Source organism: Pseudomonas sp. RAC1, assembly GCF_030658255.1.
Classification (GTDB): domain Bacteria; phylum Pseudomonadota; class Gammaproteobacteria; order Pseudomonadales; family Pseudomonadaceae; genus Aquipseudomonas; species Aquipseudomonas boreofloridensis.
In genome coordinates this window covers 57,672-114,382 of sequence record NZ_JAUTXS020000034.1, presented here as the reverse complement: position 1 = coordinate 114,382, position 56,711 = coordinate 57,672, and the positions used below count along the sequence as shown (strand labels likewise).

General features: G+C 61.8%; 53 protein-coding genes and 7 tRNA genes (2 of these 60 cut by a window edge). 8 read left to right on the top strand and 52 right to left on the bottom strand.

The features are described from left to right. From Q7C30_RS14165 to leuC, 12 genes are all read right to left on the bottom strand, one after another. Positions 1 to 183, bottom strand: the 5' portion of a protein-coding gene (locus Q7C30_RS14165; protein ID WP_317871848.1) for an SPOR domain-containing protein. 498 nt of this gene lie to the left of the window's left edge; only the first 183 of its 681 coding nucleotides appear in the window; the start codon lies at positions 181 to 183; its stop codon lies beyond the left edge, outside the window. After that, entirely contained in the window at positions 167 to 1,474 is a 1,308-nt protein-coding gene (folC, locus tag Q7C30_RS14160; protein ID WP_317871847.1) for a bifunctional tetrahydrofolate synthase/dihydrofolate synthase, read from the bottom strand. Before folC ends, Q7C30_RS14165 begins: the two co-directional genes overlap by 17 nt. Then, positions 1,474 to 2,367 carry an acetyl-CoA carboxylase, carboxyltransferase subunit beta gene (gene accD, locus Q7C30_RS14155; protein ID WP_029614183.1) on the bottom strand — a complete coding sequence of 298 codons (894 nt, stop codon included), beginning with the start codon at positions 2,365 to 2,367 and terminating at the stop codon, positions 1,474 to 1,476. Before accD ends, folC begins: the two co-directional genes overlap by 1 nt. Positions 2,368 to 2,621: 254 nt before the next feature. After that, positions 2,622 to 3,242, bottom strand: a complete 621-nt coding sequence (locus Q7C30_RS14150; protein ID WP_317871846.1) for a phosphoribosylanthranilate isomerase — start codon at positions 3,240 to 3,242, stop codon at positions 2,622 to 2,624. A 59-nt stretch (positions 3,243 to 3,301) separates the two neighbouring features. Then, entirely contained in the window at positions 3,302 to 4,150 is an 849-nt protein-coding gene (truA, locus tag Q7C30_RS14145) for a tRNA pseudouridine(38-40) synthase TruA (RefSeq protein ID WP_162889585.1), read from the bottom strand. A 101-nt stretch (positions 4,151 to 4,251) separates the two neighbouring features. Continuing rightward, positions 4,252 to 6,867, bottom strand: a complete 2,616-nt coding sequence (locus tag Q7C30_RS14140) for a FimV/HubP family polar landmark protein (RefSeq protein WP_317871845.1) — start codon at positions 6,865 to 6,867, stop codon at positions 4,252 to 4,254. A gap of 71 nt (positions 6,868 to 6,938) precedes the next feature. Then, positions 6,939 to 7,943 carry an aspartate-semialdehyde dehydrogenase gene (locus tag Q7C30_RS14135; protein WP_317871844.1) on the bottom strand — a complete coding sequence of 335 codons (1,005 nt, stop codon included), beginning with the start codon at positions 7,941 to 7,943 and terminating at the stop codon, positions 6,939 to 6,941. A 109-nt stretch (positions 7,944 to 8,052) separates the two neighbouring features. Continuing rightward, positions 8,053 to 9,165 carry an aspartate-semialdehyde dehydrogenase gene (gene asd, locus Q7C30_RS14130; protein WP_039576342.1) on the bottom strand — a complete coding sequence of 371 codons (1,113 nt, stop codon included), beginning with the start codon at positions 9,163 to 9,165 and terminating at the stop codon, positions 8,053 to 8,055. A 64-nt stretch (positions 9,166 to 9,229) separates the two neighbouring features. Beyond that, positions 9,230 to 10,312, bottom strand: coding sequence for a 3-isopropylmalate dehydrogenase (gene leuB, locus Q7C30_RS14125; RefSeq protein WP_116887834.1), 1,083 nt, complete (start codon positions 10,310 to 10,312; stop codon positions 9,230 to 9,232). A 51-nt stretch (positions 10,313 to 10,363) separates the two neighbouring features. After that, positions 10,364 to 11,128 carry a class I SAM-dependent methyltransferase gene (locus Q7C30_RS14120; protein WP_317871843.1) on the bottom strand — a complete coding sequence of 255 codons (765 nt, stop codon included), beginning with the start codon at positions 11,126 to 11,128 and terminating at the stop codon, positions 10,364 to 10,366. A 52-nt stretch (positions 11,129 to 11,180) separates the two neighbouring features. Next, complete coding sequence (leuD, locus tag Q7C30_RS14115; RefSeq protein ID WP_039576335.1) at positions 11,181 to 11,825, bottom strand: 3-isopropylmalate dehydratase small subunit; 645 nt, start codon at positions 11,823 to 11,825, stop codon at positions 11,181 to 11,183. Next, positions 11,822 to 13,255: a 3-isopropylmalate dehydratase large subunit gene (leuC, locus tag Q7C30_RS14110; protein ID WP_317871842.1), complete on the bottom strand. Its 1,434-nt coding sequence runs from the start codon at positions 13,253 to 13,255 to the stop codon at positions 11,822 to 11,824. The genes leuD and leuC overlap by 4 nt, the downstream gene beginning before the upstream one ends. A gap of 131 nt (positions 13,256 to 13,386) precedes the next feature. Between leuC and Q7C30_RS14105 the strand changes: the two genes are divergently transcribed. Both Q7C30_RS14105 and Q7C30_RS14100 read left to right on the top strand, forming a co-directional pair. After that, complete coding sequence (locus Q7C30_RS14105) at positions 13,387 to 14,265, top strand: LysR family transcriptional regulator (RefSeq protein WP_317871841.1); 879 nt, start codon at positions 13,387 to 13,389, stop codon at positions 14,263 to 14,265. Positions 14,266 to 14,325: 60 nt separating this feature from the next. Next, positions 14,326 to 17,622, top strand: coding sequence for a PAS domain S-box protein (locus Q7C30_RS14100; protein ID WP_317871840.1), 3,297 nt, complete (start codon positions 14,326 to 14,328; stop codon positions 17,620 to 17,622). Between the two features lie 99 nt (positions 17,623 to 17,721). On the opposite strand, the gene Q7C30_RS14095 is transcribed toward Q7C30_RS14100, so the two are convergent. The 11 genes from Q7C30_RS14095 to uvrB all read right to left on the bottom strand — a co-directional run bounded on the left by Q7C30_RS14095 (position 17,722) and on the right by uvrB (position 24,490). Next, a complete protein-coding gene (locus tag Q7C30_RS14095) occupies positions 17,722 to 18,165 on the bottom strand; it encodes an Hsp20 family protein (protein WP_029614178.1) in 444 nt (147 codons plus the stop codon). 124 nt (positions 18,166 to 18,289) lie between these two features. Continuing rightward, complete coding sequence (locus Q7C30_RS14090) at positions 18,290 to 19,270, bottom strand: tRNA-dihydrouridine synthase (RefSeq protein WP_039576327.1); 981 nt, start codon at positions 19,268 to 19,270, stop codon at positions 18,290 to 18,292. 47 nt (positions 19,271 to 19,317) lie between these two features. Beyond that, positions 19,318 to 19,752 carry a thioesterase family protein gene (locus Q7C30_RS14085; protein WP_317871839.1) on the bottom strand — a complete coding sequence of 145 codons (435 nt, stop codon included), beginning with the start codon at positions 19,750 to 19,752 and terminating at the stop codon, positions 19,318 to 19,320. A gap of 116 nt (positions 19,753 to 19,868) precedes the next feature. After that, a tRNA-Glu gene (locus tag Q7C30_RS14080) sits at positions 19,869 to 19,944 on the bottom strand. A 44-nt stretch (positions 19,945 to 19,988) separates the two neighbouring features. Beyond that, a tRNA-Ala gene (locus Q7C30_RS14075) sits at positions 19,989 to 20,064 on the bottom strand. Positions 20,065 to 20,131: 67 nt separating this feature from the next. Further along, positions 20,132 to 20,207: transfer RNA gene (locus Q7C30_RS14070), tRNA-Glu, on the bottom strand. A 43-nt stretch (positions 20,208 to 20,250) separates the two neighbouring features. Next, positions 20,251 to 20,326, bottom strand: a tRNA-Ala gene (locus Q7C30_RS14065). A gap of 52 nt (positions 20,327 to 20,378) precedes the next feature. Continuing rightward, positions 20,379 to 20,454, bottom strand: a tRNA-Glu gene (locus Q7C30_RS14060). 71 nt (positions 20,455 to 20,525) lie between these two features. Beyond that, positions 20,526 to 20,601, bottom strand: a tRNA-Ala gene (locus Q7C30_RS14055). A gap of 245 nt (positions 20,602 to 20,846) precedes the next feature. Continuing rightward, a complete protein-coding gene (gene gltX / locus Q7C30_RS14050; RefSeq protein WP_317871838.1) occupies positions 20,847 to 22,328 on the bottom strand; it encodes a glutamate--tRNA ligase in 1,482 nt (493 codons plus the stop codon). Between the two features lie 146 nt (positions 22,329 to 22,474). Further along, positions 22,475 to 24,490, bottom strand: coding sequence for an excinuclease ABC subunit UvrB (uvrB, locus tag Q7C30_RS14045; RefSeq protein WP_295483534.1), 2,016 nt, complete (start codon positions 24,488 to 24,490; stop codon positions 22,475 to 22,477). Between the two features lie 288 nt (positions 24,491 to 24,778). Between uvrB and Q7C30_RS14040 the strand changes: the two genes are divergently transcribed. Next, the gene (locus tag Q7C30_RS14040; protein WP_116887827.1) at positions 24,779 to 25,975 is read left to right on the top strand and encodes an amino acid aminotransferase; all 1,197 of its coding nucleotides are present in this window, start codon (positions 24,779 to 24,781) and stop codon (positions 25,973 to 25,975) included. 62 nt (positions 25,976 to 26,037) lie between these two features. Continuing rightward, a tRNA-Asn gene (locus Q7C30_RS14035) sits at positions 26,038 to 26,113 on the top strand. A gap of 78 nt (positions 26,114 to 26,191) precedes the next feature. Here the strand turns inward: Q7C30_RS14035 and Q7C30_RS14030 are convergent. From Q7C30_RS14030 to Q7C30_RS13960, 15 genes are all read right to left on the bottom strand, one after another. Next, positions 26,192 to 26,752: a DUF1285 domain-containing protein gene (locus Q7C30_RS14030; protein WP_317871837.1), complete on the bottom strand. Its 561-nt coding sequence runs from the start codon at positions 26,750 to 26,752 to the stop codon at positions 26,192 to 26,194. A 10-nt stretch (positions 26,753 to 26,762) separates the two neighbouring features. Next, on the bottom strand, positions 26,763 to 27,368 hold the full coding sequence (locus tag Q7C30_RS14025; protein WP_295483526.1) for a DUF4823 domain-containing protein: 606 nt from the start codon (positions 27,366 to 27,368) through the stop codon (positions 26,763 to 26,765). A 133-nt stretch (positions 27,369 to 27,501) separates the two neighbouring features. After that, the gene (locus Q7C30_RS14020) at positions 27,502 to 28,137 is read right to left on the bottom strand and encodes a TetR/AcrR family transcriptional regulator (protein ID WP_029612997.1); all 636 of its coding nucleotides are present in this window, start codon (positions 28,135 to 28,137) and stop codon (positions 27,502 to 27,504) included. Positions 28,138 to 28,537: 400 nt separating this feature from the next. Next, a complete protein-coding gene (locus Q7C30_RS14015; protein WP_317871836.1) occupies positions 28,538 to 29,320 on the bottom strand; it encodes a TatD family hydrolase in 783 nt (260 codons plus the stop codon). 36 nt (positions 29,321 to 29,356) lie between these two features. Further along, positions 29,357 to 30,343 (bottom strand): DNA polymerase III subunit delta', encoded by a 987-nt coding sequence (locus tag Q7C30_RS14010; RefSeq protein WP_317871835.1) that lies wholly within the window; start codon positions 30,341 to 30,343, stop codon positions 29,357 to 29,359. Next, entirely contained in the window at positions 30,336 to 30,968 is a 633-nt protein-coding gene (tmk, locus tag Q7C30_RS14005; RefSeq protein ID WP_029612992.1) for a dTMP kinase, read from the bottom strand. Before tmk ends, Q7C30_RS14010 begins: the two co-directional genes overlap by 8 nt. 18 nt (positions 30,969 to 30,986) lie before the next feature. Beyond that, a complete protein-coding gene (gene mltG / locus Q7C30_RS14000; protein ID WP_317871834.1) occupies positions 30,987 to 32,162 on the bottom strand; it encodes an endolytic transglycosylase MltG in 1,176 nt (391 codons plus the stop codon). A gap of 3 nt (positions 32,163 to 32,165) precedes the next feature. Next, the gene (gene pabC / locus Q7C30_RS13995; protein WP_317871833.1) at positions 32,166 to 32,987 is read right to left on the bottom strand and encodes an aminodeoxychorismate lyase; all 822 of its coding nucleotides are present in this window, start codon (positions 32,985 to 32,987) and stop codon (positions 32,166 to 32,168) included. Further along, positions 32,987 to 34,231, bottom strand: a complete 1,245-nt coding sequence (gene fabF / locus Q7C30_RS13990; RefSeq protein ID WP_317871832.1) for a beta-ketoacyl-ACP synthase II — start codon at positions 34,229 to 34,231, stop codon at positions 32,987 to 32,989. Before fabF ends, pabC begins: the two co-directional genes overlap by 1 nt. 171 nt (positions 34,232 to 34,402) lie before the next feature. After that, positions 34,403 to 34,639 (bottom strand): acyl carrier protein, encoded by a 237-nt coding sequence (gene acpP, locus Q7C30_RS13985; protein WP_029612986.1) that lies wholly within the window; start codon positions 34,637 to 34,639, stop codon positions 34,403 to 34,405. 204 nt (positions 34,640 to 34,843) lie between these two features. Then, positions 34,844 to 35,584, bottom strand: coding sequence for a 3-oxoacyl-ACP reductase FabG (gene fabG / locus Q7C30_RS13980; RefSeq protein ID WP_039576305.1), 741 nt, complete (start codon positions 35,582 to 35,584; stop codon positions 34,844 to 34,846). Positions 35,585 to 35,601: 17 nt separating this feature from the next. Further along, the gene (gene fabD, locus Q7C30_RS13975; RefSeq protein ID WP_317871831.1) at positions 35,602 to 36,540 is read right to left on the bottom strand and encodes an ACP S-malonyltransferase; all 939 of its coding nucleotides are present in this window, start codon (positions 36,538 to 36,540) and stop codon (positions 35,602 to 35,604) included. Positions 36,541 to 36,667: 127 nt separating this feature from the next. Next, positions 36,668 to 37,678 (bottom strand): phosphate acyltransferase PlsX, encoded by a 1,011-nt coding sequence (gene plsX, locus Q7C30_RS13970; protein ID WP_317871830.1) that lies wholly within the window; start codon positions 37,676 to 37,678, stop codon positions 36,668 to 36,670. A gap of 3 nt (positions 37,679 to 37,681) precedes the next feature. Then, positions 37,682 to 37,864, bottom strand: coding sequence for a 50S ribosomal protein L32 (rpmF, locus tag Q7C30_RS13965; protein WP_008096416.1), 183 nt, complete (start codon positions 37,862 to 37,864; stop codon positions 37,682 to 37,684). Between the two features lie 13 nt (positions 37,865 to 37,877). Continuing rightward, the gene (locus Q7C30_RS13960; protein ID WP_080754710.1) at positions 37,878 to 38,405 is read right to left on the bottom strand and encodes a YceD family protein; all 528 of its coding nucleotides are present in this window, start codon (positions 38,403 to 38,405) and stop codon (positions 37,878 to 37,880) included. A gap of 95 nt (positions 38,406 to 38,500) precedes the next feature. Between Q7C30_RS13960 and Q7C30_RS13955 the strand changes: the two genes are divergently transcribed. Then, positions 38,501 to 39,079, top strand: a complete 579-nt coding sequence (locus Q7C30_RS13955) for a nucleoside triphosphate pyrophosphatase (protein WP_317871829.1) — start codon at positions 38,501 to 38,503, stop codon at positions 39,077 to 39,079. 37 nt (positions 39,080 to 39,116) lie between these two features. On the opposite strand, the gene Q7C30_RS13950 is transcribed toward Q7C30_RS13955, so the two are convergent. The 3 genes from Q7C30_RS13950 to rluC are packed head-to-tail and all read right to left on the bottom strand — an operon-like array spanning position 39,117 to position 41,757. Continuing rightward, on the bottom strand, positions 39,117 to 40,112 hold the full coding sequence (locus Q7C30_RS13950; RefSeq protein WP_039576293.1) for a S49 family peptidase: 996 nt from the start codon (positions 40,110 to 40,112) through the stop codon (positions 39,117 to 39,119). Then, positions 40,105 to 40,794, bottom strand: coding sequence for an HAD family hydrolase (locus Q7C30_RS13945; RefSeq protein WP_317871828.1), 690 nt, complete (start codon positions 40,792 to 40,794; stop codon positions 40,105 to 40,107). Before Q7C30_RS13945 ends, Q7C30_RS13950 begins: the two co-directional genes overlap by 8 nt. Positions 40,795 to 40,800: 6 nt before the next feature. Then, positions 40,801 to 41,757: a 23S rRNA pseudouridine(955/2504/2580) synthase RluC gene (gene rluC, locus Q7C30_RS13940; protein ID WP_116887820.1), complete on the bottom strand. Its 957-nt coding sequence runs from the start codon at positions 41,755 to 41,757 to the stop codon at positions 40,801 to 40,803. A 739-nt stretch (positions 41,758 to 42,496) separates the two neighbouring features. On the opposite strand from rluC, the gene rne reads away from it, so the two are divergent. After that, positions 42,497 to 45,811 carry a ribonuclease E gene (gene rne / locus Q7C30_RS13935; protein ID WP_317871827.1) on the top strand — a complete coding sequence of 1,105 codons (3,315 nt, stop codon included), beginning with the start codon at positions 42,497 to 42,499 and terminating at the stop codon, positions 45,809 to 45,811. Positions 45,812 to 45,899: 88 nt separating this feature from the next. Here rne and murB read toward each other — a convergent pair whose 3' ends face one another. The 8 genes from murB to Q7C30_RS13895 form a co-directional block, all read right to left on the bottom strand. Then, positions 45,900 to 46,919: a UDP-N-acetylmuramate dehydrogenase gene (gene murB, locus Q7C30_RS13930; RefSeq protein WP_317871826.1), complete on the bottom strand. Its 1,020-nt coding sequence runs from the start codon at positions 46,917 to 46,919 to the stop codon at positions 45,900 to 45,902. Then, entirely contained in the window at positions 46,916 to 47,380 is a 465-nt protein-coding gene (locus tag Q7C30_RS13925) for a low molecular weight protein-tyrosine-phosphatase (RefSeq protein WP_317871825.1), read from the bottom strand. Before Q7C30_RS13925 ends, murB begins: the two co-directional genes overlap by 4 nt. After that, positions 47,380 to 48,144 (bottom strand): 3-deoxy-manno-octulosonate cytidylyltransferase, encoded by a 765-nt coding sequence (gene kdsB, locus Q7C30_RS13920; RefSeq protein ID WP_317871824.1) that lies wholly within the window; start codon positions 48,142 to 48,144, stop codon positions 47,380 to 47,382. The genes Q7C30_RS13925 and kdsB overlap by 1 nt, the downstream gene beginning before the upstream one ends. Next, positions 48,141 to 48,326, bottom strand: a complete 186-nt coding sequence (locus tag Q7C30_RS13915) for a Trm112 family protein (RefSeq protein ID WP_029612980.1) — start codon at positions 48,324 to 48,326, stop codon at positions 48,141 to 48,143. The genes kdsB and Q7C30_RS13915 overlap by 4 nt, the downstream gene beginning before the upstream one ends. Before the next feature lie 41 nt (positions 48,327 to 48,367). Next, complete coding sequence (gene lpxK, locus Q7C30_RS13910) at positions 48,368 to 49,363, bottom strand: tetraacyldisaccharide 4'-kinase (protein ID WP_317871823.1); 996 nt, start codon at positions 49,361 to 49,363, stop codon at positions 48,368 to 48,370. Beyond that, positions 49,363 to 49,797 carry a biopolymer transporter ExbD gene (locus Q7C30_RS13905; RefSeq protein ID WP_029612978.1) on the bottom strand — a complete coding sequence of 145 codons (435 nt, stop codon included), beginning with the start codon at positions 49,795 to 49,797 and terminating at the stop codon, positions 49,363 to 49,365. The genes lpxK and Q7C30_RS13905 overlap by 1 nt, the downstream gene beginning before the upstream one ends. Beyond that, the gene (locus Q7C30_RS13900; RefSeq protein ID WP_029612977.1) at positions 49,794 to 50,429 is read right to left on the bottom strand and encodes a MotA/TolQ/ExbB proton channel family protein; all 636 of its coding nucleotides are present in this window, start codon (positions 50,427 to 50,429) and stop codon (positions 49,794 to 49,796) included. Before Q7C30_RS13900 ends, Q7C30_RS13905 begins: the two co-directional genes overlap by 4 nt. Before the next feature lie 112 nt (positions 50,430 to 50,541). After that, positions 50,542 to 52,764 (bottom strand): DNA internalization-related competence protein ComEC/Rec2, encoded by a 2,223-nt coding sequence (locus tag Q7C30_RS13895; RefSeq protein WP_317871822.1) that lies wholly within the window; start codon positions 52,762 to 52,764, stop codon positions 50,542 to 50,544. 143 nt (positions 52,765 to 52,907) lie between these two features. On the opposite strand from Q7C30_RS13895, the gene Q7C30_RS13890 reads away from it, so the two are divergent. Then, on the top strand, positions 52,908 to 53,534 hold the full coding sequence (locus Q7C30_RS13890) for a DUF2062 domain-containing protein (protein WP_317871821.1): 627 nt from the start codon (positions 52,908 to 52,910) through the stop codon (positions 53,532 to 53,534). Here the strand turns inward: Q7C30_RS13890 and Q7C30_RS13885 are convergent. From Q7C30_RS13885 to Q7C30_RS13875, 3 genes are all read right to left on the bottom strand, one after another. Continuing rightward, on the bottom strand, positions 53,418 to 54,197 hold the full coding sequence (locus Q7C30_RS13885) for an ABC transporter permease (protein WP_029612976.1): 780 nt from the start codon (positions 54,195 to 54,197) through the stop codon (positions 53,418 to 53,420). The two genes, Q7C30_RS13890 and Q7C30_RS13885, sit on opposite strands and share 117 nt — an antisense overlap. Beyond that, entirely contained in the window at positions 54,194 to 55,126 is a 933-nt protein-coding gene (locus tag Q7C30_RS13880; protein ID WP_317871820.1) for an ABC transporter ATP-binding protein, read from the bottom strand. Before Q7C30_RS13880 ends, Q7C30_RS13885 begins: the two co-directional genes overlap by 4 nt. A 146-nt stretch (positions 55,127 to 55,272) precedes the next feature. Beyond that, a complete protein-coding gene (locus Q7C30_RS13875) occupies positions 55,273 to 55,896 on the bottom strand; it encodes a glutathione S-transferase (RefSeq protein WP_317871819.1) in 624 nt (207 codons plus the stop codon). Positions 55,897 to 56,079: 183 nt separating this feature from the next. On the opposite strand from Q7C30_RS13875, the gene Q7C30_RS13870 reads away from it, so the two are divergent. Next, on the top strand, positions 56,080 to 56,711 hold the 5' end (the start) of the coding sequence (locus Q7C30_RS13870; protein ID WP_317871818.1) for an acyl-CoA dehydrogenase. Its footprint extends 1,816 nt past the window's final position; the window shows 632 of its 2,448 coding nt (coding positions 1-632); its start codon is at positions 56,080 to 56,082; its stop codon lies off the right edge, out of view.

Here is a 56,711-nt window from a genome sequence, read left to right as displayed (position 1 = left end):
CTGGACAGGCTCGACCTTGACCTCGGACGGGCTTGGCATCGCCGGGGCTTGAGGCACTTCGACATGCACCTGGCGCATCTCGTCCTCACGGGTGAACAGCATGGGCAGGAAGATCACCGCCAGCGCCACCAGCACCAGCGCACCCACCATGCGCTGCTTCATTCCCTTATCCAGCACTGCCATCTACTCCATCCTCCAGGGCCTGCCGCTCAAGCCATTCAAGGGCCTGGCCGACGCAGAAAAACGAACCGAACAGCAGGATCTGGTCATCTGCCGTTGCCTGCGCACAGTGCCCCTCGAGGGCAGCGGCGACACTGGCATATGACTTCACCGTCGCGCCGTGGTTCGTCAAGGCCATGGCAAGCTCCTGCCCGGTGCGACTGCGCGGCGTCTCAAGCGGCGCCACCGCCCAGGAGTCGACCAGTGGCAGCAACGGCGCGACCACGCCCTCGAGATCCTTGTCCGCCAGCAGCCCGAACACCGCCAGGCGGCGCCCGGAGACAGGCCGGGTGGCCAAGCGGCGTGCCAGGTACTCGGCAGCATGGGGGTTGTGGCCGACATCCAGGAGCAATTCCAACCGTTGGCCGCGCCACGTCACCGTGCGACGGTCGAGGCGGCCGGTCATGCGGGTACCCAGCAGCGCCTGGGCGATATCCGACGCAACCCAGGGCAGATCCATCAGCAGGTACGCCTGCACTGCCAGGGCTGCGTTCTCCATCGGCAAGTCGAGCTGGGGCAGATCGACCAACTCCACCGCCTCACCCTTGAGCGTGGTGCCACGCCATTGCCAATGTGCGTCAGTGCTCGCCAGGTCGAAATCGCGCCCGCGCAAGAAGAACGGGCAAGCCAATTCGGACACTTTGTCCAGCAGCGGCTGGGGCGGGTCGAGATCGCCGCACAAGGCTGGCGTGCCTTGGCGGAAGATACCGGCCTTCTCGAAGGCCACCTGCTCCCGGGTATCGCCCAGATAGTCGACATGGTCCACGCCGATGCTGGTCACCAGCGACAGGTCGGCGTCGATCAGGTTGACGGCGTCCAGACGCCCGCCTAGCCCCACTTCAAGCACCACGGCATCCAAGGACGACTGGCTGAACAACCAGAAGGCCGCCAGGGTACCCATCTCGAAATAGGTCAGGGAGATTTCGCCACGCGCGGCCTCTACGGCAGCGAAGGCCCGGCACAGGTCACGGTCGCTGGCCTCGTTGCCATCGATCTGTACCCGCTCGTTGTAGCGCACCAGGTGCGGCGAGCTGTAGACGCCCACCTTGAGCCCCTGGGCGCGCAACAGCGCGGCGACGAAGGCACAGGTCGAGCCTTTGCCATTGGTGCCGGTTACCGTCACCACTCGCGCAGCCAGGCGCCCCAGGTCGAGGCGCGCCAGCACCTGCCGGCATCGCTCGAGGCCCATGTCGATCGCCGAGGGATGCAGTTGTTCCAGGTAAGCGAGCCACTCGCCCAGGGTACGCTCGCTCATCACGCGACGACGGCGGCTTCTTGGGCCTGCTCAGGCGTGGCCTGGCCGGTCATTTGCGCCAGCAGTCGGGCCAGGCGCGGACGCAGTTCCTGACGCGAAATGATCAGGTCGATGGCGCCGTGCTCCAGCAGGAATTCGCTGCGCTGGAAGCCCTCGGGAAGCTTCTCGCGCACGGTCTGCTCGATCACGCGTGGGCCGGCGAAGCCGATCAGCGCCTTGGGCTCGCCGACGATGACGTCGCCGAGCATGGCCAGACTGGCCGATACACCACCGTAGACCGGATCGGTCAGCACCGAAATGAACGGAATGCCTTCTTCACGCAGACGTGCCAGCACCGCAGAGGTCTTGGCCATCTGCATCAGCGAGATCAGCGCTTCCTGCATGCGCGCACCACCCGAGGCGGAGAAGCAGATCATCGGGCAACGGTGTTCCAGCGCATGGTTTGCAGCGCGGACGAACCGTTCACCGACGATGGCGCCCATGGAACCGCCCATGAACGAGAACTCGAAGGCACTGACGACCACCGGCAGACCCATCAGCGTTCCACTGACCGACACCAGGGCATCTTTTTCGCCCGTCTGCTTCTGAGCAGCGGTCAGGCGGTCCTTGTACTTCTTGCCATCACGGAATTTCAGACGGTCGACCGGCTCCAGGTCGGCACCCAATTCGGCACGCCCTTCGGCATCGAGGAAGATATCGATACGCTCACGGGCACCGATGCGCATGTGATGATTGCACTTGGGGCAGACGTCCAGGGTTTTTTCCAGCTCCGGACGATACAGCACGGCTTCGCAGGATGGGCACTTGTGCCACAGGCCTTCCGGTACCGAGCTCTTCTTCACCTCGGAACGCATGATCGAAGGGATCAGTTTGTCTACCAACCAGTTGCTCATGCTCTATTTCTCCCGTTCCGGCCGGTGGCGGGCTGACTGTCGCCTGCCCTGCCCCGACCCTTGAGCTCAAAATCGTGTTCAAAACGATGATGGACCGGCCAACGGGACCACCCGTTGCACCACTCCACCTTCAACCTGTACGCCGACGCCCGCGGCGCCGCGTGTTCTGATGGCCCGCCCCGCAGGGCCGGCCGGGCAGCATCGCGCTGCGATAGCTATGGACGATGGCGCACGGCCAACCGTCACATCCAAGCTCATGCCAGCTTGACCGCCTCGAGGAAGGCATCGATCTTGCCCGCATCCTTGATGCCCTTGGCCTGCTCGACCCCGCCACTGACATCCACCGCATAGGGTCGAACCTGGCGAATCGCCTGAGCGACGTTACCCGCCGACAATCCTCCGGCCAGAATGATGGGTTTGCTCAGGCCTGCCGGCACCAGCGACCAGTCGAACGCTTCACCTGTACCGCCCGGCACACCCGGCACGTAGGTATCGAGCAATATGCCGCGGGCGCCATGGTAGTGCTCGCAAGCCGCCTGCAGATCGTCGCCCGGGCGCACGCGCAGCGCTTTGATCCACGGACGATGGTACCCCTCGCAATCGGCCGGTGTTTCATCGCCGTGGAACTGTAGCAGGTCCAGCGGGACCACTTCGAGGATCTCGCTCAGTTCGCAACGCGAAGCATTGACGAACAGGCCCACGGTGGTGACGAAAGGCGGCAGCGCGGCGATGATGGCCCGGGCCTGGCGTACATCCACCGCGCGCGGGCTCTTGGCATAGAACACGAAGCCGATGGCGTCGGCTCCCGCTTCGGCAGCCGCCAGGGCATCCTCGATGCGGGTGATGCCACAGATCTTGGTGCGCACGTTGCTCATGGACGACAACCCTGGGTGATCAGTGAAGGGCCGGATGTTAGCAAATGACGTATCGCCCGTCAGTCGGACAGCGACTCGTAGCCGGTGAGAAAGTGCGGACCGATGTAACGCTGCGGTAGCGCGAACTCGTCCGGGTACTCCACCTGCACCAGATAAAGGCCATAGGGGTGGGCGGTGACACCGCCTTCGCGCCGATTGCGCCCCTCCAGCACCTGCCGCGCCCACTCCACCGGCCGCTCGCCGGCGCCGATGGTCATCAGCACGCCTGCGATGTTGCGCACCATGTGATGCAGGAAAGCGGTGGCACGTACATCCAGCACGATCATGCGACCGTGGCGCGTCACACGCAGGTGATGGATGTGCTTGATCGGCGACTTCGCCTGACACTGGCTGGCGCGAAACGCGCTGAAGTCATGAGTGCCGAGCAGGTACTCGGCCGCCTGGGCCATCGCGGCGATGTCCAGCGGGCGATGATTCCAGGTCACTTCCTCGGCGAGGTGCGCCGGACGGATCGGATCGTTGTAGATCACGTACCGGTAGCGCCGAGCGGTCGCCTTGAATCGTGCGTGAAAGTGCGCAGGCATTGGCCGCGCCCAGACCACACTGATGTCGTGGGGCAGGTTGAAATTGCTGCCCAAGGTCCAGGCGCGCTCGTCGCGCACCGCGCACGTGTCGAAATGCACCACTTGACCACAACCGTGCACACCGGCATCGGTGCGCCCGGCGCACACCACGCTGATCGGCGCGTCGGCGACCTTCGACAACGCCTGCTCCAGCGCCTGCTGGACACTGGGCACGCCGCTGGCCTGACGCTGCCAGCCGCGATAGCGCGACCCTTTGTATTCCACGCCCAGGGCGATGCGCGAGTAGCCTTCGGCGGCCGACTCGGCCGCCTCGATGTCGTTGATGTCCAAGAAAGCCAAACCTGTGGAGCTGATCGAAAGGCGGCCATTATAAAGAAAACGGCAGCCCACTGGGCTGCCGTCATCCACCTCAAGCACGCTGCCTGTCAGACCAGACGCGAGAGCATGTCCTCGGCTTCCTGACGCTGGGTATCGTCACCATCCTTGACCACTTCATCGAGGATGTCGCGGGCCCCCTGATGGTCCCCCATATCGATGTAGGCACGCGCCAGGTCCAGCTTGGTCGCCACCTCATCGGTCCCGGAGAAGAAATCGAAATCCAGGTCGTCCAGGGCTTCGGGCTCGAGCGCCGCATCCTCGGCGGTGAAATGCGGTTCCAGCGAAGGCGACGCCAGACTCTGCGAAAGCTTGTCCAGTTCGGCGTTGACATCATCGAGCTCAGACGCGAAATGCTTGTCGGCGGGTGTTTCGTCATCCAGCGCCAACGACAGGTCGAAGTCCTCCGGCAGTTCCAGTTCGGAAATCGGATCGAATTCAGGAATCTCGTCGAACGCTGCAAGCTCGGCAGCGACATCAACGGGCGTCTCGCTGTCTGCGGCTGGCGTGGCAGCAGCAGGCTCACCGACATCCAGGTCGAAGTCCGCCAGATCATCCAGTGGCTGCGGCTGGGACTGCGCCTGAGCCTGCGCCAGCAACGCCTCGAAATCGTCGTCTGCGCCGCTCTGCATCTGGTCGGCCTGCGGTGCTTCTGGGGCGTCGAGCACCGGCGCGTTGAGCGGCTCGTCCAACAGCAGATCGTCATCCAGGCTCAGGTCGAAGTCGTCGCCCAAATCCGGCGTGGCCGTGATGGATTCGACGTCAGCTTCGCTCGCGTCCTGCGGCGCGGGCTCGACGGCTTGCACGGGCTCAGGCTGCGCCTCGACTAGCGGCTCTGGGTCCTGCAACAGCTCCTGGACGTATTGCTCATCCTGCTCTGCTGCCAAAGCGGCGGCGCCGAGCCCGACGGCTGCCGCCGCAGCCACGACGGCAACCATGGCCGGGTAACGCTGCTTGATGCCTTCGACTTCACCCTGATTCTCCGGGGTGTCGGCCAATTGGTGCTCCTGCTCGGCAAAGGCGTGTTGATCGCCTTGACGCGCATAGACCTCCATCAACTTCAGGCGCAGGTCGCTGCGCTGCGGCTCAGCAGCCACAACAGGTTCAAGCAGGCTAGCGGCGTGGTTCAGACGCCCCTTGGCGACACTGTCATCGACCTCGGCCAACAGTGCGGCATAGCGATCGGCAACCACAGGCGCACTGGCAGCGACCGGCTTCTCAGCCGCGGCGGCGGCCGCTGCAGAGGCCGCCACCACCGCCGGCGACAGGGTCACCGTGGGGGCAGACACGTCCAGGCCATCGAAGCTGCCTGGCGGCAAGTCTGGGTCCGGCCCACGCTCATCGTCCTCGGCCAGCGCCCGCGCCATGCGCAGATGTTTTTCCGCCTCTTGCTGCGCCTTGCGCTTGCGCGCCAGAAGCAGCAACAGCAGCAGCAGGACCAGGAACGCCGAACCGGCCAACAGTCCCAGCAACAACGGATTACCCAGCAGATCGTCGAGCATGCTCGGTTCGGTCTGGGGCTGAGCAGCGGTCTCTGGCTCCGGCACCGGCGCGGTATCGACCGCAGCCGGAGGGGGTACGACCACAGGTTCGGCAGGCGTCAGTTGGGCATTCACCGCAGGCTCGACCGGCGGCGGCGCGACCGTAGCGGCCGGCGCCGCGTCACCTTGAGCCTGCAGACGCGCCAGTTGATCATTCTTCAGTTCGATCAGGCGCTGCAGCTTGTCCAACTGGCTTTGCAGATCGGTCATTCGACTCTGCAGTTCTTCGTTGTCACGGCGACTGGTATCCAGGCTCTCCTGGGCGACCGCCAATTTGTCGCTGAGGGCCTTGGCGTCATTCGCCGCACCTTGGTTATTCGGTGAGACCAGGCGCAGGTTATCGCCTTGGGCAATCCGTGCCGGGGCAGCATCGGCGGCGCCACGACGGGTCGCGTCCAATTGCCGAGCGCGAGGCCCCAGGCGCCGTCCTTCGCGCCAGGCGGCGTACTGTTCGGCCACCTCACGAATCGCTTCGCCCTGGGGGATGGCGCGGATCTGCTGCTGATCCGGCAGGCGCAGCACCTGGCCGGTCTTGAGCTGGTTGATGTTGTTACCGATGAAGGCGTCAGGATTCAAAGCCTGGATCGCCAGCATGGTTTGTTGAATCGACCCACCCTGGGTATTGCGCGCAGCGATTTGCCAGAGCGTGTCACGCTGACGGGTGGTGTAGCTGCCCGCAGTGGTCGCCGGGTTGACGGTTCCCTGCGCTGGCGCGGCAGTGGCAGCTTGCGGCGCATCGAGCGCAACGCTGTAGTCACGCAGCAGGCGCCCTTGCGGCCACATCACTTGCACCAGAAACTTGATGACAGGCTCGGGCAGCGGTTTGCTGGAGGTGACACGCAGCACGCTGCGGCCGTTGGGGTTGATCACCGGGGTGAAGCTCAGGTCCTGCAGATAGGCCGGTAGCGTCACGCCAGCCTTGGCGAACTCCTCGGCGGGCGCCAGGCTAGGCGCCACCTCCGAAGGGGTCAGGTCGCGTACATCGAGCAGCTCGATCTCGGCGTCCAGCGGCTGGTTCTGCGCCGACTTGAGGGTCAGCTCGCCAAGACCGAGTGCATTGGCCATGCCGGACGACAGCGCCGAAGCGGCCGCGATAGCCAGAACCAATTTGCGAATTCGAAGCATGGACCTGTTCCCTTGTATGAATCGTCCCCAATACCTGCCAGGCGTAGGACAAATGTGCTGGCCAGTATCTTTTACGCCATTTTTTTAATCAACAATTGCGCCAATTGTACGGCGTTGAGGGCCGCGCCCTTGCGCACGTTGTCGGTCGTCAACCACAGATCGAGTTGGTGATCCGCGTCGATTCCCTGGCGTACACGACCAACATAGACCACGTCCTGCCCCACTGCGTCACCCACTGGCGTCGGATAATCGTCATTCTCCACGCGTTCGACGCTGGCAGCGCCATCCAGCGCCAGCTTGACCGCCTGCACATCCACGGGAATTCGGCTTTGTACGGACACACTGAAGCTATCGCCGAAAAACACTGGGACTTGAACGCAGCTCACAGAAATCTTCAGTTCAGGCAGCCCCAACAGCACGCGACTCTCACTGACCAAGCGCCGCTCCAGGGTGCCGTGCCCCTGCTCATCGGTAGCGCCCACTTGCGCCAGCAGGTTGAACGCCACCTGCCGATCGAAGAAGCGCGGCTCTAGAGGGCGTGCGTTGAGCAACTCGGCAGTCTGTCTGGCCAGTTCGTTCACGGCCTCGCGTCCCTGCGACGACACGGCCAGGCAGGCCATGACCTGAATTCGCTCGATATCGAGCACACCTCGAAGCGGTGCCAGCGCCACCGCCAAGGCGATCGCACCGCTGCTCGGGCTCGACACCACTACGGGCAGCTTTAGCCCGTCCAGCGCCTCAGGGTTGGCCTCCGGTACGATGCTCAACGCCTCTTCGAGCCCGCCAGAGAGGTCGATCACCGAACACCCAGCCTCACGCGCCTTGCTCGCAAAACTGCGGCTCACCGCCGCACCAGCGGCGAAGAACGCCAGCTTGACCTGAGCAAAATCGAAACTGTCGACTTCGCGCACACGGACCTTCTTGCCGGCGAACATCACACTGCTGCCCGCTGACTCCATGCTCGCCAACAAATGCAGGGTTGCCACTGGGAACTGAAGCTCCTCGAGGATCTGCACCAGGGCTTCACCGACACTGCCGGTGGCGCCGACGACGGCGATATCTAAGGCTTGGCTCATGCTTTGAATCCTTGTACGGGAACGGCGGGAGCGGCACTGTACTTGATTGACAGAAAAACAAAAAACCCGTGCGGTCGCCCGGCACGGGTTTTTCGACACGCCGAAGCGATCAACGCTCCAGAAGAATCCGCAGCATGCGGCGCAGCGGTTCGGCTGCGCCCCACAGCAGTTGGTCGCCGACTGTGAATGCCCCAAGGTACTGCGAGCCCATGTTCAGCTTGCGCAGACGGCCAACCGGAACGTTCAGGGTGCCAGTGACCTGAGTCGGACTCAGTTCCTGCATGCTGATCTCGCGCTGATTGGGTACCAACTTAACCCACGGATTGTGCTGGCTGATCATGCCTTCGATATCGGCCAGCGGCACATCCTTGTTCAGCTTGATGGTCAGTGCCTGGCTGTGGCAACGCATGGCGCCGATCCGCACGCAGATGCCGTCGACCGGAATCGGGCTTTTGAAGCGACCGAGGATCTTGTTGGTTTCGGCCTGGGCCTTCCATTCCTCACGGCTCTGACCGTTGGGCAATTCCTTGTCGATCCACGGAATCAGGCTACCGGCCAGCGGCACACCGAAGTTTTCGGTGGGGAAGCCATCACCGCGCATGGTCTCGGCGACCTTGCGGTCGATGTCGAGAATGGCACTGGCGGGATTGGCCAGTTCGTCCGCTACCGCGGCATGGATACCGCCCATCTGCCGGATCAGCTCACGCATGTTCTGCGCGCCTGCACCGGAGGCTGCCTGGTAGGTCATGGCGCTCATCCACTCCACCAGACCGGCTTCGAACAGCCCGCCCAAGCCCATCAGCATCAGACTGACGGTGCAGTTGCCGCCGATGTAGTTCTTGGTGCCAGCGTCCAGTTGATGGTCGATGACCTTGCGGTTGACCGGATCGAGAATGATGACTGCATCGTCCTGCATGCGCAGGGACGACGCGGCGTCGATCCAGTAGCCTTGCCAGCCTGCTTCGCGCAGCTTGGGGAAGACTTCGTTGGTGTAGTCGCCGCCCTGGCAGGTCAGGATCACGTCGAGGGTCTTGAGCTCTTCGATCGAATAGGCGTCCTTGAGCGGCGCCGTATCCTTGCCCACGTTCGGGCCCTGGCCGCCGACATTGGAGGTGGTGAAGAACACCGGCTCGATAAGGTCGAAGTCCTGCTCTTCCAGCATCCGCTGCATGAGCACGGAACCGACCATACCGCGCCAACCGATCAGACCTACACGTTTCATCGCAACTACACCTTTGCTAAAAAGTGGGCCACCGTCGAGGGGAAACGACGGCGGGCCAGAGAGATTACAGATTCTGCAGAGCCGCGACTACTGCGTCGCCCATTTCCTGGGTACCGACCTTGGTGCAACCGGCCGACCAGATGTCGCCGGTGCGCAGCCCTTGGTCGAGCACCAGGCTGACGGCACGCTCGATGGCCTCGGCGGCCACCTGCTGATTGAAGCTGTAGCGCAGCATCATGGAAACCGAAAGAATGGTCGCCAGTGGGTTGGCGATGCCTTGCCCGGCGATGTCCGGCGCCGAGCCATGGCACGGCTCGTACATGCCCTTGTTGTCGGCGTCCAGCGACGCAGACGGCAACATGCCGATGGAGCCGGTCAGCATGGAAGCTTCGTCCGAAAGGATGTCTCCGAACATGTTGTCGGTGACCACCACATCGAACTGCTTGGGTGCGCGGACCAACTGCATGGCGGCGTTGTCCACGTACATATGGCTGAGCTCGACGTCCGGATAGTCCTTGGCCACCTCTTCGACCACTTCACGCCAGAGCTGGCTGGATGCCAGGACGTTGGCCTTGTCGACCGAGCACAGCTTCTTGCCGCGCACGCGGGCCATGTCGAAGCCGACACGGGCGATGCGACGCACTTCGCTCTCGCTGTACGGCAAGGTGTCGTAGGCCTGACGCTCGCCGCCCTGCAATTCGCGCTGACCACGAGGTGCGCCGAAGTAGATACCGCCGGTCAACTCGCGGACGATGAGGATGTCCAGACCGGACACGATCTCCGGCTTGAGCGAAGAAGCCTGCGCCAGTTGCGGGTAGAGGATCGCCGGACGCAGGTTGGCGAACAGGCCCAGTTGTGCGCGTATCTTCAGCAGGCCACGCTCGGGACGGATGTCACGCTCGATCTTGTCCCACTTCGGTCCACCGACAGCGCCCAGCAGCACAGCATCGGCGTTGCGCGCGCGCTCCAGCGTTTCATCGGCCAACGGCACGCCGTGTTTGTCGATGGCCGCGCCGCCGATCACATCGTGCGCCAGGCTGAAACCCAGGCCAAACTTTTCGTTGGCCAGGTTCAGCACCTTGACGGCCTCGGCCATGATTTCCGGGCCGATGCCATCACCTGGGAGAATCAGAATCTGTTTGCTCATGCTTTCCTCTATTCGTTCAAGCGGCGCGGCTGGATGCGCCGCGCCGAAATGCTAGCGCTCGGCCCACAGCACGATGACATCCGTGCTGAAGGAGCCGTCGGCCTGGATCTGATAATACTGCCGCACTTCCTCTCCCATGGCCCGCTGCAACTGGCGGATGGCCACGCGCATCGGCTCGGGTGTGCGCATGCGCTCGACCCAGGAGGCGAATTCCAGGTGCAAACGCTGGCGGCTGTGGCTGCGGGTGAACAGCCCCGCATCACTGACCTGGCGTAGCCACTGGTCGGCAGAGTAATCGCGCACATGACTGGTGTCGCGCAGGACTTCGACGCTTTGCAGGTAGGTGTCGAGCAGCGGACTGCCCGGCGACATGACGTCGATGAAAGCAGCCACGCCACCGGGCTTGAGTACCCGGCGCACTTCCCGCAGGGCCAGGCCCAGGTCGCTCCAGTGATGCGCCGAATAACGACTGATGACGTACTCGAAAGAGGCATCGGGGAATGGCAGACGCTCGGCCGCGCCGCGCTCGGTGACGATAGTGTTCAACCCTCGCGCCGCCGCCGTACTGGCAACCACATCGAGCATCGACTGCGAGAGATCGTAGGCCACCACCTCGGCCACCAAGGGCGCCACCTGGAAGCTGACATGGCCGGCACCACACCCAAGGTCCAGCACCCGCGCAGCGCCTTGGCCTTGCAGCTCAGCCTGCAGCAGAGCGAACTCGGTGCCCTGGGCATGTACGGGGCTGCTGAGATAAGCGCTGGCCTGTTCGCCGAACTGGCGCTGAACCACATCGGCGTGGGTGCTGCTGGTCATGGTGTCGATCCTCATGGGTCGTTTCAAGATGCGGTGCGTCTGGCCCGCTCACTCAAGCGTCGCGAAACAACCACGGCTGCGCAGCGCGGTGCCCGATTTCGAAGTCCTTGATGGCGTCGCCATCCTGCAAGGTCAGGCCAATATCATCCAGGCCATTGAGCAGGCAGTGCTTGCGGAAGGCGTCGATCTCGAAATGCAGGACCTTGCCGTCCGGGCGAGTGACGGCCTGGGCCTGCAGGTCGATGGTGAGTTGATACCCCGGATTGGCCTCGACCTGCTTGAACAATTCGTCCACTTCTTCGTCGGCCAGGATGATCGGCAGCAAGCCGTTCTTGAAACTGTTGTTGAAGAAGATGTCGGCGAAGCTCGGCGCGATGACGCTGCGAAAGCCGTACTCATCCAGCGCCCAAGGCGCATGCTCGCGGCTCGAACCGCAGCCGAAGTTCTCCCGTGCCAGCAGCACGCTGGCGCCTTGGTAGCGGGCGTGGTTGAGCACGAACTCCTGGTTCAGCGGGCGCTTGCTGTTGTCCTGGTAGGGCTGACCTACATCCAGGTAACGCCACTCATCGAACAGGTTGGGGCCGAAGCCGGTGCGCTTGATCGACTTGAGAAACTGCTTGGGAATGATCTGGTCGGTATCGACGTTGGCCCGATCCAACGGCGCCACGAGACCGGTGTGCTGGGTGAAGGCTTTCATGCTGCGCTCCCTTGGATCAACTCGCGGACATCGATGAAGTGACCAGTCACCGCCGCAGCGGCGGCCATGGCCGGGCTGACCAAATGGGTACGCCCACCTGCGCCCTGACGCCCCTCGAAGTTACGGTTGGAGGTAGAGGCACAATGCTCGCCGCTCTCCAGGCGGTCCGGATTCATCGCCAGGCACATCGAGCAACCTGGCTCACGCCATTCGAAGCCGGCTTCGAGGAAGATCTTGTCCAGCCCCTCGCGTTCGGCCTGGGCCTTGACCAGCCCCGACCCCGGCACCACCAACGCTTGCTTGACGTTCGCCGCCACCTTGCGGCCCTTGGCGATCTCGGCCGCTGCGCGCAAGTCTTCGATGCGCGAATTGGTGCACGATCCGATGAACACCCGGTCGAGCTTGATATCGGTAATGGCCTGATTGGCTGCCAGCCCCATGTACTTGAGGGCGCGCTCGATCGAGCCGCGCTTGATCAGGTCTGGCTCGGCCGCCGGATCCGGAACACGTTGATCGACCGCCAGCACCATTTCGGGCGACGTGCCCCAACTCACTTGCGGCTTGATCTGGGCGGCATCCAGCTCGACGACAGTGTCGAACACGGCATCCGCGTCGGATACCAGCTCCTTCCAGACCTGGACCGCCTGCGGCCACTGCTCGTCATTGGGCGCGTAGGGGCGTCCTTGGACGTAGGCAATCGTGGTGTCGTCTACGGCGACCAGGCCGACGCGGGCACCGGCCTCGATGGACATGTTGCAGATGGTCATGCGGCCTTCCATGGACAATGCGCGGATAGCGCTGCCGGCGAACTCCATGGCATGACCGTTGCCACCAGCGGTACCGATCTTGCCGATGACCGCCAGCACGATGTCCTTGGCGGTGACGCCGGCAGGCAACTGCCCCTCGACCCGCACCAGCATGTTCTTCATTTTCTTGGCGACCAGGCACTGCGTGGCGAGCACATGCTCGACTTCCGACGTACCGATGCCGTGGGCCAACGCGCCGAAAGCGCCGTGCGTGGAGGTGTGCGAATCGCCGCAGACCACGGTCATGCCCGGCAATGTCGCGCCTTGTTCGGGGCTGATCACGTGCACGATGCCTTGGCGCTCGTCGTTCATCTTGAATTCGACGATGCCATATTCGTCGCAGTTCTCGTCGAGCGTCTGCACCTGCAAACGCGAGACCTGGTCGGCGATGGCCTCGATACCGCCCTTGCGCTCAGGCGTGGTCGGCACGTTGTGGTCAGGGGTGGCGATGTTGGCGTCGATACGCCATGGCTGGCGGTTGGCCAGGCGCAGGCCTTCGAAGGCCTGGGGCGAAGTCACTTCGTGGATGATATGACGGTCGATATAGATCAAGGACGAACCATCGTCGCGTCGCTTGACCTCGTGCGCATCCCAGAGTTTGTCGTAAAGCGTTTTGCCAGCCATCAGACTGTTCCTCATCAGCGTATTTCTATGCCAATAACCCCTTGGCTTGTACGGTCGATGCTAAAGGGCTAGATTGAATAACTCAAATTCATAATTTTTATGCTTTGGATAACCAAAAGGAATTCGAAAGCGTGGACCTGGCAAACCTCAGTGCCTTCATTGCGATTGCTGAAACCGGCAGCTTCTCGAGTGCCGCTGAGCGCCTGTATTTGACCCAACCGGCGGTCAGCAAACGCATCGCAGGCCTGGAGCAGCTACTGGGCGTGCGCCTTTTCGATCGACTCGGCCGCGAGGTGAGCCTGACCGAGGCCGGGCGAGCCCTGCTCCCGCGTGCTTACCAGATCGTCAATGTACTGGACGACACACGGCGTGCACTGACCAATTTGACAGGAGAAGTTACCGGCCGCCTGACTCTGGCCACCAGCCACCATATCGGCCTACACCGCCTGCCCCCGGTCCTGCGGGCGTTCACCCGGGAATATCCTGGAGTGGCGCTGGATATCCAGTTTCTCGATTCAGAAGCGGCCTACGACGAAGTTCTCCACGGCCGCGCAGAAATTGCCGTGATCACCCTGGCCCCCGAGCCTCATCATCTGATTCGGGCCACCCCTGTCTGGGACGACGCGCTGGACTTCGTCGCCGCCCCAGAGCACCCACTGGCACGCGACAGCCACGTTCGACTGGCCGATGTCGCACGCCATCCCGCCGTGTTTCCCGGCGGTAATACGTTCACTCATCACATCGTGCAACGCCTGTTCGAGAGCCAGGGACTGACGCCAAACATCGCCATGAGCACCAACTATCTGGAGACTATCAAGATGATGGTGTCCATTGGTCTGGCCTGGAGCGTTCTGCCGCGCACCATGCTCGATGGGCAGGTCGCATCCATCGCTTTGCCCGGCATATGCCTGTCTCGCCAGCTAGGCTACATCCTGCATACGGAACGAACGCTGTCCAATGCGGCCAGGGCGTTCATGGCCTTGCTCGACAGCCAGCGCGAGCCTGCCTGACTGCATCGCGGTACGGCGTGTGATCCATAGCGAGCTTCATCTGCCGAAGGTCTGCGAGCCATGCCCAAACCAGACAAAACCTACCCGCGCCTGCCTCATATTCCTGCAGTCGACCCGTTGGAATCGGAGCAGGCGTGGCAGAACGCCCCGCAATTGCTGACCGCACTCAACGGTGCGCGCCTCGGCGCGTGGCTGTGGGATATCGAAACAGGCCGGGTGAGCTGGTCGCGCGGCACCCAGGCGCTATTCGGCTTCGATCCGCAGCACCCACTGGCAGAGGGCATCGACTACCTCGACCTGCTCCCTGAAGAAGACCGTGCGCGAACTCGCCAATTATTCCAGGCGGTGGTCGATGGCGAACCGGCGGATCAAGCCATGCGCCATCGCATCCGCTGGCCCGACGGCAGCCTGCACTGGCTGGAAATAAACGGCAGCCTGACCCACGATCACAACGGTCGCCGCCAGATGATCGGGGTGATTCGCGAAATCACCCGCCAGCGCGATCGAGAGGCCGCGCTGGTCAACTCGGAAAAGCGCTTTGCCACCCTTTTCCACCTCAGTCCCAATGCGATCCTGCTGACACGTCGCCACGACGGCATGATCTTCGAGGTCAACCAGCACTTCGAGGCCATGTTCGGCTGGCCTGGCGCGCTGGTGATCGGCAAGAGCAGTGTCGAACTGGGCATGTGGGTCCACGCCGAACAACGCCAGCAAATGCTCGACGCCACCCGCAACAGCGGCAAGCCGGTGACCATGGAAGTGCAGTTCCGCACCGCGACCGGCCGGGTCCAGGACGGCATTCTGTGCACCCAGGGCATTGAACTCGAAGGTATTACTTATCTGGTCAGCACCTTTGTCGACACCACTGAGCGCAAGCGCGCCGAGCGAGCCCTCAAGGACAGCCAAGAGCGCCTGGACCTGGCGCTGGACTCCGCACAACTGGGCACCTGGGACTGGCACATCCCCAGCGGCATGCTCTATGGCTCAGCGCGCGCCGCGCAGTTGCATGGCCTGGACCCTGCCCCCTTCCACGAGTCGTTCGACGCATTCTTCGAAGGTGTGCCGGAAGAAGAACGCAGCGCCATGCGCCAGGCCTACCGCAGTTTACGCGAAGGGCCGGCGGGCAATTACCAGATCACCTACCGGGTGCAATTGGAAAACGGCGCCTCGCGCTATATCGAAAGCCGAGCACGGCTGTATCGGGATGATCAGGGCACTCCGCTGCGCATGGCCGGTACATTGCTGGACATTACCGATCAGGTCGAACGCGAGCAGCGCCTGAGCGCCTCGGAGGAAAAATTCGCCAGCCTGTTCCAGGTAAGCCCCGATCCGATTTGCGTTCTGGATCAGGACAGCGGCCAGTTCATCGAAATCAACCCGGCCTTCACCCAAACGTTCGGCTGGACCGCCACGCAGGTGATAGGGCGCAGCCCCGACCAGATCGGATTGTGGGCCGAACCTTACGCCCGCGCCCAACGTATCGAGCGGGTCATTCGCGAACAGGGCTTGAGCAACATTGCCGTAGTGGTCAACCACCTGAGCGGCATACCGCTGACCTGTATGATTTCCAGCCGCTTGATCACAGTCGACAACCGACCTTGCAGCGTGACCACGCTACGCGACATCACCCAGCAACAACGCGCCGAGTCCGCCCTGAAGGCCAGCGAGGAAAAGTTCGCCAAAGCGTTTCATTCAAGCCCCGATGCCATCACCATCACCGAACGTCAAAGCGGTCGTTACCTGGAGGTCAACGACGGCTTCTGCCGACTGACCGGCTTTAGCAGCCACGAAGTGGTCGGCCGGACCGTTTTCGAATTGGGCATCTGGACCGACGAAAAGCAGCGCGCGGCGCTGTTGGCAGACCTCGGCGAGCATGGCCGGGTGCACCATCGGGAAATGCTCGGACATAACAAGCAGGGCGAGGTGTTGACCGTCGAAGTCTCGGTCGAACCGATCAGCCTCAACGACACCGACTGCCTGTTGATGACTGCACGCGACGTCAGCCAACTGAAGAATGCCCAGGCGCAGATTCGTCACCTGGCCTACCACGACCCGTTGACCAACCTGCCCAATCGCGCCCTGCTGACCGATCGGCTGAGCCAGCAGATCGCCCTGCTCAAACGCCATGATCTGCGCGGCGCCCTGCTCTTTCTGGACCTGGATCATTTCAAGCACATCAACGATTCACTCGGCCACCCGGTCGGCGATACCGTGCTCAAGATCATCACCGCACGCCTGGAAGCCAGCGTACGTCTGGAGGACACGGTGGCGCGGCTGGGCGGCGACGAGTTCGTGGTGCTGCTCAGCGGCCTGGCCGGCAGCCGCGAACGGGTCGAGGCCCAGGTACGCGAACTGGCCGACACCTTGCGCGAGCTGCTGGCCGCACCGATGTCGCTGGATGGTCAGCGCCTGCAGGTGACGCCGAGCATTGGCGTAGCGCTGATTCCGGATCATGGCTCTACCCCGGCCGACCTGCTCAAACGTGCCGACATCGCCCTGTACCGGGCCAAAGACTCGGGACGCAACACCACGCAACTGTTTCACACCACCATGCAGGAAGCCGCCAGCGAACGGCTGCGCATGGAAAACGACCTGCGCTTGGCGCTGTCGCGTGACGAACTGGCGCTGCACTTCCAGCCCCAGGTTGACGCGCGCGCCAATCGCATCGTGGGCGTAGAGGTCTTGCTGCGCTGGCATCACCCACAATTGGGGCAGCAATCCCCTGCGCTGTTCATACAGGTGCTGGAGGAAAGCGGACTGATACTCGAGGTGGGCAGTTGGATCCTCGACCAGGCCTGCGAGGCCTGCGCGCGCCTGCTGGATGAGGGCTTGATCGATGCTGGTGAGTTCAGCCTGTGCGTGAACATCAGCCCCAAACAATTTCGCCAGAATGATTTCGTCGAAAGGGTTTTGCGCAGCCTGGACGAGCATCATCTGCCCCGCTACATGCTCAAGCTGGAAATCACCGAGGGGATCGTGATCCAGAACCTGGAGGACACCATCGGCAAGATGCGCGAGCTCAAGCGTCACGGCGTGACCTTCTCCATGGACGATTTCGGCACGGGCTATTCCTCGCTGACCTACCTCAAGCGGTTGCCCGTCGATGCACTGAAGATCGATCAGACCTTCGTGCGCGATGCACCCAACGATTCGAACGATGCGGAAATCGTTCGCGCCATCGTCGCCATGGCACACAGCCTCGGGCTGACGGTAATCGCCGAAGGTGTCGAGTTGACCGAACAACTGACGTTCCTCCAGCGCCAAGGCTGTCATCTTTATCAGGGTTATCTGTTCAGCCGACCACTGGCTCTGGCTGAGTTTCGCCGTCTATTGGCTGAGACAAGCGGTCGCACATGACTGGCTGGCGAGAGAAATCAGGTAGAACGATGCGCAACGCAAACAAGATCGGAGCCGCAAAGCGGCCCCGATCGATGCTCACCGAGCAGTTTCAAGGTATCAATTGAGCGCTGGCTTATCGCCATTGATTGGGATGCGCTTGGCCTTGGCTTCTTCCGGGACGACACGCAGGAGGTCGATGCTCAGCAGCCCGTTGGCCAGGTCGGCGGCCTTGACCTCGATGTGATCGGCCAGACGGAACGACAGCTTGAACGCGCGCTGGGCAATACCTTGATGCAGATAGGTCACCTCGGTGGCGGCCTTGTCACGCTTGCCACCCGAGACCGTCAGTACACCCTTCTCGACCTGAAGATCAAGGTCCTGCTCCTGAAGGCCGGCGGCGGCAATAACGATGCGGTACTGGTCATCACCATGCTTTTCAACGTTGTAGGGCGGGTAGCTGCTACCAGCCTCGTTACGTGCCGCAGACTCGAACAAGTCATTGAAACGGTCGAAGCCAACGGAGTGGCGGAACAGCGGTGCGAGGGAGAAAGCGGTAGTCATAGTCATTAACTCCTGAGATTCAGCAAGTAAGTCACTTCGCGACCCGACTTCGGCATCGCGTACTCAAGAGATAAGGTCTTCAACAACGGTTTCAAGGGACATCGGCAAAAAAATCGTGTGCCCTTCAGGCAACATCCAATTCAACGCCTTGCCCGGTGAGTACTCCAACGCCCAGCAACTGACTGATCCGCTGGCAGTCGTCTTCACGGCGCAATTGGGCGAACAGTGCCACGGCCTCTGGATAGCTGCGAGTCAACATGGCCAGCCACTGCTTCATCCGTCCTGGCGCATAGCGCGGCGACAGCTTGGCCTGGGCCTGACGCCAGAATTCGCGCAACAGCGGCAACAGTTCGCACCAGGCCAAAGGTCGGTAGTCGCGCCCCTCGTGTGCTGCTGCGATCTGCAGTGCCAAGTCGGGCCGAGACACCAGACCACGCCCCAACATGATGTGTTCGGCACCGCTGACCTCGCGGCAGCGCCGCCAGTCCTCGACCGTCCAGATTTCGCCGTTGGCGAACACCGGTACCTGAACCACGTCCTGCACCCGCGCCACCCATTCCCAATGGGCTGGCGGCTTGTAACCTTCGACCTTGGTTCGCGCATGCACCACCAGGTGCGCTGCCCCGCCTTCGGCCAGCGCCGTACCGCACTCCAGGGCACCGTCCGGACTGTCGAAGCCCAGACGCATCTTGGCGGTCACAGGGATATGCGCAGGTACGGCGCGGCGAACTTCATGGACGATGGCGTGCAGCAGTTCAGGCTCCTTGAGCAGCACCGCGCCCCCGCGGGATTTATTGACGGTCTTGGCCGGACAACCGAAGTTCAGGTCGATAACCGGCGCACCCAGCTCGCAAGCCAACGCGGCATTCTCTGCCAGGCATACGGGGTCCGAGCCCAGCAACTGCACACGCATGGGCACACCTGCCGCTGTTTGAGCTCCGTGGCGCAGCTCAGGCGCCAACTTGTCGAATGACGAGGGCGGCAGCAGGCGATCGCAGACGCGGATGAACTCGGTGACACACCAGTCGATGCCCCCGACACGGGTCAGCACGTCGCGCAGGATGTTGTCGACCAGACCCTCCATGGGGGCCAGGGCAATTTGCATGTTGGGGTCTCGAGAAAAAGCGGGAGTCTAGCAAAAAGACGGGGCGATCAGGCATCGATCAGTGCCGGACCATAGCCTTCGATGAACTCGGCAGGCATGCGCCGAGGCCTGCCGCTGGACAGCTCGATGCAGGCGAAGGTGGTCTGCGCACGAAGCAGCGTGACGCCGTCGCTTGGACGCCTGAGCTGGAAACGACGAGTCATGCGCAGACGCTGGTCCCATTCGACGATCCACGTGCCTAGTTGCAGCTCGTCGTCCTCATAGCCGGCCGCCAGATAGTCGATTTCATGACGAACAACGGCCATGGCCCGGTCCAGCCGACGGTATTCGGCCAAGTCCAGGCCCAGGCGCTGCGAATGACGCCAGGCACACCGCTCCAGCCACGTCACGTAAACCGCATTGTTGGCGTGGCCAAGGCCGTCGATGTCTTCGCTGCCGACCCGAAGGTCGATGATGAACGGCGCTGCCAGATCCCAGCTCATGCCTGCTCCCCAATGAGTGAAGAGGCAGAGTGTAACCAATGCCGAGAAGTAGAAAAACAAAAGGCCCATTCAATAATCGAATGAGCCTTTGAAGTCCCGCAAAACGCGGGTAAAAGTGGCGTCCCCTAGGGGACTCGAACCCCTGTTACCGCCGTGAAAGGGCGGTGTCCTAGGCCACTAGACGAAGGGGACGTGAAACCTTCGTGCAGACTCGCTTTCACGAATCCTGGCAGATTTGGTGGAGCTAAGCGGGATCGAACCGCTGACCTCCTGCATGCCATGCAGGCGCTCTCCCAGCTGAGCTATAGCCCCGAAACAAAACAAAAAGCCCATCCAACAACCGAATGAGCCTTTCAACCCCGCAATACGCGGGAAGAAGTGGCGTCCCCTAGGGGACTCGAACCCCTGTTACCGCCGTGAAAGGGCGGTGTCCTAGGCCACTAGACGAAGGGGACGTTGACCTTCGTGCCGGCCCGTTTTCACGAGCCGCGGCAAAATTGGTGGAGCTAAGCGGGATCGAACCGCTGACCTCCTGCATGCCATGCAGGCGCTCTCCCAGCTGAGCTATAGCCCCAGATTTCTAGCCTCGCGGCCCAGCGACCCTTGCAGCATCGCTTGTGTGAAACTGGCGTCCCCTAGGGGACTCGAACCCCTGTTACCGCCGTGAAAGGGCGGTGTCCTAGGCCACTAGACGAAGGGGACGAACCTTCTTGCCTTCAAGACCGTGTACTAGACCCGATCTTGCTTCATGTTGCTGGACATGAAGCGGAATGTGGTGGAGCTAAGCGGGATCGAACCGCTGACCTCCTGCATGCCATGCAGGCGCTCTCCCAGCTGAGCTATAGCCCCACAATGTCGCAGTGAACCGAAGCATCGACTGGGCGCCAAATGTTTCGTTCTCGTTCATCGCTGTGGACGGGGCGCATATTAAGAGTGGATTGCAGGGCTGTCAAACGAATTCGTGAAAAAACTCAAAATTTTTTTCACAGATAACAATCACTTACCGCCCTGCCCTGGCGGCCCAAGAAGGGCTGCCCACGGCAGTGAAGGCTTGCTCCACCGCCGCCGCCCAGGCGATGACCATTCACAAACGATCAGGCGATACTGGCGAGGAGCTTTTCCCACTCCTTGTTTTCTTTCTTGGACACGCCCCCCAGCAACTCCAGTGCCTGCCGCAAGCGATAGCGCGTGAGGTCAGGGCCAAGAATCTCCATGGCATCAAGTACCGACACCGAACTGGCCTGACCGGAAATCGAAGCGAACATCAGCGGCATGGCGTCACGCAACTTCAAGCCAAGCGTGTCGACTACTGCCTGGATACAGCCAGTGATGCGCTCTTTTTCCCACTGACGCAAACTTTCGAGTTTCCACAAGATCAACTGCATCACCTGGCGAACCTGCTCAGGCGTCAGCTTCTTGTGCTCGAACAGCTTGGCATCGAGCTTGAGCGCACCTTCAAAGAAGAAACCGGCCAACGGCGCAATCTGACTGAACGTTTCCACCCGACCTTGAACGTGCGGGGCGATTTTCATCATGTAGTCGGAGTTGAACGCCCACTGTTGCACACGCGCAGCGAAGTCTTCGACCGGCAGATCACGCAGCCACTGGCCATTGAGCCAGGACAGCTTCTCGATATCGAAGATCGGCCCCCCCAGCGAGATGCGCGACAGATCGAAGTGCTCGACCATCTCCGCCAGGGAAAACTTCTCGCGCTCGTCGGGCATCGACCAACCCATGCGCCCCAGGTAGTTGAGCATCGCCTCGGGCATGAAGCCCATGCGCTCGTAGAAGGTGACGGAGGTCGGATTCTTGCGCTTGGACAGCTTGGATTTGTCTGGATTACGCAGCAGCGGCATGTAACACAGCTTGGGCTGCTCCCAACCGAAATACTCGTAGAGTTTAATCAGCTTCGGCGCCGAAGGCAGCCATTCCTCACCGCGCAAGACGTGGGTGATCCCCATCAGGTGATCATCGACCACATTGGCCAGGAAGTAGGTGGGCAGACCGTCGTTCTTCATCAGCACCTGCATGTCCATGCGGTCCCACGGAATCTCGACATCGCCACGCAGCATGTCCGGCACCACGCAGACGCCTTCGCTGGGCACCTTCATGCGGATCACATGGGGCTCGCCTGCCGCCAGACGGCGCTGGACCTCCTCAGCACTGAGCTCGAGCGCACGCCCGTCATAGCGGGGCGTCTCGCCGCGGGCCATCTGTTCGGCGCGCATCTGATCCAGCTCTTGCGCCGTGCAGAAGCAGTAGAAAGCGTGACCGGCATCGACCAATTCCTTGGCATAGCGCGCGTAGATTTCGCCACGCTCGCTCTGCCGATATGGACCATGCGGACCACCGACATCCGGACCTTCGTTCCACTCGATTCCCAGCCAGCGCAGGGCATCGAAGATCTGCTGCTCGGACTCACGGGTCGAACGCAACTGATCGGTGTCTTCGATACGCAGAATGAATTCGCCGCCGTGCTGCTTGGCGAAGCAGTAGTTGAACAGAGCGATGTAGGCGGTGCCGACATGGGGGTCGCCGGTAGGCGATGGCGCGATGCGCGTGCGAACGGTGGTCATGGACAGTCTCGGACGAAGGATGAAACAAAGACGGAATGTTAGCAGGGAGCAGGCTGCGGGCTCCAGCAAAGGCGTTTGCAACATCGGATCGGACGCGCTCGCGCGCAGGGCCCGTACGCCAGGTGAGCGATTGAGCGATCAGTGACTCAACTGCTGATCAAGCGTGCACGCAGCTGTCCAATCTCGTCGCGCAACTGTGCGGCGGCTTCGAATTCGAGGTCGCGCGCCATCTGGAACATCTTCTCTTCCAACACCTTGATGCGCTTGGTGATTTCGCCAGGCGTCTTGAGTTCGGCCTCGTAACGCGCAGCCTCCTCCGCCGCCTTGGCCATTCCTTTGCGCTTCTTGCTGCGCGCGCCCGGTACCGTAGCGCCCTCAAGGATGTCAGTGATGTCTTTGACCACACCCTTGGGCACGATGCCGTTGGCTTCGTTGAAGGCCACCTGCTTTGTACGGCGCCGCTCGGTCTCGTCGATCGCCCGCTGCATGGATCCGGTGATCTGATCGGCGTACAGGATGGCCTTGCCGTTCAGGTTTCGCGCCGCACGGCCAATGGTCTGGATGAGTGAACGCTCGGAGCGCAGGAAGCCCTCCTTGTCGGCGTCGAGGATCGCTACCAGCGATACCTCGGGCATGTCCAGACCTTCGCGCAGCAGGTTGATGCCCACCAGCACATCGAAGGTTCCAAGACGCAGATCGCGGATGATTTCAACGCGTTCCACGGTGTCGATGTCCGAGTGCAGATAGCGAACGCGCACGCCGTGATCGGCCAGATAGTCACTCAGGTCTTCGGCCATGCGCTTGGTCAAGGTCGTGGCGAGCACTCGCTCACCTGCCGCCACACGCTTGCCGATCTCGGACAACAGATCATCGACCTGAGTCAAGGCCGGCCGAATCTCGACCTCGGGGTCGACCAGGCCGGTCGGACGCACCACCTGCTCGACCACACGGCCGGCGTGCGCCTCTTCGTAGGGCCCGGGTGTCGCAGAAACGAATATGGTCTGCGGGCTGACCGACTCCCACTCGTCGAAACGCATAGGTCGGTTGTCCAGCGCGGAAGGCAGCCGAAAACCGTACTCCACCAGGGTTTCCTTGCGCGAACGGTCGCCTTTGTACATGGCCCCGACCTGGGGCACGCTAACGTGGGATTCGTCGATGACCAACAGAGCATCGGCCGGCAGATAGTCATAAAGCGTGGGCGGCGGAGCCCCCGATGGGCGACCGGAGAGGTAGCGGGAGTAGTTTTCGATACCGTTGCAATAGCCCAGTTCGAGAATCATCTCCAGGTCGAAGCGAGTGCGCTGTTCGAGGCGCTGTGACTCCACCAGCTTGTTGGCCTTGTTCAGATACTCCAGGCGCTCGCCGAGCTCCTGCTTGATACCATCGACCGCGTCGAGCAACGTTTCCCGAGGGGTCACATAATGGCTCTTGGGATAGAACGTGAAACGCGGCAGCTTGCGAATGACCTCGCCGGTGAGCGGATCGAAAGCGGCGATGTTCTCCACCTCGTCATCGAACAGCTCGATGCGAATGGCTTCGAGGTCCGATTCAGCCGGAAAAATGTCGATCACATCACCCCGGACACGGAACGTCGCACGGGCAAAATCCATCTCGTTGCGGGTGTACTGCAGGTCAGCCAGCCGGCGTAGCAACGCGCGCTGATCGAGCTTGTCGCCGCGGTCGATGTGCAGCACCATCTTCAGGTAGGTTTCCGGGCTGCCCAGACCATAGATGCAGGACACCGTGGTTACGATGATCGCGTCGCGTCGCTCGAGCAGGGCCTTGGTCGCCGACAGACGCATCTGTTCGATGTGGTCGTTGATCGACGCATCTTTCTCGATGAAGGTGTCCGAAGACGGCACATAGGCTTCGGGCTGGTAGTAGTCGTAATAAGAAACGAAGTATTCGACCGCGTTGTTCGGGAAAAACGCCTTGAACTCACCATACAGCTGGGCTGCCAACGTTTTATTGGGCGCCAGGACCATGGTTGGACGCTGCACCTGCTGGATGACGTTGGCGATGCTGAAGGTCTTGCCAGAGCCGGTGACGCCGAGCAGCGTCTGGTGCGATAGCCCCGCCTCCAACCCCTCGACCATCAGACGAATGGCCTCGGGCTGATCACCGGCCGGCTGGAAGCGCGTGACGAGCTGGAACTCGGACATGAAGGACCTCGTGGAAATCGCGGCAACTGTAAATTTAGCCAGTAGTCTATACGCAAAAACGCGCATCGGGCGAATCTGCCCGTCCCTACATGTGAACACTCATTGCAGTGGACCGGGCAATTGACCCAAGGGTCGAAAAATATTTGCGCCAACTGTGGCAAAAACCTGCGCCAGACTGTCGCGGTCACCCAGCGGTATCTCTATACTGACTCCCCGTTTGCACCGCTTCAGTGCACTGGGCTGGAGCGTGCATTTCCCATCACTCTCCACTTCAGAGCCAAGGTAACAATGAGCCTGTTTTCCGCTGTCGAGCTGGCACCCCGCGATCCCATTCTGGGCCTCAACGAAGCCTTCAATGCCGACCCACGCACCGACAAGGTGAATCTGGGCGTTGGTGTTTACTGCAACGAGGAAGGTCGCATCCCGCTACTGCGTGCGGTGATCGAGGCTGAAACCCAGCGTGCAGCCCAACGGGCCTCGCGCGGCTACCTGCCGATCGACGGTATCGCCAGCTACGACCAAGCCGTGCAGAAGCTGCTGTTCGGTGCAGAATCCCCGTTACTCGCTGCCGGCCGCGTGGTCACCGTACAGGCCGTCGGCGGTACCGGCGCCCTGAAGATCGGCGCCGACTTCCTCAAGCGTCTGTCGCCCACCGCCACCGTCGCCATCAGCGATCCGAGCTGGGAAAACCACCGCGCCCTGTTCGAGTCGGCCGGTTTTGCTGTGCAGAACTACCGCTACTACGACGCTGCGAATAACGACGTCAATCGCGTCGGCATGCTCGAAGACCTGAACAGCCTGCCCTCGGGCTCGATCATCGTCCTGCACGCCTGCTGCCATAACCCAACGGGTGTCGACCTGTCGCTCGACGACTGGAAGAACGTGCTGGAAGTGGTCAAAGCCAAAAACCATATCCCGTTCCTCGACATGGCCTACCAGGGCTTCGGCGACGGCATCGCCGAAGACGCGCTCGCGGTGCGTCTTTTCGCCGAATCGGGTCTGGACTTCTTCGTCTCCAGTTCGTTCTCCAAATCGTTCTCGCTGTACGGCGAGCGTGTAGGCGCCCTGTCGATCGTCACCGGCTCCAAGGACGAAAGCACCCGCGTGCTGTCGCAGGTCAAGCGTGTGATCCGCACCACCTACTCCAACCCACCGACCCATGGCGCTACCATCGTCGCCACCGTACTCAACAACGCCGAACTGCGGCAGATGTGGGAAACCGAGCTAGGTGAGATGCGCGAACGCATTCATGGCATGCGCAAGCAGATGGTCGAATTGCTGGCCCAGTATGGCGCCAAGCGCGACTTCAGCTTTGTCGGCCGTCAGGTCGGGATGTTCTCCTACTCCGGATTGACCGTCGAGCAAGTGGCACGCCTGAAGAACGAGTTCGGCATCTATGCGCTGGACACCGGACGCATCGCTGTGGCCGCGCTGAATCAGAGCAACATCCACGTGGTGACCAAAGCTATCGTCGAGGTGCTGTAAGCGCTTGATTTGCCAAGGGGCGGGTTGACTTCCCCTTGGCATTCATTAAGATACGCGCAGATTCCGCGATAGCTCAGTCGGTAGAGCAAATGACTGTTAATCATTGGGTCCCTGGTTCGAGTCCAGGTCGCGGAGCCACACATTGAAAACCTCCAGATGCGCAAGCACTGGAGGTTTTTCGTTTTCGGGCGCACGCTTTCTCTCTGCAGCCCCGACTCAGTCGGCTCGCCCCAACGGGTAGAACTGACCGTGACTCCACACGCCAAGCCAAGACTGGCCCTCTATCATCCGCGGCACTGCAAGGTCCACCAATTGGTAGAACACGTTGCGGTGGATCAGTGCCTCCAGGTTGCTGCGCATCAGCAGATAAGGCGCTGGCTCGCCCGTGTCAGCGCAGGTGTGCACGCGCAAAGGGTGTTCTGGTCCGGCTTCGGCTTGGTCGTCGACATTGCTGATAAAACGCAATACCTGACCCTCGCCTTCACCCTCGACCTGCATCGAGACAACCACGAACGGCGCGTCGTCGACACGAATGCCGACCTTCTCGACCGGCGTCACCAGGAAGTAATCGTCCCCATCACGCCGCAGGATGGTGGAAAACAGCCGAACCATGGGCTTGCGCCCGATGGGGGTACCCAAGTAATACCACGTACCGTCACGGGCGATGCGCATGTCGATATCGCCGCAGAAATCAGGGTTCCAGAGATGCACGGGCGGCAGCCCTTTGTCCTTGGGAATTTGCCCGAGGATGTCACTGGCCTTGCCCTCACCCGTCATCGCGTACTCCTTAACGACTCATCCCAAGAAGACTGCGAGCGTACTCGCGCATCGGCTCAGCGAGCAAATCCTGGGGCGTATTGTCGTGGAACGTCAACAAACCGCCGCGACTCTTGATCCGCGCAGTGTCGATCAGATATCGAGTGCTGGTTTCGATCAGCATCATCTGCACAACGCCAGTGTCCCAGCCAAGACGATCTACAGCCTGCTCGTCATACCATTCGTCACCGTTGCCGATGCGATCATCCGTACGGGCGAACCGGGTGTAGAGCACATAATGGGCGCCGACCGAACGAGCTTCGGCAATGGCTTCTTCCAGGCCCAGGGGAGCCTTCGCGCGACGTACCAGCGGAAAGTACTCGACAAAGCTCTTGAACGCCTCTTCAGCGACGGCGTTCTGTCTGGGTACCGGGCCTTTACCCGGCGGAACGAATGCGCCTTGGCCAATGAAGATGAAAGAGTCAGGCTGCAGTCGGACCGACAGGGTGCGCGTCGTGTCACTGTGGTCAAGCAGACCCGCATCGCTCAACTGGTAGCGCACCCCCTCCCCCATGTCGCTGACTTTCATGCAGCCGCCCAACGCCATCAGCGCCAGCAGCAAGACCAGGCTACGCATCTTTCCTCCAGTGACCGGTGACGAAAAACCGGCGAATAGCCGCGTGATGCAGCTTTTACGCCAGTTCGCTGATCACTGCCCCGGTTGAACGACTTGCGCATGCATTCATCACAACCCGCCGGGAACAGGGTGATTAGGTGGCGGGGTCCGGATCACGCTTGCGCTTGTTGCCCATGCGTACACCGATATCCATCAAGAACTGGAAGAAACCCTCTTGGTCTTCCAGCACGTTGCTCCAGAACGGCGAGTGATAAAGGGCGACCGCCCCGTGCACCAGCGCCCAGGCTGCACAGTAATGGAAATACGGAGGAACGTCCTCGAGCTTGCCCTCGCTGATCCGTCCCTTGATCAACTGGGTAAGACGCTCGAAATTCGAGGCACGGATGCTGTGCAACTGCTCGACCATCTCCGGCACCTGATTGCCCTTGACCACTTTCTCTTCAAGCCGGTCGAACAAACGGTAGCGCTGGGGATCACGCATGCGGAACTCGAAATAGGCGCGCGACAGGGCTTCCTTGTCGCGGTCGACATCGCTCGAATGAAGCAGCGCATTCAGATCGCGCTCGTAGTCGAGCATCAAGCGCAGATAAATTTCTGCCTTGGATTTGAAGTGCTTGTAGATCGTGCCTTTGCCGATGCCGACCGCGTCGGCAATCATCTCGACGGTGACGCTGTCTTCACCCTGTTCGAGAAACAGCTTGAGCGCCGTGTCGAGGATCTCTTGTTCGCGACGGCGAAACTCACGGACCTTACGAGGTTCTTTCTGCATAGGAAGGACTGGGATGACAATCGAAGCGGATTATTATGCCTAAGTGCTGCCAAATTGCACGGTTCTTCCGCTGACGTGAGTGTTTCATCGTGAGTGTGCGTGCGGTGGGTACTGAAAACGGCAGTTCCGCCCTCGACTCATACGGTCGAGGCATTTCGCATCGACTACGTATGCCAAATCTGTTTAAAAAACCATCAATCGACGCTGGCACAGCGCCAAGACTGACCAATACTAGATGTGTCGATGCTGAGCTTCCCCCCAAGCGAAGCATTGATGAAGGCACCTAGGGACCGCGTGCCTGTGTATTACTCCTAATGGTCTTGACCCGGATTCCTCCCCCAGAAGCCGGGTTTTTTTTGCCGTTTGCAGCGATCGATCAATCGCTCGCTGCAAACCTTGATCAGGCGGCGCGTGCCAGCGGGAACAGTCGTTTGAAGTTGGCGGTGGTCTGATCGGCCAACTGGGTGTAGCTCACCCCGCGTAACGACGCTACGTACTCGGCAACCTCACGCACGTATTGCGGGAGGTTGGGCTTGCCGCGATAAGGAATCGGCGCCAGGTAAGGCGAGTCGGTTTCGACCAGCAAGCGGTCGTGCGGAACCTGGCGCGCCACCTCGCGCAAGGCATCGGCGTTGCGGAAGGTGACGATCCCGGAAAGTGAGATGTAATAGCCCAGATCCAGTGCCGCCCGCGCCATGTCCCAGTCTTCGGTAAAGCAATGCAACACGCCGGCCTGTGGCAGGTTGGCCTCGCGCAGCAACGCGAGGGTGTCGGCCCGCGCGGCACGGGTATGCACGATCACCGGCTTGCCGGTCTGTCGCGACGCTTCCAGATGCAGGCGGAACGACGCCTGCTGAAGTGTCGCAGCTTCGGGCTCGTAGTGGTAATCCAGACCCGTTTCGCCGATTGCGACCACATGAGGGTGGGCCAGCTCGCGCAGGAGCCATTCGAGCGCCGGCGTCTCGCCCGGCGCCAGATCGAGCGGATGCACGCCAACCGAGCAGTCGACATCGCCATACTGCTCGCTCAGGGCTTTGACTGCTCCAGCATTCTCGGCGCTCACGCCAATGCATAGAAAATGCCCGACCCCGCGCTGGCGAGCCGCCTGCAAGGCAGCGTCGAGCGAACCTGCGTGGGCGCTCAGGTCAAGACGGTCTAGGTGGCAATGGGAATCTACAAGCATGGGATTGGCACATATCTGAAAAAAGCGGTGGAAGAATCAGCGCGCACCCGGCAACTGCAGCCAATGGGCAAGCAGCGCTTCGAGCAGCAGCACACGGTTGAGGTTCGCCTTGCCCATGACTTTCTGACGCTGCTCCAGAATCCAGGCCTGCATCTCCAGCACGCGACTCTGACGACTTTTCTGCGCAAGGTACTGCAGCACTTTGCGCATGTCGGCCAAGCCTAGCCCATCCTCGTCCTGGGTCAGTTGATAGCGCAGTATCAGGTGCGACCAGTCGCAGAACCAGTCGAACAGCAACAGCAGCGGCACTGCATTCCAGGCTTCGGCCAATTGCGTAGGTGACTGCTGTTGCTTGAGCAGTTTCTTGATGCCCTCGGTGACCAATGCGCGTTGCTCACGCACACCCTGGGCTTGCAAGCTCAGCGCCATCAATGGCGAGCCGGCAGCCAGGCTCAGCAACTCATCACGTTCGCCCTGATCGACGTCCGGCAATGCCGCAGCCAACCATTCCTGGCTCTGCGCAGGCGTAGGTTGCGGGCACGCAATCTGCTGACAGCGACTCTTGATGGTCGGCAGCAGGCGACTGGGCTGATGGCTCACCAGCAGCAGCACCGTGTCGCCCGAGGGCTCCTCCAAGCTCTTGAGCAACGCATTCGAGGCATTGACGTTCATCGCCTCGACCGGCTCGATCAGCACCACCTTGCGTCCGCCTTGCTGGGCGGTCTGAACCACGAACGCGACCAGATCACGTACCTGATCGACCTTGATCGGCTTGTCGGCCTCTTCCGGCTCGAGCACAAAGTTGTCGGGATGGCTGCCAGCCTTGAGCAGCAGGCAGGATTTACACTGGCCGCACGCTTGCGAAGCGTGCGGTTTCTGGCACAGCAGCAGCGCCATCAGCCCTTCGGCCAAGGCGCGCTTGCCGATACCCTGTGGCCCATGGAACAGGTAGGCATGGGCATGCTGCCGACGCCCGGCCACCTGCTGCCAGAGCGCCTGTTGCCAGGGAAACACCTCAGCCACGGCTGCGCTCCAGGATGTCGGGCAGCAACGTGTCGATGGCTTGCTGCACCGCAGCCAGTGGCTGCGCTGCATTCAGTAGATGGTAGCGTTGGGGGGCCGCAGCAGCGCGTTGCAGGTAGGCCTGACGCACCGCCTCGAAGAACGCTTGGCCCTCCTGCTCGAAGCGATCCAGACGCCCACGAGCCGCTGCGCGGGCAAGGCCGATCTCTACGGGCAGGTCGAAGACCAGCGTCAGGTCGGGACGCAACTGGCCCTGAACGAAGTGTTCCAGCGTGGCGATGCGCTCGATGGGCAGACCGCGACCGCCGCCCTGGTATGCGTAAGTGGCATCGGTGAAACGATCGCACAGCACCACAGCACCACGCGCCAGAGCAGGACGAATGACCATGGCCAGATGCTGAGCGCGGGCGGCGAACATCAGCAACAGCTCGGTATCGACCGCCATCGTTTCATCGCTAGGGTCCAGCAGCAACTCGCGAATGCGTTCGGCCAGCGGCGTGCCGCCGGGTTCGCGAGTCATCACGACATCTATGCCGTGCTCGCGCAGGCGCTGCGCCAGATACTCGCGATTGGTGCTTTTGCCCGCGCCTTCGGGGCCTTCCAAGGTGATGAACAGACCGCTCACAGGCATTCCTTGATGTGCTTAGTGGGTTGCCGGCGCATCGCCCGACACGGAGGATTCGGAGGTTTCGCCCGGAGCACTGTCCGGCACCTCGCTCGAGGGTGACGGGCTGCTGGCAGGAAGCTCGGCGTCCTGGACCTGCGGCGACGCTCCGGCCGGTGCACGCGGCGCGGGGCTGGAGCGGTAGTCGGCCCGGCGCTTGAGCTGATACTCACGGACTGCGGAGTTGTGATCGTTCAGATCGTCGGAGAACACATGACTGCCATCGCCACGGGCAACGAAGTACAGGCTGGTGCCCGCAGATGGATTCAACGCAGCATGAATCGCCTCGCGTCCGACCATGGCGATCGGCGTCGGTGGCAGTCCGGTATTGGTGTAGGTGTTGTAGGGCGTTGGCGCACGCAGATCGGCACGGGTGATCTTGCCGTTATAGCGTTCACCCATTCCGTAAATCACTGTCGGATCGGTCTGCAGCATCATGTTCAGGCGCAGCCGACGCACGAATACGCCAGCGATCTGCCCACGCTCCTGGGCAATGCCGGTTTCCTTCTCCACCAGAGAGGCCATGATCAGGGCTTGATACGGGTCGCTGTAGGGCAGATCACCGGCGCGTTGCGCCCATTCCTTGGCCAGCACCTCATCCAGGCGCAGATAGGCCTGCTGCAACAGCTCGACATCGCTCATCCCGCGCACGAAGCGATAGGTATCGGGAAAGAATCGACCTTCGGGAAAAACACCCTCGTGACCGAGCCTCTCCATCACTTCGCTGTCAGACAAGCCCTCGAGGGTATGCTTGATCTTGTCATGCTTGGCCAGCGCGGCACGCAACTGCCGGAAAGTCCAGCCCTCGACGAGCGTCAGGTTGTACTGCACCACGTCGCCACGGCGCCAGGCGTCGATCAGGCCTTCCACCGTCATCCCCGGTGTCAGGCGGTATTCGCCAGTGTGCAGAGCGGTGCCAGCCATATTGAAGCGCCAGTACAGGCGCAGCCACAGCGCATCGTCGATCAAGCCCTCGCTCTGCATGCGATAGAACATACGGTTGGGGTTGGTGCCGGTGGGCACGTCGATCAGTCGCTCCTCAGCGATGTGCAGCGGTTGCTGCAAGGCCGAATGAACCTTCCAGGCCGACCAGCCCAGCGCCAGACCAGCGAGTACCAGGCCCATCTCCAGCAGCAGCAGGAATTTACGTCTCACGAATCAGGTATCCAGTAACGTACGGGCGACGGCCTGCAGTTTACGGGTGAGCGGCCCGGCCGGCCAGTCAAGCTTGAGCGCCGGAACGCTGCGCACTGGCCAGATACCGTAGACGCTGTTGCAGGTGAACACTTCATCGGCCTGCTGCAGATCGGCTTGTGCAAGCTCGGCGGTGCATGCCTCGATGCCAAGCGCACGAGCCTGATCCAAGAGTTCGCCGCGCATGACCCCGGCTACCCCGCAGTGACTCAGTTCAGGCGTGGTCAACACGCCATCGCGCACCAGGAACAGGTTGCTGTAGACACCTTCGATCAACAGACCTTGGGCATCGCGCATCAAGCCTTCGGCGTAGGCGGGATCCTGCCACTCGGCACGCGCCAGCACCTGCTCCAGGCGGTTGAGGTGTTTCAGCCCGGCCAGCAGGGGTTGCCGAGCCAAGCGCGTTTGACAGTCGAACAGCGAGATGCCTTGCTCGGCATGCGCTGCCGGATAGGCCGGAAGCGGGCTGTTCTGCAGGATTCGTCGGGCCGGGGCTCCTGGCGCGGGCGCATAGCCGCGTGGGCTATCACCGCGAGTGACCATCAGTTTGACGACACCCTCACCCAGTTGCGCCGCGTAGGCCAGCAATTCTTCGCGAGCGAGCGGCACATCGAGATCGATCGCCAGGCGCCGACACCCCATCGCCAGCCGATCCAGGTGACGCTGCAGCAGGCTAGGCCTGCCGCCGCGAACGGCGATGGTCTCGAACAGACCATCGCCGTAAGCCAGGCCGCGATTCTGCAGGTTGACCGCAGAGCCAGGCTGGCCGTCGATCCAGCTGTGCATCAGTCGGCGAACCGACGGAATACCAGGGAACCGTTGGTCCCGCCGAAACCGAAGGAGTTGGACAGCACCACGTCGATCGGCATGCTACGCGCCTGATGCGGCACGAAGTCCAGATCGCAGCCTTCGTCCGGCTCATCCAGGTTGATGGTCGGAGGCGCCATCTGACTGTTGATCGCCAGCACACTGAAGATCGCCTCGACGGCACCCGCGGCGCCGAGCAAGTGACCGGTCATCGACTTGGTCGAGCTGACCGCCAGTTTATAGGCATGCTCGCCGAACACGTGCTTGATAGCAGCGACTTCAGCGATGTCGCCAGCAGGGGTCGAGGTACCGTGGGCATTGATGTAGCTGACCTGCGATGGTGCTACACCCGCATCGCGCAAGGCGTTGATCATGCACCGTGCAGCCCCTTCTCCGGTGTCCGGTGGCGAGGTCATGTGATAGGCGTCACCACTCATGCCAAAGCCAACCAATTCCGCGTAGATGGTCGCCCCGCGCGCCTTGGCGTGCTCAAGCTCCTCGAGCACCAGTGCGCCTGCACCGTCGGAGAGTACGAAACCATCACGCCCCTTGTCCCAGGGACGGCTGGCGCGGGCCGGCTCGTCATTTCGGGTCGACAGTGCACGCGAGGCACCGAAACCGCCCATGCCCAGACCGCAGGCAGCCATCTCGGCACCGCCGGCAATCATCACGTCCGCCTCGCCATAGGCAATGTTGCGCGCGGCCATGCCGATGCAGTGGGTGCCCGTGGTGCAGGCGGTGGAGATGGCGTAGTTCGGACCTTGCAGCCCCAAGTGGATCGACAGGAAACCGGAGATCATGTTGATGATCGAGCCTGGCACGAAGAACGGTGAGATCCTCCGCGGCCCCTGCTCGTGCAAGGTCCGGCTGGTGTCTTCGATATTGGTCAGGCCACCGATGCCCGAACCCATGGCCACGCCGATACGCTCGCGATTGGCGTCAGTGACCTCCAGGCCGGCGTTGCGTACCGCCTGGAAACCGGCCGCCAGGCCGTACTGAATGAACAGGTCAAGCTTGCGAGCTTCCTTGGCCGACAGGTACTGCTCGACCGCGAACCCCTTCACCGAGCCGCCAAAACGGGTGGAGTAGGCACTCAGGTCCGTGTGTTCGATCGGACCGATGCCACTGCGGCCAGCCAGAATGCCCTGCCAGGTGCTCGGTACGTCAGTACCCAGTGGCGACAGCATACCCATACCGGTGACCACGACGCGTCTACGCGACACAGCACTCTCCTTTTCTAATAACAGAGTCTCTTGCCATTGCATTCATCCATCCGGAATGAAATGGCAACAGGCTCTCGGTTGCTCGAGTATCGACAGCAGGGCTCGCAAAGAAAAAACCGCACGCCGAAGGCAGTGCGGTTTTTCCCGACAAGAAGCGTCGACTACAACGTCTTAGGCCTTGTGGCTGTTGACGTAGTCGATGGCGGCTTGAACGGTAGTGATCTTCTCGGCTTCTTCGTCAGGGATTTCGGTCTCGAATTCCTCTTCCAGAGCCATCACCAGCTCAACGGTGTCAAGCGAATCGGCACCCAGGTCATCGACGAAGGACTTGTTGTTGGTCACTTCTTCTTCCTTCACGCCCAGTTGCTCGGCGACGATTTTCTTGACGCGTTCTTCGATGGTGCTCATACCTAGTTTTCACTCCTAGTGGATATATGTCAGGCAGCTGGCCGGTGCCCAAGTTTATAGGAAGACGCCTGCTTTTCAAGCGTAACGCGCCTTCACGAGAGTCGCCTGGCCTGCCGCCTGGAATCTGGTTGCAGCTTTATAACGGATTTTAGGCACGCAGTATGACTGTTTTTTTAAGCAATCCGTCACATTGAGTTGCGGCTGTTACATGTACATCCCGCCGTTCACCGGCACTGTAGCGCCGGTGACATAGGCCGCGCCATCAGATGCCAGGAAGGAAACCACCTTGGCAATTTCCTCAGCCTGACCCAGGCGACCCAGCGGAATTTGCGTCTGCAGCGCTTCGCGTTGTGCTTCTGGCAGCTCGCGGGTCATGTCGGTATCGATGAAACCCGGCGTCACCGAGTTCACCGTGATACCGCGCGATCCCACTTCACGCGCCAAGGCACGACTGAAGCCTTCCAGACCTGCCTTGGCGGCGGCATAGTTGGCCTGACCTGCGTTACCCATCGCACCGACCACCGAGCCGATGCTGATGATACGGCCCCAGCGGGCCTTGGTCATGCCGCGCAGCACGCCCTTGGACAAACGGTAAAGGCTGTTGAGGTTGGTGTCGATGACATCGAACCATTCTTCATCTTTCATCCGCAACATCAGATTGTCACGCGTGATCCCGGCGTTGTTGACCAGAATCGTCGGCGCGCCGAACTGCTCCTGGATAGAGGTCAGGACGCCAGTCACGGATGCCTCGTTGGTGACATTGAGCTCAAGGCCGGTACCGGTGATACCGTGTTCCTTGAGTGTCTCAGCGATGCGCTGAGCGCCAGAGGCGGAAGTGGCGGTGCCGATCACGGTCGCGCCTTGGCGACCCAGCTCGAGGGCGATAGCCTGGCCAATGCCACGGCTGGCACCTGTAACCAGTGCAACTTTACCTTGCAGGCTCATGCAAGCTTCTCCAGATGTCAGACCAGCGCCGCGCGGGCGGCGGCGATGGCGTCAGGGGTATTGAGGTTGTAAGTGGTGACGCCCTCGGCGCACCGCTTGTTCAGGCCGGCCAGTACCTTGCCAGGACCGCATTCCACCAAATTGACCGCGCCGTTGGCAGCCAGGGTCTGCACGCACTCGACCCAACGCACTGGTTGGTACAACTGTGCCAGCAGGTCACGCTTGAGGGCTTCCAGATCGGCAGGTACGGCGGCAGAGACGTTCTGCACCACCGGGATTTGCGGAGCCTGCCACTCGACGGCACTGACCGCCTCGGCGAAGCGCTCGGCGGCTGGCTTCATCAAGGCGCAGTGCGACGGCACGCTGACCGGCAGAGGCAATGCACGCTTGGCGCCCTTGGCTTTGCACAGCTCGATGGCACGCTCGACTGCAGCCTTGTTGCCTGTGATGACCACTTGGCCAGGTGAGTTGAAATTGACCGCACTGACCACGTCATCTTCGGCCGCCTGCGCACAGACATCCACCACCACGGCGTCGTCCAGCCCCAGGATGGCAGCCATGGCGCCATGACCGGCCGGCACCGCTTCCTGCATCAGTTGGCCGCGGCGCTCGACCAGACGTACGGCGTCCTTGAGCGACAAGCTACCCGCGGCGACCAGGGCGCTGTACTCACCCAGGCTGTGACCGCAAACATATGCCGGGCGCGCGCCGCCCTGCTCCAGCCACAGGCGCCATAGCGCGATGGAGGCCGTCAGGATAGCTGGCTGCGTCTTGTCGGTTTGATTGAGTTGTTCCTCGGGACCTTCCTGGACCAATTTCCACAGGTCATAGCCCAGAGCCTCGGAAGCTTCCTTGAAGGTCTCGATGATCAGCGGCTGCTCGGCACCGAGCTCAGCGAGCATGCCCAGTGACTGGGAACCTTGGCCAGGAAAGACGAATGCGAGGGATGCAGACATTGAACAAGCCCTTATGATCTTGTCGTCGAATGGGGTGCACCCTGCCATCGGCAGGGCACGGAATCTGAAAACTTGGATGGAAACGCAGACCAAGCGGTCACATTTAACCACTTCATGGCCGATACACCTAAGGCAACAGGTCTTCCAGGCGACCATGCAAACGCTGCGGTAGATTTTCCTGAATCTCGATCAGCGCCCGCTGGATAGCACTCTGCAGGCCTTGCACACCCGCCGACCCGTGGCTTTTCACGACGATACCCTGCAATCCCAGAAAGCTTGCGCCGTTGTGCCGCGCCGGCGCCAGGTCCGATTGCAGGCGCCGCAACAAGGGCCTGGCCAAAGCACCCGCAACACGGGCGAACAAACCGGCCCTGAACAACGCTTCCAGACGCTCGCCGACCATGGTTGCCAGCCCTTCGCTGGATTTGAGCAGGATATTGCCCACGAAGCCGTCGCACACCACCACATCGGCCTCGCCGCGATACAGCCCGTCACCTTCAATGAAACCGACATAGTTAAGGCCACGGGCGTTCTTCAGCAAACTGGCAGCCAGCTTGACTTGCTGATTGCCCTTGATGTCTTCGGTACCGATGTTCAGCAGAGCTACTCGTGGGCGGCGCACGCCCAGCGCCTGCGCCGCCACCGATCCCATCACAGCAAACTGGTAGAGGTGATCGGCGCTGCAGTCGACGTTCGCACCCAGGTCGAGCAGTTGGCAGTAACCTTGCTGTGTAGGAATGGCCGCCACCATGGCCGGCCGATCGATACCCGGCAAGGTTTTGAGCACGAGACGCGACAAGGCCATCAAAGCGCCCGTATTGCCGGCACTTACGCACGCCTGCGCTTTGCCATCACGGACCAGCTCGAGCGCGACACGCATCGAAGAGTCAGGCTTGCCGCGCAAGGCCTGCGAGGGCCGCTCATCCATACCAATCACTTCGCTGGCATCCACGATCCGCAGGCGCGCGCGATCGATGGCTGCAAGGCCACTGACGAGTTCTTCGAGAAGGGAGGTTTGACCGACGAGGGTCAGATGGAGCGAGGGGGTAGCCGAAAGGCAAGCGATACTGGCCTCAACAATGCTGCGGGGACCGAAGTCCCCGCCCATTGCGTCGATCGCGATGATCTGAGCGGACAAGGATTACTCGTCAGCGCCCTTGTCGATCACTTTGCGACCACGGTATACGCCTTCTGGCGACACGTGGTGGCGCAGGTGAACTTCACCGGTGCTCTTTTCTACGGACAGCGCGTTTTCCGACAGGGCATCGTGCGAACGACGCATGTCACGGGCAGAGCGGGATTTTTTGTTCTGCTGAACAGCCATAATTGATTAACTCCTAAACGTTTGGGTCACGCTTTAACTGCGCCAAGACACTGAACGGGTTGGACCGCGATACCTCGTCCTTGCTCGATTCGGGCTCGTCTGCGCCCGCCGGCTGCTGGCATTCTTCCGGATGATGAGCAGGCACGATAGGAAGTGCGAGCAAAAGCTCTTCCTCGATCAGCGCCTGCAGATCCAAAGGATCTTCGCCCAGTTCCAGCACGTCATAGCCTTTCGGCAACGACTGGGTATTCGCACCCTCCTTCACCACAGCGTACGTACATTCGCTATGGATCGGCAGGGTGACCAGCTCAAGACAACGCTGGCAAACCATTTTGACTTCGACATTCAAATCGCTGTGGATAACCACAACGTGCTGTTCGTCTCGCTCAAAATCGAACTTCGCCTGCACCGTACCGACAGTGTCGGAAAGCGGGTCGCAGAGTCTTTCCAAATCAGCGAGTTGCAACGAACCCTCGAGGGTTACGCCACGATCGGCTAATTTGCGCGGGTCAACGTGAGGTGGAATCGGGTCATTCAACATAGGCGCAGCATTCTAGGGATGCCCCCCGCCTCTGTCAAAGGAAATTCGGCAGCTTGACGCATGTTAGAATCACAGCAACTGTCAAGGAGTCCACCATGCTTCCTCTGCTGCTCGCCTCGAGCTCCCCCTACCGGCGCGAACTGCTCCAGCGCTTGCGCCTGCCCTTCACCTGGGCGAGTCCCGACATAGACGAAGCGCGCCAAGGCGACGAGACCGCTGCTGAACTAGTCCGCAGACTCGCTCGGCTCAAAGCCCAAGCCCTGGCCGAACATCACCCACAGCACTTGATCATCGGCTCGGACCAGGTCGCCGTGCTCGGCGAACGTATCCTCGGCAAACCACACAGCGCCGAGCGCGCCTGTGAGCAACTGCTGGCCGCCAGCGGACAATCCGTCACTTTCCTGACGGGCCTGGCCCTGCTCAACAGCGCCACAGGCCACTGCCAGGTTGACTGCATCCCCTTCACCGTGACGTTGCGCGAACTGGACCGCCAGCGCGTGGAGCGCTACGTACAGACCGAGCAACCACTGGATTGCGCCGGCAGCTTCAAGGCCGAGGGATTGGGCGTTTCGCTCTTTCAGACCACACACGGCAGCGACGCGACAAGCTTGATCGGCCTGCCCCTCATACGCCTGGTGGACATGTTGCTCAAGGAGGGCGTGCAAGTACCCTGAAACCGGCGGGGCCGTCGAGCAGCCCCGCTAGCGCGCATTAGCGCAATGAAGGCCCCTGAAGCCCCATGTACAGCGCAAGACGCTCAGCCACGCTGGCACCCATGCGCTTGGAGAAGCGATCGAAAGGCGATTCCTGCACGGTGAAGTCGACCAACTCTTTCTCGCCGACGACATCACGCGCCACATAGCTGGCGCTGCCCAGGCCATCGACCAACCCCAAAGCCTTGGCCTGCTCGCCAGACCAGACCAAACCACTGAACAGCTCAGGGTGTTCTTTGTCCTTCAGGCGATCGCCACGACCTTGCTTGACCATCGCGATGAACTGATTGTGCGTGGTATCCAGCACACCTTGCCAGAACGCTGTTTCATCCGGCTTCTGCGGCGAGAACGGATCGAGGAACGCCTTGTGCTCGCCCGAGGTGTAAGCGCGACGCTCCACCCCCAGCTTCTCCATCGCCCCTACAAACCCGTAGCCTGCCGCCGTCACGCCGATCGAGCCCACCAGACTGGCCTTGTCGGCATAGATCTCATCAGCCGCGCTGGCGATGTAGTACGCACCAGAGGCCCCTAGATCCGTGATCACCGCATACAGCTTGATCGCGGGGTACTCAGCGCGCAGGCGACGTATCTCGTCGTAGACATACCCTGCCTGCACCGGACTACCGCCCGGGCTGTTGATGCGCATCACCACCGCCTTGGTCTTGGCATCCTTGAAAGCCTCCCGCAGGCTCTTGATGATGTTGTCGGCACTGGCAGCCTCCTGATCCGCGATGACACCACGCACCTCGACCAGCGCCGTATGACTGGCACTGCGCGAGGCCGTGGACTCCATATCCATGAAGGGCGAGAACAGGAAAAGGATGCCGAACAGGTAGATGAACGTCAGCAGCTTGAAGAAGATCCCCCAACGCCGCGCACGCCGCTGCTCTTGAACACTGGCCAGGAGCGTCTTCTCCAGCAGCTTCCAGCTCTTGCGCTCTTCCTTGCCCTCGACTGCATCTTCGGATGCAGGCGCCTTCCACTCGTCAGCCATGCTCACCTACCTTGGAATTGGAGCGCGCAGCGCCAGCCAGCCACTCGCGCAATTGTGAAAAATGCTCGATACACACCTGCGGCCCAAACTCGGCGAGCGCCTCAAGCGACATCGCGCCGTAGCCCACGGCCACCGAATGCATGCCAGCATTGCTGGCCATCTGCAAATCGAATGCCGAATCCCCAACCATCAACGCCTCGCCAGCCTCGACCCGGCAATGCGCGAGAATTTCCTGAAGCATCAGCGGATGAGGCTTGCCACGAGTCTCGTCGGCAGCACGGGTAATATCGAAAAAGTCCTCCCAGCCATTGGCCTTGAGTACCCGATCCAGCCCTCGCCGCGCCTTGCCGGTGGCCACCGCCAGGCGATAGCCCTGCGCCCGAAAGACCTCCAGCGATTGCGCCACACCCTCGAACAACGGCGAAGGCTGCCGGTCGAGGTCGGTATAGATATCGGCGTAATGCCGTCGAAAACGTGCCACTTCATGCGCGTCAAGGTGCGGATAGAGCACCGAGATCGCCTCATCCAGCGCCAGACCGATGATTCCCTTCACGGCAGCCTCGGCACTGGGGATCTCACCCGCGCGCTCAGCGGCGACATTCATCGAATCGACAATACGGCCTATGGAGTCGGCCAGGGTGCCGTCCCAGTCGAAGATCAGCAGTTCATAGGGTTTGCGCATGGCCGCTCAGCTTGCCCCCAGGCGTTCGACTGTCTTGGCCCACGCCTCATCGACGGGAGCCTCGAGCTTGAGCTCGCCGCCATCGGGCAGCGGCACCGTCAGCGCATAGGCGTGCAGGAACAGGCGCTTGCCGCCCAGGTCACGAATTTCGCGAGTGAAATCTTCATCACCATATTTACTGTCGCCCGCGATCATGTGACCGGCATGCAGGGTGTGCACACGAATCTGGTGCGTGCGCCCGGTGATCGGACGGGCCTCGACCAGCGTGGCGAACTCGCCGAAGCGACGCAACACACGGAACAGCGTCAGCGCTTCCTTGCCCTCGTCATTCACTTCGACCATGCGCTCGCCGGAACGCAGGTTGCTCTTCTGCAGAGGCGCATTGACCTGCTTCTTCGAAGTCGGCCAATGACCCCGCACCAAGGCCATGTAGCGCTTGTCCACGCCATCGCCGCGCAGCGCGGCATGCAGGTGGCGCAGCATGCTGCGTTTCTTGGCGATCATCAGCAGGCCCGAGGTATCGCGATCCAGACGATGCACCAATTCCAGCTCCTTGGCATCGGGGCGTAGCTGGCGCAGCGCCTCGATGACACCGAAGCTCAGACCGCTGCCGCCGTGCACGGCGATGCCAGCCGGCTTGTTCATCACGATCAGGGCCTTGTCTTCATAGACGATCGCCGCCTCCAGGCGCTGCAACAGCCCTGGTGCCACCGGCGCCGGCTCGTCGCGCTCGGGCAGACGCACGGGCGGCACGCGCACGATATCGCCGGCCTGCAGCTTGTACTCGGGCTTGATGCGCCCTTTGTTCACCCGCACCTCACCCTTGCGCAGAATGCGATAGACAAGGGTCTTGGGCACGCCTTTGAGCGCGGTGATGAGGAAGTTGTCGATACGCTGGCCGGCAAGTTCCGGCGCGACTTCAATCAGCTGAACGCCGGAAGTCGGGGGATTATTGGTCGTCATCGCAGGATCATAACAATTTTTATGGAATTGAAGCACTTAATCATTGCTGCTATAGTCGCGAACGCCGCCCAAAGCGGTAGGCCAGTAACGCACGGTTTCGCACCGTCTCTGGCCAACGCAATTCTCGAGGACGCGAGGCCGTCCGACGGGGTGTGTGCCAGTTTACCGAGATGCCTGGAATCGCCACCAGCGCCGAGCAGAGAAGAACGAAAAAAACGACAAGTGCGGTGTTCCATCTCCCTCCTGTTCTTTTTCGCATGCCCCTGCCCCGCCTTGTCGCTTCCGTGCAGCGCCTGGCGAACACTTCGGAAACACCAGCCTTGGACATGAATGGCGTCAGCGCAGATACGGCGCTGGCGAAAAATGCAACCCGTTGCGGATTCAGCGCGCGGCAGCACCCGAATTATCAGGGATACGTGCAGGGTGGAGATGTACAGCCCGGACCGTGAAGCACGGCCGGCACCGGCCCACTGTATTGGCCCGGCGAGCGGAACCGGTGTTTGCAGACGCCCCAGAGGCGTCCACGGCCCTCGGCTGATTCCTCCTCCTGACTGAGTGCGATAGGCACCGCAGCAAACAGGACGCGTCGTCGCGACAACGGCAGGCTGGGCAACCGGCTGGTGCCGAACGTCGCTGGACACGGGGGTGGCATGCCACCCTTTGCGCACCTTGGCACCGACCATGAGACGTCGTGTGTGCCGAACGCCGTTTCCGGCAGCCCGGAAACCGACGGTACAACATGAAAAGAATGCTGATTAACGCGACTCAACCCGAAGAGTTGCGTGTAGCACTGGTGGATGGCCAACGCCTCTACGACCTGGACATCGAGTCCGGTGCCCGCGAGCAGAAAAAGGCCAACATCTACAAGGGCAAGATCACTCGCATCGAACCCAGCCTCGAAGCCGCTTTCGTCGACTTCGGCTCCGAACGTCACGGCTTCCTGCCGCTGAAGGAAATCTCCCGCGAGTACTTCAAGAAGGCCCCTGAAGGCCGTGTCAACATCAAGGAAGTCCTGAGCGAAGGCCAGGAAGTCATCGTCCAGGTCGAAAAAGAAGAGCGTGGCAACAAGGGTGCAGCCCTGACCACTTTCATCAGCCTCGCCGGCCGCTACCTGGTGCTGATGCCCAACAACCCACGCGCTGGCGGTATTTCTCGTCGCATCGAAGGCGAAGAACGCAACGAACTGCGCGAAGCCCTCAACGGCTTGACCGTACCGGGCGACATGGGCCTGATCGTGCGCACCGCTGGCCTTGGCCGCAGCAGCGAAGAAATGCAGTGGGACCTCGATTACCTGCTGCAACTGTGGACCGCCATCAAGGAAGCCTCCCTTGACCGCGCCGCGCCCTTCCTGATCTACCAGGAAAGCAACGTCATCATCCGCGCCATCCGCGATTACCTGCGCCAGGACATCGGTGAAGTGCTGATCGATAGCATCGATGCCCAGGAAGAAGCACTGACCTTCATCCGCCAGGTCATGCCGCAGTACGCCAGCAAGGTCAAGCTGTACGAAGACAGCGTCCCGCTGTTCAATCGCTTCCAGATCGAAAGCCAGATCGAAACTGCTTTCCAACGTGTGGTTGACCTGCCATCCGGCGGCTCCATCGTCATCGATCCGACCGAAGCACTGGTCTCGATCGACATCAACTCGGCGCGCGCCACCAAAGGCAGCGACATCGAGGAAACCGCCCTGCAGACCAACCTGGAAGCGGCCGAAGAAATCGCCCGCCAACTGCGTCTGCGTGACATCGGCGGCCTGATCGTCATCGACTTCATCGACATGACGCCAGCCAAGAATCAGCGCGCCGTCGAAGAACGTGTTCGCGAATGCCTGGAAGCCGACCGCGCCCGTGTACAGGTCGGCCGCATCTCGCGCTTCGGTCTGCTGGAGATGTCTCGCCAGCGCCTGCGCCCATCGCTGGGCGAGAGCAGCGGCATCGTCTGCCCCCGCTGCTCGGGCACCGGCATCATCCGCGACGTCGAATCCCTGTCGCTGGCCATCCTGCGCCTGATCGAGGAAGAAGCACTGAAGGACCGTACCGCCGAGGTGCGTGCCCAGGTGCCGATTCCGGTTGCCGCGTTCCTGCTCAACGAGAAGCGCAACTCGATCACCAAGATCGAACTGCGCACCCGTGCGCGCATCATCATCCTGCCGAACGATCATCTGGAAACCCCTCACTTCGAAGTCCAGCGCCTGCGCGACGACAACCCGGACGTGCTGACCAACCAATCCAGCTACGAGATCGCCACCAGCGAGACCGAAGAAGCGCCGCAACCCACCGCCACCCGTACACTGGTTCGCCAGGAAGCCGCGGTGAAGACTGCGCCGGCCCGCACCAACGCACCGACGCCGACCGTTAGCGAAGAGCAGCCAAGCACGCCGACGCCTGCTCCAGCGCCCGTCGCCGTCCCGGAGCCGAGCCTGTTCAAGGGGTTGGTCAAGTCGCTGGTCAGCCTGTTCGCCGGGAAGGAAGAGCCCGTCGTCGCACCGGCCGCCACTGTGCAGAAACCTGCCACCGAGCGCACCGCGCGCAATGAAGAGCGCCGCAACGGTCGTCAGCAGAGCCGCAATCGTAACGGCCGTCGCGACGAAGAACGCAAGCCGCGTGAAGAGCGCAGCGAGCGCCCCTCTCGTGAAGAGCGTCAGCCGCGCGAAGAGCGTCAGCCGCGCGAAGAGCGTGCCCCTCGTGAAGAACGCGCACCTCGCGAAGAGCGCCAGTCGCGCCAACCGCGTGAAGATCGCCGTGGCAACCGCGAAGAGCGCGTGCGCGAACTGCGCGAGCCGCTGGATGCCACCCCTGCGGTGGCCCGCGAAGAGCGCGCCCCTCGTGAGGAGCGTGTAGCCCGTGAAGAGCGTGCGCCACGTGAAGAACGCGCATCGCGTGAAGAACGTGCCCCTCGCGAAGAACGCACACCGCGCGAAGAACGTGCTCCTCGCGAAGAACGTGTAACCCGTGAAGAGCGTGCTCCGCGAGAAGAGCACACCGCTGTGCGCGAAGAGCGTCCGGCCCGCGAAGAGCAGGCCGCACGTGAGGAGCGCCCAGCTCGCGAAGAACGCGCACCGCGCGAGGAACGCCAACCACGCCAGCCGCGCGAAGAGCGTCAGCCACGCACTGCCGAACAAGCCGCCGAGACCAGCGAAGAGCAACTGCCTGACGAAGAGCACCTGCAGGACGATCAGGAAAGCACCGATGGCGAGCGCCCACGTCGTCGTTCGCGCGGTCAACGTCGTCGCAGCAATCGCCGCGAGCGCCAGCGCAACGCCAATGGCGAGTTGATCGAAGGCAGCGAGGAAGAAGGCAGCGAAGAGCAGCCAGTTCAGCAGCACAAGGCCACAGAACTGGGCGCCGAACTGGCTGCAGGCCTGGCGGTAACTGCCGCTGTGGCTACCAGTGCGGTCAGCGCCAATGCCGAAGCCCAGGCCAATCAGCAAGCCGAGCGCGCGACTGCCGCTGTCGCTGAGACCGAGCAGCACGAAGCAGCTCAACCCGTCGAGCAGACTCAGATGCAGCCGCAACCGGCTGAGGTCAAGGCTGAGGACGTTACTATTGCGCCAGTCGTTGAACAGCCGTTCAGCGAGCCTGTCGCAGTGGTTGAGCCGAGCGTTGAGCCAGTTGTCGAGATCGTCCCTGAACCGGTAGCACACATCGCTGCCAGCGAGCCGGAAACGGCTGCTGAGACGCCAGCCCTTGAAGCACCGGCCGTGGAAGTGGTCGCCGCTGAGAAGGCCCCGGTCGTCGAAAGCAAAGAAGTGCCCGCGTCCTCCGTCGAGGCTGCAACGGTCGAACCGGTTGCGGTCGAGCCCGAAGTCGAGACTTCCGCTGCTACCCCTGCCGTGCCTGCAGTTGCCGAAGAGCCCGCTCCCGCCGTAGCCGAAACGGCAGTGGTCGAAGAGCCAGCCGTGGCGCCAGCCTCGACTGTCATGCTGTCGAACGGTCGTGCACCGAACGATCCGCGTGAGGTACGTCGCCGCAAACGCGAGGCTGAAGCCGCTGCGGCCGCCGCTGCACCCGCACTGGAAACCTCCGACAATGAGCACAAGCCTCACCACGGTTGATTCAGTCGGCTGAATGAAAAGGCCCCGCCAGTGCGAACTGGCGGGGCCTTTTCTTATTCAACGTTCCAGCACGAGAGGTAGCCGTGGCTTAGTAGACGGTGGGTTCCATTTCCAGCGCCACACCGAAGCGCTCGAGGATATCAGCCTGGATTCGCTGGGCCAGATCCTGCATCTGAGCGCCCGAGGCCAGACCGTGATTGACCAGCACCAGCGATTGCAAACGGTGCACGCCTGCGTCACCTTCGCGATGGCCTTTCCATCCCGCTTGCTCAATCAACCAGCCCGCCGCCAGTTTCACCCCACCGTCAGCCTGTGGATAAGCCACAAGGTTCGGATAATGCGTGCGAATCTGCTCAGCCAAGGCAACTGAAACGACAGGATTCTTGAAAAAGCTGCCGGCATTGCCCAACACAGCAGGGTCCGGCAGCTTCTCACGGCGAATGCTGCTGATCGCATCGCTGATAGCCTGCGCCGTCACCGCTTCGATGCCCTGCTCCTGTAGCCGCTGGCGCACCGGCCCGTAATCCAGGTGCGCGCTCAACGTGCGACTGAGCAGAAAACGAACACGCAGAATCAACCATCGGCCTGGGTTACGCTTGAACACGCTGTCCCGATAGCCGAACGCACAGTGTTCGAGCGTGAACTCACACAACTCGCCAGTCTGTCGATCCAAGGCCGTCAAACCGGCAAACACATCCTTGATCTCCACGCCATAGGCGCCGACGTTCTGCATGGGAGCAGCGCCAACCGTACCCGGAATCAGGCTCAGGTTTTCCAGACCGCATAGCCCTTGGGCCAAGCTCCACTGGACGAATGGATGCCAAGGCTCACCGGCCTCGGCCTCGACGACGACCCGTTCGCCATCGTCGCTACAGATCCGTCGACCACGGCTGGCCATGTGCAGTACCAAGGCGTCGACGTCGCGAGTGAACAGCATGTTGCTGCCACCGCCGATGACCAGCACCGGGATCTGTCGCTGGCTAGCACTCTCCAAGGCCGAACGCACCTGCGCGTCGTTGTGGACCTGTGCCAGCCACCGCGCCTTGACGTCGATGCCAAAGGTATTGAACGGCTTGAGCGACGCATGCTCCTGCCACTGCATCGTCATATCCGCCCCTTGATATCCACCACCAGTTCACGGCACGCGGCCTCGATCAAGTCGAGGACCTGCTCGAAACCCTCGGCGCCGCAGTAATAGGGGTCCGGCACTTCATCCAGCGCAGCGCCGTAGCGGCGCAGAAAGAGATCGAGCTCACCCCTCGTACCGCTCGGACGCAGGGCCTGCAAGTCGCGCAGGTTGCTCTCGTCCATGGCCAGGATCAGGTCGTACTCGCTGAAATGGGACGCCTTGACCTGCTGAGCGCGCTGCGCACTGAGATCATAGCCGCGTGCCCGGGCAGCTGCGCAGGTGCGGCTGTCGGGGGGGTTACCCACGTGCCAGTCGCCGGTGCCGGCCGAGGCCACTTGCACGCGGTCGGCAAGCCCGGCAGCCTGCAACTGCTGGCGCAGCACGCCCTCAGCGGTCGGCGACCGGCAGATATTGCCCAGGCAGACGAACAGGATACGCATCATGCCTCCAGCAAGCGCCGCACGCGCTCAAGGTCTTCGGCGGTATCGACACCGACGGCCGGGGCCTCCAGCGCATCGGCCACGTGGATACGCACGCCATGCCAAAGCGCACGCAGTTGCTCCAGCGATTCAGTCTGCTCGAGCCAGCAAGGCCCCCAGCCAACGAAATCCTGAAGGAAGCTCACCCGATAGGCATACATGCCGATGTGTCGGCGATAGGGCACGTCATGGGGCAATTGCTCACGATCACGGGCGAACGCTTCGCGCGCCCAAGGCAGTGGTGCCCGGCTGAACGTCAGGGCCAGCCCGTGCTTGTCGCTGACCACCTTGACAGCGTTGGGGTTGAACACGGTCTGCGGTTCGTCGATCGGCTCGGCGAGGGTTGCGATGCCCGCTTCCGGATGAGCTGCCAGATTGACCGCCACCTGGTCGATGATCGAAGGCGGAATCAACGGCTCGTCACCCTGCACATTGACCACAATGGCTTCTGCGGGCAATCCCAAATGGGCGGCGACCTCGGCCAGTCGGTCGGTACCGGACTCATGGTCGGCGCGGGTCAGCAGCACTTCAGCGCCAAACGCCTGGCACGCCTGGACGATACTAGCGTCGTCGGTCGCAATCACCACACGGCTGGCGCTGCTCTTGCAGGCCTGCTCCCAGACATGCTGCACCATCGGTTTACCGGCAATCGGCAGCAGTGGCTTGCCAGGCAGTCGGGTGGAGTGCAGTCGCGCGGGAATAACGACCGTGAACGTCACACTCATTTGTCCAGACGCTCATCGTCAGTCAAGGTGCGCGCTTCACTTTCCAACATTACCGGGATGCCCTCGCGGATCGGATAGGCCAGGCCAGCAGCCTTGCTGATCAGTTCGGTCTTGTCGGCACTGAGCTTGAGCGGACTCTTGGTGATCGGGCAGGCCAGGATATCTAGCAGTTTGGTGTCCATGAGGGTGTCCTAGAGGCCGGAGGCCGAAAGAATGAAAGGGGTCAAGGCAACAGGCGGTCGAGTTGCCGATCGAACCAAGCGACGAACGCGCAAGAAGGTTCGGCATCGACAGCCAGATACCACCAGTCGTCACTTGCGAAATCTCGACATTTCACCGCATCCTTTTCTGTCATGACCAACGGCAACGCGGGCGTGAACCTGAGGTTCTGCGCGCTGAACTGAGCATGATCGGCAAACGGATGAGGTACGGGCTGCCAGTCTAGTCCCAGCAGCGTATTGAAGAAACGTTGGGGATTACCGATACCGGCCACGGCGTGGACAGCTTGCCCGGGAGGAAAGTAATCGAGCGCGCGCCGCTCACCGGTGCGCAGATTGACCAGGGCACTGGGGCGCAAGGCGAAGGCGAAACCACCTTCGGGATCGGACGAAGCACCGTTGTGCAGCACCGCATCGACCTGCGCCAGACGCTCAACAGGCTCACGCAAGGGGCCGGCCGGCAGGCAACGACCATTGCCCAAGCCGCGTGCTGCATCGATCAGCACCAGTTCCAGGTCACGCGCCAGCCGGTAGTGCTGCATGCCATCATCGCAGAGCACCACGTCCAATGGCTCGCAGGCCAGCAGCGCCTGCACAGCGCGCGAACGGTCCGGGTCGATCATCAGCGGCACGCCTGTGCGCTGCACGATCAGCAGCGGTTCGTCTCCGGCCTGCGAGGCGTGTTGATCGGGCGTGACCCGCCACGGCAAGCTGGGCGGCGTGGCGCCATAGCCTCGACTGACCACACCGACCTTGAGCCCCTGGCGCCGACAATGCTCGATCAGCCACAGGATCATAGGCGTCTTGCCGGTACCGCCGACGGTGATGTTACCGACCACGATCACTGGCACCGGTGCACGGTAGCTGGGGCTTTGCCCTTGCAGAAAGCGCACACGCTTGCGGGTGACGACACACCGGTACAGCGCTTCGAGCGGGCGCAGCAGCGCCAACGCCGGATGCCCTTCGTACCAGGCGGCAAGCAAACGATCGGCGATGCTCATCAGGGTGTCCCCTGGGCCGCCTCGACGGTGGTCATGCGCAGATGGCTGAAGCCGAGCTTGCCGGCAGCGTCCATCGCCGTGATCACGGCCTGGTGCGGGGTCTTGCCATCCGCGCTGATGGCCAGTGGCAGGGTGTTGTCCCCGCCGGATTCGCGCTCGAGCGCCTCGGTCAAAGTGCCCAGATCGCTCTTGGGCAGCAGATGGTTGTTCACTGAATACACCCCATCGGCGCTGATGGTCACCTCAACCAGTTTGGCGTCATCGGCAACCGCCGGCGCGCCGCTGGCCGCTTCGGGCAGTTCCACGCGCAATTGCGTCTCGCGGGTGAAGGTAGTGGTGACTACGAAGAACAGCAGCAGGACGAACACCACATCGATCAGCGACGCCAGGTTGATGTCGACGTTTTCGCGCTGTCGATTACGCCGAAACTTCACGCATCGCCTCCGGCCACCTCGACCTCGCGGTCGCCTTGCAGCACTTCGACCAGTTTGATCGCTTCCTGCTCCATCCCAACGACCAGCTCATCGATGCGGCGCAACAGAAAACGATGGAAGAACACCGCAGGGATGCCCACCATCAGACCGGCTGCGGTGGTCACCAAGGCTTTGGAAATCCCCCCGGCGAGCACGGCGGCATTGGCGGTCATCTGCGAGCCCATGAAGGCGCTGAAGATGTCGATCATGCCCAGCACTGTGCCAAGCAGACCGAGCAGAGGCGCCATGGCGGCGATGGTGCCGAGCGTGCTGATATAGCGCTCGAGCTCATGGATGACTCGGGAAGCGGCCTCTTCGATGCATTCCTTCATGATCTCTCGGCCATGGCGGGAGTTGGCCAGACCTGCCGCGAGAATCTCGCCCAGTGGAGAATCGGCACGCAGCGCCTTGAGCTTGTCGCTGGTCAACTGCTTGTCCTTGATCCACATCCATACCTGCCCCAGCAAATGGGAGGGCGCGACGCGGCTGGCACGCAGGGTCCACAGGCGCTCGACCACGATCGCCATGGCAGCGACGGAGCTCAGAATGATCGGCAGCATCATCCAGCCGCCAGACTTGACCAGTTCCCACACAGTAAGCATTCCCCCTGAAAATGGTCGCCACTCTACCATAGGCGCGCCAGACGCTCATCTGCCGGAGGTCAGGGCTTCCTCAGGTTGATTGAGCCAGTGCCGTTAGGCAGGTTCAGGACGGTGGCCCGCGCCAGAAACGCCTTTGCAGACCAAGCCCCTCGACGTCGCCATGGGCACCCAGCGACAGGCGCAACGCGCCATGCAGAGCCGTATCATGCACGGTCAGACCATGCCGTCGATAGCGTTCGATCACTTGGGGATGAGGGTGACCGAACATGTTGTGTCGCCCTCGGGAAATCAATACGCCACGTGGCGCCGTTGCGCGCATGAACGGCTCGGTGGAGGAACTGCGGCTGCCGTGATGCGGTGACTGCAGCCAGTCGATGCGTGGCGATACGTTTTCTTTCAGCCAGACGCGCTCGGCGGCCGTCTCCATATCGCCAGCGAGCAGTAAGCGCTCGCCCTGAGCCTCGACCATCAATACACAGGAGCGGTCGTTGCTGCTCTTGCCCTGCGGCCAGTGCCACAGTGAGAAATGCACGCCGTCCCATTCCCAGCGCTCGCCGCTGGCGCACGCTTGCGCCTGCAGCGAGGCTGGCAGCGCCAGCGGCTCGCCTGCCAGCACGCGCGCGATCGGCAGTCCTCGATACACCGCCGCAGCACCGCCCGCGTGGTCGGCATGGGCATGACTGATCAACATCACATTGAGCTGATCGACACCGAGCTTGCGCAACGTTGGCAGTACCACGCTTTCCCCGAGATCGCTGAAACGGGTGGCTGGCCCGGCGTCGTAGAGCAGGCTGTGATGCCGCGTACGCAGCAGTACCGCCAGGCCTTGGCCGACGTCCAACTGCCAGATCTCTGCCTGTCCATGCGGGATATGATCACGGGGCGTCCATAGCGCCAAGAGCATCACCGCCCCCAGACCTTTGAGCGCCGCGCCGCGCGGTGACAGCAGCAGCAGCGCACCGGCACACACCAGGCTCCAACGCCACAGCGGCAAGGGACGAGGCAGCCACGCCGGTTGCCATTCGGCCAACAGGCCGAGCGTGCGGAACATGATGTCGATCAACCCGCCGGCCGCCCATAACAAACTTTCGCCGACGCCCGTCAGCGGTAACAAGGCCGTGCCGAGCAACGCCAGAGGTAAAACAGCCAGGCTGATCCAGGGCACGGCCAGCAGATTGACCAACGGGGCGCTGAGGCTGATCGGCAGGCCCAGCGCCAGCAATGCAGGCAGCAAACCGATCGCGATCACCCATTGCGCGCGACTCCAGGCTTGCCAAGGACGCCAGCGGCCCAGACGCCCACTGAAACAGTAGATCAAGGTGGCCACGGCAGTGAAGGACAACCAGAAGCCTGGCAGCAGGCTTGCCAGCGGCTCGAGCAGCAGCACACCGGTCAGCGCCAGCAATAGCGGAAAGAAGGCGCCCAAGTGGCGAAAGCGCAGGCGCCAGAGCAGCACCGTAGCCAACATCAGGCAGGCACGCTGCACGGGCACTTGGAATCCAGCCAGCGCCCCGTAGCCCAACGCCGAAGCCATCGCCAGACCACACGCCCAAGGTAGCCACGGCCAGCGCCCAGGCCACACGCCTAGACGAGCCAAGCCGGCAATGACGCCGTAGATCAGCCCTGCCAGCAGACCGATGTGTTGTCCGGAAATAACCAGCAAATGCACGGTGCCAGTGGCCTGCAAGGTTTGCCAGTCCGTGCGCGTCAGGCCCGAGCCATCCCCCAGCAGCAAAGCCGCCAGCACCGATTCACGTCCGTGCGCATCCACTGCCAGCAGCCGCTGACGCAAGCGATCCCGCCAGCCGCCTCGGACCGGCTCCAGCCTCTCGCCGGCCTTGACTGTTCCGGTGGCACCGATGCGACGAGCCAGAAACATCGCTTCGCGATCCGCACCATGGGGGTTGAGCAGACCGCTCGGCTGCCTGAGTGTCACCGCCAGTCGCCAGCGTTCACCCGCCCTGATCGTCGGGCCGCCGAACCAACTCAACTGGACGTGCCGAGGCAGCGCACCACGCCGCGACTGCGCATTCTCAAGGTCGAAGCGCACACTGCCGCCGGAGTGTGCCGCAAGCCCCACCACCCTGCCCTCCAACCACAAGGTGCGGCCATCCAGACCGCTGGCCAGTCGATCGTCCAGGGCCTGCTGCGCCGACCAGCAGGCCCAACACACGCCCAGCAACAGCCAGCCCAGCGGCCAGGCGCGGCTGCGCAGGCACAACAGCGCCAACAACGACAGAAGGAAAAGCCACCCGACCGATGGCAAGGCAGGCCACAAACCCAGGCTCAACAACCCGAGCACCAGCGCAAACATCCCTGTGCGCATAGAAATAGAGCTCCGCAAGCATCAACGCCCCAGCAGCCTAGGCGCCAATGCCCTCAGAGCTCACTCAATAATTGTCACAAACTCTGAACGAGATTGCGGTGAAATCGCGGCATACTCGCCCTACTCCAGCCCCGGGGGCCTACATGCCGCGCCGATTATTCAAACGCTACATGCCGGATCCGACCAGCATCAGGGAACACAAATCCTTACGCTTCTTCGGCCGATTACTCCATGACCCCAACCTCTGGCACCTGAACCGCCATTCGGTGGCTCGTGCCATGGGTGTCGGACTGTTCGCGGCGCTGATCCCCATTCCCATGCAAATGCTGCTGGCTGCAGCCTTGGCCATTCCCGTACGGGGCAACCTGCCCATTGCCGTGAGCTTGGTGTGGCTGACCAACCCGCTGACCATGCCACCGGTGTTCTTCGTCACTTACATGACCGGGGCCTGGCTGATGCAAGTGCCACCGCGCACGCTGCCAGACGAGCTGACCTTTCAGTGGATCACCGACCAGCTCTCCACCGTATGGCAGCCCTTCCTGCTGGGGTCGGTGGTATGCGGCGTACTTCTGGGCATCGCCGCCTACTTCAGCACACTGGTCTACTGGCGCTGGTGGGTCGGTCGCCAGTGGCGTCGGCGCAAGCTCAGAAGCTCACGCCCGCATGCCACGCCCACTGACCAGGAGTCGGATGCACAGTGCGTAGAGCAGTGCAGTGGCCACCACCATGAAGGTGATCGCGGTGCCAATGCTGATATCCGACACCCCTAGAATGCCGTAGCGGAACGAGTTGACCATGTGCAACACCGGGTTGGCCAGCGACACGGTCTGCCAGAACGGCGGCAACAGGTTGATCGAATAGAACACCCCGCCCAGGTAGGTCAGCGGTGTCAGCACAAAGGTCGGGATGATCGAAATGTCATCGAAATTCCGTGCAAAAACCGCGTTGACGAAGCCCAGCAGCGAAAAGATCGTCGCGGTGAACAGCACCACCACGACCGTCACGCCCAGATGGTGAACCTGCAGATGGGTGAAGAACATCGACAGGATCGTCACGATCACGCCCACTGCCAGACCACGCAACACGCCACCCAGCACATAGCCCACCAGGATGGTATGCGGCGACACCGGCGAGACCATCAGCTCTTCGATGGAGCGTTGAAACTTACTGCCGAAGAAGCTCGACACCACGTTGCCATAAGAGTTGGTGATCACCGACATCATGATCAGCCCTGGCACGATGTACTCCATGTAGGTAAAGCCGCCCATGTCGCCGATCTGCCGGCCGATCAGGTTTCCGAAGATGACGAAGTACAAGACCATGGTGATGGCTGGCGGCAGCAGTGTTTGCGGCCAGATGCGCAGGAAACGACGTACTTCACGGTAGACGATGGTGTTGAGGGCGACCCAATTGGTCCGCAATTCGATACTCATACCGCCACCTTCGAGAGGTTTTTTTCAACCAGGGACACGAACAACTCCTCGAGACGATTGGTCTTGTTACGCAAGCTTTGCACTTCGATGCGCTGCAACGCCAACTGACCGAAAAGCGCAGTGATACCAATGTCCTTGTCCACCTGCACTTCCAGCGTGTGTGGCGTGATCAGCCGGCACGGGTAACCTTGCAGGACCGGAGCGGCGATCAGATCCTGACGCAGGTCGAGCACGAAGGTTTCGACGTGCAGCTTGCCCAGCAACTGGCGCATGCTGGTGTTCTCGACGATGGTGCCGTGGTCGATGATGCCGATGTTGCGGCACAACTGCTCAGCCTCCTCCAGATAATGCGTGGTGAGGATGATGGTGATGCCTTTCTGGTTCAGTTCGGTGAGGAAGCTCCACATCGAGCGGCGCAACTCGATATCCACACCCGCAGTGGGCTCGTCGAGGATCAACAGGCGCGGCTCGTGGATCAATGCACGGGCGATCATCAGCCGGCGCTTCATGCCGCCGGACAGCGAACGCGACTGCACATCACGCTTGTCCCATAGCCCCAACTGAGTGAGGTACTGCTCGGCCCGCTCCTTGGCCAGCCTCGGCGGGATGCCGTAGTAACCGGCCTGGGTCACGACAATGTCGAAGGTCTTCTCGAACTGGTTGAAGTTGAACTCCTGAGGCACAACACCGATGCTGCGCTTGAGCGCGGCTGGCTGGCGGTCCAGATCGTGGCCGAAGACATTCACTGTGCCGCTGGTCTTGTTAACCAACGTCGAGAGAATGCCGATCGTAGTGGATTTTCCGGCACCGTTGGGGCCGAGCAAGGCGAAGAAGTCGCCTTCGGCAACTTCCAGATCGATGCCCTTGAGGGCCTGGAAGCCGTTGCCGTAGGTCTTGGTCAACTGTCGGATGGACAGAGCAGAACTCATAGCAGATCACGTACCGAAAGAAGGGTTCGGAACACGCCGACTTGGAGGGCCAGCGCAGTAGAGGGTGCGACCATGGTGCAAGGCCTGACCGCACAAGTACAGTCATGCGTATCGATAGTGACTATCGAAGCACTTGGAGTGTTCGATCAGGTCAAGGCCGTCATAACAGCTGTCTGGTAAGACGGCCGCACTTTCAACCGTTCGTACCAGGCCTCAAGGTGAGGCATCTCTGGACGTTCGATGGGCAACTCGAACCAGGCGTAGGCGAAACTGCCCAAGGGAACATCGCCCATACCGATGTGTTCACCGGTCAAATAGGGTTGCGTCGCCAGAGCCTGGTCAGCAATGGACAGCAACTGTACGCAGTGCTTGTGCGCCGCGTTGATGGCGACCCAGTCGCGTTGCTCTTCGGGGGTGCGTAGCAACCCCCAGAACAGAGGTCTGAATGGCGCAGCGAGGGATGAAGTGGTCCAATCCATCCATTTGTCTGCCTGAGCGCGTTGACGCGGCTGATCCAAGTACCAACCCTGCTTGCTGCCATATTCAGCACAGAGATAACGCACGATGGCGTTGGACTCCCAAAGTATCAGTTCATCGTCTTCGAGCATTGGCACCAGGCCGTTAGGGTTACGCTGGCGATAATAGGGTTCGTCGACCATGCCAAACGCGCCGCCAGCGTCGATCGAATCGAACGACAGGCCCAGTTCGTGCGCGATCCACAATACCTTGCGCACGTTGCTGGAATTCTTGCGACCCCAGATCTTGATCATCACCACGTCCTCAGGAAGGCAGAGCCGACCAGTCTACTCCTTGTGCCTGACCTCTGTACTGGTAGCGGGCTCTTCTGAAACTCCTGTAGCCATACCCTGTCACTGTTCAGAGCGAGTCATCCTGCGCAGCGCGTCTATGCTTGCGGGGATACCTCGAGCCCTAGCTTCCAAGGAGGAAGGTCTATGTTGCTGTTGTGGTTGGTGGTGCTGGTGATCGGCGCCGCGTATCTCACCCATCGGCGTTTGGCGCCGCTGCACATCATCGGTGCCATCGCGGTCTATGTGCTGCTGATGGGCGTCTTCGCCGATGCCCCAGGGTGGTTGTTGACGCTGATCTGGCTGGTGCTGGCAGCCAAGGTTGCCTTGCTGGTGCTGCCCGAGTGGCGGCGCCGGTTGTTCACCGCCCCGGTGTTCAACTGGTTCCAGCGCACGTTGCCGCCCATGTCGCAGACTGAACGCGAAGCGATCGACGCCGGCACCGTCTGGTGGGACGGCCAGCTGTTCAGCGGCCAGCCCGACTGGAATACCCTCCTCGACTACCCTGCTCCCCAACTCACCGCCGAGGAACAGGCCTTCATTGACGGGCCGACCGAGGAACTTTGTGCACTGGTCAGCGACTGGCAGATCGGCCAGGACCTGGATCTTCCACCGGCTGCCTGGGAACACATCAAAACGCACGGCTTCTTCGCCCTGATCATTCCCAAGGAATACGGCGGCAAAGGCTTTTCGGCCTACGCTCACTCGCAGGTGGCGATGAAACTGGCTACCCGCAGCGGCGACCTGGCCTCAACGGTGATGGTACCCAACTCGCTCGG

Excerpts from the sequence above, each read along its gene's own strand:
- folC (WP_317871847.1), bottom strand. The coding sequence starts at position 1,474 with ATGAGCGAGCGTACCCTGGGCGAGTGGCTCGCTTACCTGGAACAACTG.
- accD (WP_029614183.1), bottom strand. The coding sequence starts at position 2,367 with ATGAGCAACTGGTTGGTAGACAAACTGATCCCTTCGATCATGCGTTCC.
- Q7C30_RS14150 (WP_317871846.1), bottom strand. The coding sequence starts at position 3,242 with ATGAGCAACGTGCGCACCAAGATCTGTGGCATCACCCGCATCGAGGAT.
- Q7C30_RS14140 (WP_317871845.1), bottom strand. The coding sequence starts at position 6,867 with ATGCTTCGAATTCGCAAATTGGTTCTGGCTATCGCGGCCGCTTCGGCG.
- Q7C30_RS14135 (WP_317871844.1), bottom strand. The coding sequence starts at position 7,943 with ATGAGCCAAGCCTTAGATATCGCCGTCGTCGGCGCCACCGGCAGTGTC.
- asd (WP_039576342.1), bottom strand. The coding sequence starts at position 9,165 with ATGAAACGTGTAGGTCTGATCGGTTGGCGCGGTATGGTCGGTTCCGTG.
- leuB (WP_116887834.1), bottom strand. The coding sequence starts at position 10,312 with ATGAGCAAACAGATTCTGATTCTCCCAGGTGATGGCATCGGCCCGGAA.
- Q7C30_RS14120 (WP_317871843.1), bottom strand. The coding sequence starts at position 11,128 with ATGACCAGCAGCACCCACGCCGATGTGGTTCAGCGCCAGTTCGGCGAA.
- leuD (WP_039576335.1), bottom strand. The coding sequence starts at position 11,825 with ATGAAAGCCTTCACCCAGCACACCGGTCTCGTGGCGCCGTTGGATCGG.
- leuC (WP_317871842.1), bottom strand. The coding sequence starts at position 13,255 with ATGGCTGGCAAAACGCTTTACGACAAACTCTGGGATGCGCACGAGGTC.
- Q7C30_RS14100 (WP_317871840.1), top strand. The coding sequence starts at position 14,326 with ATGCCCAAACCAGACAAAACCTACCCGCGCCTGCCTCATATTCCTGCA.
- Q7C30_RS14095 (WP_029614178.1), bottom strand. The coding sequence starts at position 18,165 with ATGACTACCGCTTTCTCCCTCGCACCGCTGTTCCGCCACTCCGTTGGC.
- Q7C30_RS14090 (WP_039576327.1), bottom strand. The coding sequence starts at position 19,270 with ATGCAAATTGCCCTGGCCCCCATGGAGGGTCTGGTCGACAACATCCTG.
- Q7C30_RS14085 (WP_317871839.1), bottom strand. The coding sequence starts at position 19,752 with ATGAGCTGGGATCTGGCAGCGCCGTTCATCATCGACCTTCGGGTCGGC.
- gltX (WP_317871838.1), bottom strand. The coding sequence starts at position 22,328 with ATGACCACCGTTCGCACGCGCATCGCGCCATCGCCTACCGGCGACCCC.
- uvrB (WP_295483534.1), bottom strand. The coding sequence starts at position 24,490 with ATGTCCGAGTTCCAGCTCGTCACGCGCTTCCAGCCGGCCGGTGATCAG.
- Q7C30_RS14040 (WP_116887827.1), top strand. The coding sequence starts at position 24,779 with ATGAGCCTGTTTTCCGCTGTCGAGCTGGCACCCCGCGATCCCATTCTG.
- Q7C30_RS14030 (WP_317871837.1), bottom strand. The coding sequence starts at position 26,752 with ATGACGGGTGAGGGCAAGGCCAGTGACATCCTCGGGCAAATTCCCAAG.
- Q7C30_RS14025 (WP_295483526.1), bottom strand. The coding sequence starts at position 27,368 with ATGCGTAGCCTGGTCTTGCTGCTGGCGCTGATGGCGTTGGGCGGCTGC.
- Q7C30_RS14020 (WP_029612997.1), bottom strand. The coding sequence starts at position 28,137 with ATGCAGAAAGAACCTCGTAAGGTCCGTGAGTTTCGCCGTCGCGAACAA.
- Q7C30_RS14015 (WP_317871836.1), bottom strand. The coding sequence starts at position 29,320 with ATGCTTGTAGATTCCCATTGCCACCTAGACCGTCTTGACCTGAGCGCC.
- pabC (WP_317871833.1), bottom strand. The coding sequence starts at position 32,987 with ATGCACAGCTGGATCGACGGCCAGCCTGGCTCTGCGGTCAACCTGCAG.
- acpP (WP_029612986.1), bottom strand. The coding sequence starts at position 34,639 with ATGAGCACCATCGAAGAACGCGTCAAGAAAATCGTCGCCGAGCAACTG.
- fabG (WP_039576305.1), bottom strand. The coding sequence starts at position 35,584 with ATGAGCCTGCAAGGTAAAGTTGCACTGGTTACAGGTGCCAGCCGTGGC.
- fabD (WP_317871831.1), bottom strand. The coding sequence starts at position 36,540 with ATGTCTGCATCCCTCGCATTCGTCTTTCCTGGCCAAGGTTCCCAGTCA.
- rpmF (WP_008096416.1), bottom strand. The coding sequence starts at position 37,864 with ATGGCTGTTCAGCAGAACAAAAAATCCCGCTCTGCCCGTGACATGCGT.
- Q7C30_RS13960 (WP_080754710.1), bottom strand. The coding sequence starts at position 38,405 with ATGTTGAATGACCCGATTCCACCTCACGTTGACCCGCGCAAATTAGCC.
- Q7C30_RS13955 (WP_317871829.1), top strand. The coding sequence starts at position 38,501 with ATGCTTCCTCTGCTGCTCGCCTCGAGCTCCCCCTACCGGCGCGAACTG.
- Q7C30_RS13950 (WP_039576293.1), bottom strand. The coding sequence starts at position 40,112 with ATGGCTGACGAGTGGAAGGCGCCTGCATCCGAAGATGCAGTCGAGGGC.
- Q7C30_RS13945 (WP_317871828.1), bottom strand. The coding sequence starts at position 40,794 with ATGCGCAAACCCTATGAACTGCTGATCTTCGACTGGGACGGCACCCTG.
- rluC (WP_116887820.1), bottom strand. The coding sequence starts at position 41,757 with ATGACGACCAATAATCCCCCGACTTCCGGCGTTCAGCTGATTGAAGTC.
- rne (WP_317871827.1), top strand. The coding sequence starts at position 42,497 with ATGAAAAGAATGCTGATTAACGCGACTCAACCCGAAGAGTTGCGTGTA.
- murB (WP_317871826.1), bottom strand. The coding sequence starts at position 46,919 with ATGACGATGCAGTGGCAGGAGCATGCGTCGCTCAAGCCGTTCAATACC.
- Q7C30_RS13925 (WP_317871825.1), bottom strand. The coding sequence starts at position 47,380 with ATGCGTATCCTGTTCGTCTGCCTGGGCAATATCTGCCGGTCGCCGACC.
- kdsB (WP_317871824.1), bottom strand. The coding sequence starts at position 48,144 with ATGAGTGTGACGTTCACGGTCGTTATTCCCGCGCGACTGCACTCCACC.
- Q7C30_RS13915 (WP_029612980.1), bottom strand. The coding sequence starts at position 48,326 with ATGGACACCAAACTGCTAGATATCCTGGCCTGCCCGATCACCAAGAGT.
- lpxK (WP_317871823.1), bottom strand. The coding sequence starts at position 49,363 with ATGAGCATCGCCGATCGTTTGCTTGCCGCCTGGTACGAAGGGCATCCG.
- Q7C30_RS13895 (WP_317871822.1), bottom strand. The coding sequence starts at position 52,764 with ATGCGCACAGGGATGTTTGCGCTGGTGCTCGGGTTGTTGAGCCTGGGT.
- Q7C30_RS13890 (WP_317871821.1), top strand. The coding sequence starts at position 52,908 with ATGCCGCGCCGATTATTCAAACGCTACATGCCGGATCCGACCAGCATC.
- Q7C30_RS13885 (WP_029612976.1), bottom strand. The coding sequence starts at position 54,197 with ATGAGTATCGAATTGCGGACCAATTGGGTCGCCCTCAACACCATCGTC.
- Q7C30_RS13880 (WP_317871820.1), bottom strand. The coding sequence starts at position 55,126 with ATGAGTTCTGCTCTGTCCATCCGACAGTTGACCAAGACCTACGGCAAC.
- Q7C30_RS13875 (WP_317871819.1), bottom strand. The coding sequence starts at position 55,896 with ATGATCAAGATCTGGGGTCGCAAGAATTCCAGCAACGTGCGCAAGGTA.